Below are 57,107 nucleotides of genomic sequence, written 5' to 3' on the forward strand. Positions count from 1 at the left end.
CCTCCGGGCGCTTCCCTTCGGTCTTGCGTTTCCGACTCTATCAGATCTTTCCGACCCGATTTCCTCGGTGCTTTCCAGGTTCCCGCTTTCGCGTTTCCCTTTCCGGCGACTCCGACTTTATCAGAAGTTCCGAGCCGGTCTGACCGGCCACTCGATTCCGATTCATCGGGAGATTGCTTCGTCGAATTCAGTGATTCGGAGAAGCTCGTAGATGTTCACCGTCACCCTCTGGGGTGAACCCGTCTGCAGGCAACTGTTCAAATCTACCTCCCCGCTCACCCCGTGTCAACGGCGCTTGCGGGAACGAAGAGGACACTAGCAGCTCAGGATGGCCCGATGCACATCAGGCGGCCGTAGGCACGGTGGCGCTGCGCTCGGCGGCCTCGACGTCGCCCGTGTCGCCGGCGCGTACGGCACGGCCGCCCAGGACGTAGACGTAGGCGAGGAAGGCCAGTTCGGCGACGATTCCGATGGTGATGCGGGCCCAGGTGGGCAGGCCGGAAGGCGTGACGAAGCCTTCGATGGCACCGGAGACGAAGAGGACGAGGGCCAGGCCGACGGCCATGCCGATTGCTGCCCTGCCCTCTTCCGCCAGAGCGATGCGGCGGGTGCGGGGCCCCGGGTCGATGAGGGTCCAGCCCAGACGCAGACCCGTGCCGGCCGCCACGAACACCGCCGTCAGTTCGAGCAGGCCATGGGGCAGGACCAACCCGAGGAAGGTGTCGAGGCGGCCGGCCGACGACATCAGGCCGAAGCCGACGCCGAGGTTGAGCATGTTCTGGAACAGGATCCAGAGGACGGGCAGGCCCAGGAAGACGCCCAGGATGAGGCAGAGCGCCGCGGCCCAGGCGTTGTTCGTCCACACCTGTGCGGCGAAGGAGGCGGCCGGGTTGCTCGAGTAGTACGTCTCGTACTGGCCACCGGGACGAGTCATCTCGCGTAGTTCGCTCGGCGCCGCGATGGTGGACTGCACCTCCGGGTGGGCGCCGATCCACCAGCCCAGGAGCGCCGCGACCGCGGTCGACAGGAGCGCCGTGGGGACCCACCAGTGGCGGGCTCGGTAGACGGCCGCCGGGAACTGCTGGGTGAGGAAGCGGGTGACGTCGCGCCAGGAGGCGCGTCGTGTGCCGGTCACGGCACTGCGCGCGCGGGCCACCAGTTGGCTGAGCCGTCCGGTCAGCTGGGGGTCGGGTGCGCTGGACTGGATCAGGGAGAGATGGGTCGCCGTGCGCTGGTAGAGGGCGACGAGCTCGTCGGTCTCGGCGCCGGTCAGTCGGCGGCGGCGCCGGAGGAGGGCGTCGAGGCGGTCCCACTCCGCGCGGTGGGCGGAGACGAAGACGTCGAGGTCCATCGGTGTGCCTGCTCCTCGGCTATCGTCGGCGGCTCGTCGTGGATCAGCTTGTCGTACTGCGGCGCGGTGCGTCCTCAGCTTGGCAGACTGGCGGGGACGGGGGCAGTCAGGGGAAGGGCGGCGGGCGTGAGTGAGCTGGTGACGGGCGAGGCGGTGGCGCTGGAGCTGCGCCCCGCGAGGCTGCCCAGCAGGGCACTGGCCGTTCTGCTCGATCTGGCGGTCGCCTTGGCCGTCTACGTGGCGGTGACCGTCGCGCTGATGGCGTCCACCTCCTCCTTGGACCTGGCGGCGCAGACCGCTCTGTCGATCGCGACCTTCGTCCTCGTACTGGTGGGCGGGCCGATCGCCGTGGAGACGCTCAGCCATGGGCGGTCGCTCGGGAAGATGGCGTGCGGGCTGCGGGTGGTGCGGGACGACGGCGGGCCGATCCGGTTCCGGCACTCGCTGGTGCGGGGCTTGATCGGGGTGATCGAGATCCTCATGACGTTCGGGGTTGTCGCCTGTATCGCCTCGCTGGTGTCGGCGCGGGGGCGTCGGCTCGGTGACGTGTTCGCGGGCACGCTGGTCGTGCGGGAGCGCGTGCCGGTCTCTTCGGCGGGGTTCATGCCGCCGCCTCCGCCCTGGCTGGCGGGGCGGTTCTCGGGACTTGACCTGTCCGCGGTGCCCGATGATCTGTGGCTTGCCGTCCGTCAGTACCTGACGCGGATGGGGCAGCTGGACCCCCGTGTCGGCTGGGCCATGGCGGAACGGCTCGCCACCGATGTGGCGGCTCGTACGGGTGCCCCGGTGCCGCAGGAGGTTCCGCCGCCCGCGTATCTGGCGGCGGTGCTGCACGAGCGGCAGGCCCGGGAGGCGTGGCGGGCGTTCGGCGGCGCGGCGGCGGGTGAGGGAGCTGCGGCGCCGGTGCCGGCGTCTCCCCCGCAGGCTGCCCCGATGACACCGCCGGTACAGCCGCCGTCGGCGCCTCCCGTGGCACCGCCCGCCGGGCCGTCGCAGGAGGGTCGGCCCGGGGCGCCGCGGGACGTGCCGTCGGACGTCCGGCCCGGGAACGGGTTCGTGCCGCCGGCGTAGCCGCGGAAGGCTGCGCGCTCGAGCGGTCCCGCCCGCACCTTGGCCGCCCTACGCGTCTTCGGGGAACACGGACGGCGGTGTCTCGAGGTCCTCCAGCTCGATGCCGGGAGCCGCCAGGACGACGTCGCCGGCGAGGTGCACGGAGTGCTGCTCGCCCGTGTCCAGGGCTGTGACCTGGTATTCGTCCACGGTGAGGGGGCCGTTGTCAGTGGCGTGTGCTTCTCTTTTCAGCAAGGTCCAGGACTGGTCCACGGTGCGGGGGGCGAGGACCGGGTCGGTGAGGGCGACGAGGCGTACGCGGGTGGCTGATGCGGAGGGGGTGAGACGCAGGAGACGGGCGACGGCGACGAGGAAGGCCGGGGACGTTCCGGTGAAGGCGTGGGCGCGCACATTGCCTTCGGTGGCGTGGACTCCGGTGGGGTCGGTACGGACCCATGTGATGCCGTCGACGGCCGCGCCGCGCACCTGCCAGTCGGCGGTGTGGAGTTCGAGGCGGATGGGGCGGCCGAGCTCGTCGAGGGCGAGGTCGACGGAGCCGTGGTGGTCACCGGCGGGCGTGGTCAGCCGGGAGACGTAGCGCCAGCCGGAGGGGCCGGGGGCGCACTGGAAGTGTTCTTCCGCGAGGGGGGTGTGGTCGTGCGGATCGTGGAGCGAATACCGGCCGCGGGGCATGGGGGTCCTGGGTGGTGACGGGCTGCTGGTCCGGGTGCTGATCCGGCGCTGAGGCTCCGGCGGGGCCGACGGGACAGGCCCCCGACACGGGGGTGCGGGGGCCTGTCTCGAAGGAGCCGGCGGGCTCAGTAGCGGTAGTGGTCCGCCTTGTACGGGCCCTCGACCTTGACGCCGATGTAGTCGGCCTGCTCCTGGCGGAGCGTGGTCAGCTTGACGCCGAGAGAGTCGAGGTGGAGCCGGGCGACCCTCTCGTCCAGGTGCTTGGGCAGCACGTAGACGTCGGTCGGGTACGCGTCGGGCTTGGTGAACAGCTCGATCTGGGCCAGGGTCTGGTCCGCGAACGAGTTGGACATCACGAAGGACGGGTGGCCGGTGGCGTTGCCCAGGTTCAGCAGGCGGCCCTCGGACAGGACGATGAGCACCTTGCCGTCGGGGTAGGTCCACGTGTGGACCTGCGGCTTGACCTCGTCCTTGACGATGCCGGGGGTCTTGGCAAGGCCGGCCATGTCGATCTCGTTGTCGAAGTGGCCGATGTTGCCGACGATGGCCTGGTGCTTCATCTTGGCCATGTCCGAGGCCATGATGATGTCCTTGTTGCCGGTCGTGGTGACGAAGATGTCGGCCTTGTCGACGACCTCGTCCAGCGTCGTGACCTGGTAGCCGTCCATCGCCGCCTGCAGGGCGCAGATCGGGTCGATCTCGGTGATGATCACCCGGGCGCCCTGGCCGCGCAGGGACTCCGCGCAGCCCTTGCCCACGTCGCCGTAGCCGCAGACGACGGCGGTCTTGCCGCCGATCAGGACGTCGGTGGCGCGGTTGATGCCGTCGATGAGGGAGTGGCGGCAGCCGTACTTGTTGTCGAACTTCGACTTGGTCACCGCGTCGTTGACGTTGATGGCCGGGAACAGGAGGGTGCCGTCGCGGTGCATCTCGTACAGACGGTGGACGCCGGTGGTGGTCTCCTCGGTCACGCCGCGGATCTCGGACGCCAGCTGGGTCCACTTCTGCGGGCTCTCGCTCACCGTGCGGGTGAGGAGTTCGAGGATGACGCGGTGCTCGTCGGACTCGGCGGTGTCGACCGAGGGGACCTTGCCGTCCTTCTCGTACTCGACGCCCTTGTGGACGAGGAGGGTGGCGTCGCCGCCGTCGTCCAGGATCATGTTCGGGCCGCCGGTGGGAGTGTTCGGCCAGGTCAGCGCCTGCTCCGTGCACCACCAGTACTCGTCCAGGGTCTCGCCCTTCCAGGCGAAGACCGGGACGCCCTGCGGGTTGTCGGGCGTGCCGTTCGGGCCGACGGCGATGGCGGCGGCCGCGTGGTCCTGGGTGGAGAAGATGTTGCAGGAGGCCCAGCGGACCTCGGCGCCCAGGGCGACCAGGGTCTCGATGAGCACGGCGGTCTGCACGGTCATGTGCAGGGAGCCGGTGACGCGGGCGCCGGCGAGGGGCTGGGTCTCGGCGTACTCCTTGCGGATCGCCATCAGGCCCGGCATCTCGTGCTCGGCGAGGGTGATCTCCTTGCGGCCGAACGCGGCCAGGGAGAGGTCGGCGACCTTGAAGTCCTGTCGGTTGTCGACAGTCGTCATTGCGGGCTGCTCCTCGGGTTGGGTCGAGGTGGGTACGGCTGACCTGCGCGGCGGCGGACACAGGGGTGCCCCGAAGAGGACACAGGCATGCCCGCGTGCGCGCAGCGCAGTCCGTCGGAGGCCCTCTCTCCCTCGGCCGGTCCGTCCTGGACCGCCCGACCGCCATCAGCAGCGACGTCTGGCTCCGTCCCAAGCTACACCGCGGGCGGCCGTCGTCCCCAGTCCGCCTCCGAACACTTCCGGACGTTCACGAAACGTGACGGCGGTTGGGGGGGACGACCGTCAGTGGGCGGCGGGCGGCGTGGTCGGGCCGCCGGGCGTCGCCTCGGGGTCCGGGCCCTTGGCGGCCTCGGACTCGCTGTAGATGTCCGGCTCCAGGTAGATGACGCGGGCGATCGGGACGGCCTCGCGGATCCGGGATTCGGCGGAGTCGATCGCGGAGGCGATCTCGGTGGCCGTGCCGTCGTGGCGGACGGCGATCTTGGCGGCGACGAGCAGTTCCTCGGGGCCGAGGTGCAGGGTGCGCATGTGGATGATGCCGGTGACCGTGTCGCCGGCGACGATCGCGGCCTCGATCTGCTGGACCGCCTCGGTGCCGGCGGCCTCGCCGAGCAGCAGGGACTTGGTCTCAACGGCCAGGACCAGTGCGATCAGGATGAGCAGGATGCCGATGCACAGGGTGCCGACGCCGTCCCAGACACCGTCGCCGGTGAGCAGGGCGAGGCCGACGCCGCCGAGGGCGAGGATCAGGCCGATGAGGGCGCCGAGGTCCTCCAGGAGGACGACCGGCAGCTCGGGGGCCTTGGCGTGGCGGACGAACTCCTTCCAGGACTTCTGCCCGCGCAGGGGGTTGGACTCCTTGATGGCGGTCCGGAAGGAGAAGCTCTCGGCGATGATCGCGAAGACCAGGACGCCCACCGGCCAGTACCAGTGCTCCAGTTCGTGCGGGTGCTTGATCTTCTCGTAGCCCTCGTAGAGGGCGAACATGCCGCCGACCGAGAAGAGCACGATGGAGACGAGGAAGGCGTAGATGTAGCGCTCGCGGCCGAAGCCGAAGGGGTGTTGCGGGGTGGCCTCGCGCTGGGCGCGTTTGCCGCCCAGGAGCAGCAGCCCCTGGTTGCCCGAGTCGGCGAGGGAGTGCACGGACTCGGCGAGCATCGACGACGATCCGCTGAAGAGGAACGCCACGAATTTCGCTACCGCGATCGAGAGGTTGGCGAGCAGTGCCGCCACGATCGCCCTGGTTCCGCCTGACGCGCTCATGTGTCGCGTTGTCCCTTCGCCTGCATCTGCTTGGCCTGCATCTGCTCGTCTGCGTCCGTACGCTGGTGGGGGCTCGGCCGGTGATCCGGCTTTGCCCCTCCTTTGCGGTGCGCCATTGTTGCAGCCCTCGCGGGCCCCGACGTGCCGGATGCCCCTTCGTGCGTTCGTCAGGCCCGCGTCAGACGCGCACGGTGGCGCGGAAGAGCGTGCCGGTTCCGGACACTTCGGCCTTTTCGTGTGCCGGGACGAAGACGGACCGGCCGGGGGCCAGTTCGTGCTCGCCCGCCCGTACCGTGCCGGCCGTGCAGAGCAGGATCTGCGGGGTGGGCAGGGTGAGGTCGTGGACGGCGGCGCCCTCGGGCAGGACGTAGCGGGACAGGCGGAACTCGTCGTTCGGGGTGTCGTAGACCTCTTCGCCGTCGGGGGACGCCTCCGGGCGCAGGATGCCGGGGTCACCTGCCTCGAAGCGGACGATGCGCAGGAGTTCGGGGACGTCGACGTGCTTGGGGGTCAGCCCGCAGCGCAGGACGTTGTCGGAGTTGGCCATGATCTCGACGCCGAGGCCGTTCAGGTAGGCGTGCGGGATGCCGGCGCCGAGGTACAGGGCCTCGCCGGGCTGCAGCCGGACGTGGTTGAGGAGCATCGCGGCGAGGACGCCGGGGTCGCCCGGGTAGTGGTGGGCGATGTCGGCGTACGGCCGGTAGGCGCCGCCGAGGCGGTCGCAGGCGGCCGCGGTCTCGGCGACCGTGTGGGACATCTTTTCGGGGTCGGCCGTGAGGATCGCGGTGAGGACCTCGCGCAGGGCGGCGTCCTCGGGGTGCGCGCGCAGCAGGTCGACGTACGGCTTGAGGGAGGCGATGCCGAGGCCGTCGAGGAGGTCGGCCGTCTCGGCCGGGGGACGGAAGCCGCAGAGCCCGTCGAACTCGGTGAGGGCGCAGATCAGTTCGGGCTTGTGGTTGGCGTCCTTGTAGTTGCGGTGCGGCGCGTCCAGGGGGACGCCGCGGCGCTCCTCGTCCTCGTAGCCCGCCCTGGCCTGGGCGAGGTCGGGGTGGACCTGGAGGGAGAGCGGGGCGCCGGCCGCGAGGAGCTTGAGAAGGAAGGGCAGGCGGGGGCCGAACCTGGCCACGGAGGCGGCGCCCAGCTCCTTCTCGGGGTCGGCGTCGACGACCTCGGCGAGAGTGCCCCGGCCGGTGCCGGAGGGGGCGCCTGGGTGGGCGCCCATCCACATCTCCGCCTGCGGTTCGCCGGTCGGCTCGGTCCCGAGCAGGGTCGGGATCGCGGTGGTGGAACCCCAGGCGTAGGGGCGGACGGTGTTGTCGAGGCGGTCCATGGGCTCTCTCTGCCGGTGCGTGCGCGGTGCGTGTTTCCTGGTTCGTACGAGATCAGGCGCCCGAGGCGAGCGCCAGGTAAACGGCGGCGAAATCCGTGATGGCGATCAGTTCGGCGAGCGTCTCCAGTTCGCCGCCCGCTTCCGGCTCGAGTTCGCTGATCGGCGTGTCGTGGCCGAGGGCCAGGTCACGGGCGCCCGGGGCGGCGGTGAGGCCGCCACTGGGGCGGTCGCGCAGGAGCACCACGCGCGCGTGCAGGGCGGGTGCCTCCTCTACGCGATCGCGGAAGAAGTCGTCGGGGTCGGCGCCGGCGGCGAGTTGACCCGCGAGCAGGGCGCCGTGCGCGGCGAGCGCCTCGGGCAGTTCGGCGACGACGGCCGGGGTGCCGGACAGTTCGGCCAGCGCGGCGGCGAAGCGGCGCCCTGCGGGTCCGGCGGAGATGCCCTCGGTCCAGACGACCGGGAGGGAGTCGGCCAGCTCGGACGCCAGGGTCTTGGCCGGGTTGCTGTAGGTCACGATGGCGGGCCCGCAGCGTTCGGCGATGGTGTCGAGGCGGTCGGCGACCTTCTCGATGGCCTCGGGCGGCGCGTCGAGCAGGGCGGTGCGGTCCAGCAGCGCGAGGAGCGGGGTGAGTAGCGCCCACAGGACGCCGGGGGCGGCACCGGCGAGGGGCTCGTCGTGGTCGTAGGGCGCGGTCGCCATCGGGATGAACAGGCCGTGGGAGGCGCTCACCGCGTCGCTGAGCGGGGAACGGGCGGGGGCGACGGCGACGACCGTGCAGCCCCGGCGGTAGGCCTGTTCGGCGAGCAGGGACAGGCCGGGCTCGCTGCCGTCGGGCGTGGCGATCAGCAGGAGGTCCACGGAGCCGGCCCAGCCGGGCAGTTCCCAGCGCAGGGCGCCCGCGGCCGCGGCCACGCCGGTGGGGGCGAGGCGGGTGACGGGGCTGCCGGCGCCGGCGAGGGTGCCGAGGAGGTCGGCGGCGTGGGTGGCGGCGGCGCCGGGGCCTGCGATCAGTACGGCGCGGGGGCGGCCGTCCGGCTTGAGGGTGCCGACGCCGGCCTCGGCGGCGAGCCGGGCGGCGGTGCGTACGCGGGCACCGGCCTCGGCGGCGCCGCGGAGGAGGCCGCGGCGGTCGGCCTCGGTGAGGCGCTCCGGTGCGTCGAGGAGCGATTCGTCGAGCATGGCGGCAGGTCTCCGATCGCCGGGGCGTTCGTTCGATTGCGCGGGGGTCGTCGCCGGGTTGCCGGGGTGCCGGTTCGCCTGGCCGTCGGCTACTCGGGGCGGCGGGCCTCGTCGACGAGGAGGACGGGGATGCCGTCGCGCACCGGGTACGCCAGACCGCAGTCCTGGCCGGTGCAGATCAGTTCCGCGTCCTGCTCCTTGAGGGGGGCGTGGCAGGCGGGGCAGGCGAGGATCTCCAGGAGGCCGGCTTCGAGCGGCATGGGGGTTCCCTTCGGGGGCGGTGGGGCTTGTGCGGATGTGCTGGTCAGGGTACCGCCGGTCGTGGGGCGGGTGTCGGGGGTCGAAGGGTGCGTCCCGGCCCCGGCCCCGGCTACGCCCGGATGATCGCCAGCGTCTCGTCGCGCACCTTCGTCATCGTCGCCTCGTCGCGCGCCTCCGCGTTCAGCCGGAGCAGGGGCTCCGTGTTGGAGGGGCGGACGTTGAACCACCAGTCGGCCGCGGTGACCGTGAGGCCGTCGAGGTCGTCGAGCGTGATGTCGTCGCGGCCCTCGTACGCGGCCCGGATCGCGGCGAGGCGGCCCTGCTGGTCGGCGACGGTGGAGTTGATCTCGCCCGAGCCGGCGTAGCGGTCGTACTGGGCGACCAGGCCGGACAGCGGGCCGTCCTGCTCGCCGAGGGCGGCCAGGACGTGGAGGGCGGCCAGCATGCCGGTGTCGGCGTTCCAGAAGTCGCGGAAGTAGTAGTGCGCGGAGTGTTCGCCGCCGAAGATGGCGCCGGTCCTGGCCATCTCCGCCTTGATGAAGGAGTGGCCCACGCGCGTGCGTGCGGGTGTGCCGCCGTGCTCCCGCACGACCTCCGGGACGGACCAGGACGTGATCAGGTTGTGGATGACGGTGCCCGTGCCGCCGTTGCGGCCCAGCTCGCGGGCGGCCACCAGGGCGGTGACGGCGGACGGGGAGACCGGGTCGCCGTTCTGGTCGACGACGAAGCAGCGGTCGGCGTCGCCGTCGAAGGCGAGGCCGAGGTCGGCGCCCTCCTCGCGGACGCGCTGCTGGAGGTCGACGAGGTTGGCCGGGTCGAGCGGGTTGGCCTCGTGGTTGGGGAAGGTGCCGTCCAGTTCGAAGTACATCGGCACGAGGTCGAGGGGCAGGCCGGCGAAGACCGAGGGGACGGTGTGGCCGCCCATGCCGTTGCCGGCGTCGACGACGACCCTGAGGGGCCTGATGGCGGTGAGGTCGACGAGGGACCGCAGGTGGGCCGCGTAGTCGGCGAGGACGTCGCGCCGGGTGACCGTGCCCCGCCGGGAGGAGGGCTCAGGGGCGCCGGTGTCGCTCCAGCGCTCCACCAGGGCGCGGATCTCGGCGAGGCCGGTGTCCTGGCCGACCGGGGCGGCGCCCGCGCGGCACAGCTTGATGCCGTTGTACCGGGCCGGGTTGTGCGAGGCCGTGAACATGGCGCCCGGAAGGTTCAGCGCTCCGGAGGCGTAGTACAGCTGGTCGGTGGAGCACAGGCCGATCTCGGTCACGTCGGCGCCGCGGGCCGCCGCCCCGCGCGCGAAGGCGCCGGACAGGCCCGGGGACGAGGGCCGCATGTCTTGGCCGACCACGACGGCGCCCGCGCCGGTCAGCTCGACGAAGGCCGCGCCGAACAGCTCGGCCAGCGACTCGTCCCACTGGTCCGGGACCACACCGCGCACGTCGTACGCCTTCACGATCTGCGACAGATCAGCAGCCACGGCCAACCTTCCTGAAAGTCCTGTCGGAGCCCACAAACTACCCGCAAGCACCCACGGACCCGAGGTCAGGGCACGGTCGGGGCGGGACCGGTCAGGGCGGGACCGCGACCGGTCAGGGCAGCATCCAGCCCAGGACCACCGTGGACTGCCCGACGACGATCAGGCACATGATCAGCAGCAGGCCCAGGCTCCAGGGCAGCACCTTGCGCAGCAGGTCGCCCTCGCGGCCCGCGAGTCCGACGGCCGCGCAGGCGATGGTGAGGTTCTGCGGGGAGATCATCTTGCCGAGGACACCGCCGGAGCTGTTGGCGGCGGCCAGCAGTTCGGGCGACAGGCCGGACTCCCGCGCCGCGGTCACCTGGAGGGCGCCGAAGAGCGCGTTGGCGGAGGTGTCGGAGCCGGAGACGGCGACGCCGAACCAGCCGAGCACGGGTGACAGGAAGGCGAGTCCGGCACCGGCCGCGGCGACGAAGTGGCCGATGGTGGCGGCCTGCCCGGAGAGGTTCATGACGTAGGCGAGGGCGAGCACGGAGGTGACGGTGAGGATCGCGAACCGCAGTTCGTGCACGGTAGCGAGCCACTCCTTGACCGCCACGCGCGCGTGCACGCCGAGGACGACGGCCGTGGCCAGCCCGGCGAACAGCACGAGCGTGCCGCCGGTGGAGACGATCGGCCAGGAGAAGACGTTGCCGCCGACCGGATTGCCCTCGGGGTCGGCCACGTCCAGGAACGGCCAGTCGTAGCTCTGGGTGGCCTTCGCCAGCCAGTCCTTGACCGCCGGGATCTGCGCCACGGAGAAGACGGCGACGATCAGCGCGTAGGGCGCGTACGCCCGCACGACCTCCCGGGGGGAGTCCTCCTGGTCCAGCTCCTCGCTCCGTACGCCGGTCAGCACGGACGCCCGTACGGGCTCGGCGGCGGGCCGGCGGGAGTGCGGTACGGCGACCAGGGCGCCGGCGCCGACCAGCGCGGCGACGATGTCGGCGAGCTGGACGGAGATGTAGTTGGACGCGACGAATTGGGCGACGGCGAAGGCGACCCCGCAGGCCAGCGCGGGGATCCAGGTCTCGCGCAGTCCGCGCCGCCCGTCGACCAGGGCGACCAGCAGCAGCGGTACGACGAGGGCCAGCAGGGGCGTCTGACGGCCGACCACGGAGGCGACGTCGTCCAGCGGCAGGCCGGTGACCTGGGCCAGCGTCACCACGGGCGTGCCCATCGCGCCGAAGGCGACCGGCGCGGTGTTGGCGACCAGGGACACCACGGCCGCGCGCACGGGGTCGAAGCCGAGGGCGACGAGCATGACCGAGCAGATCGCGACGGGCGCCCCGAACCCGGCGAGGGCCTCAAGGAGGGCGCCGAAGCAGAAGGCGACGACCAGGGCCTGGATACGGGGGTCGTCGGAGAGCCGGCCGAAGGAGCGGCGCAGGATGTCGAAGTGCCGGGTGCGGACGGTCATCCGGTAGACCCACAGGGCGTTCACGACGATCCACAGGATGGGGAAGAGGCCGAAAACCGCTCCCTGGACGGCGCTGGAGGCCGTCTGGTCCAGCGGCATGCCGTAGGCGAGCCAGGCGACGAGCACGGCCGCCAGGAGTCCGGTGAGGCCCGCCAGGTGCGCCTTCATGCGGACGCCGCCCAGCAGGACGAGGACGATCACCAGTGGCAGGGCCGCCACCAGGGCGGACAGGCCGAGCGAACCGGCGACGGGTTCCAGTTCCTGCACGTACACGGGCGCCTCCCCGAATTCCGCCATGCGAAAGCGTTTTCTCGCGGCTCCCGGAATGGTCGTGTCCGCGACAAGGGGACGTCAATGGGTGTGCAGCAACGGATGTGGCGGATGCCGAGGGCGGTGAAGAGGGTCAAGTGGCCAGAAAAGAGGGTGAGCGACCCGTGCGGCTCGGTTGGAGAGTGAGCGACCCACGCGGCCGGTTGGAGGGTGCGTGACCCGCGCGGCTCAGTTGTCCGGCGAGCGCAACACGCGCAGATGGCCGCGGCGTGCGACCTCCATCGGGTCCGCCCTGCGCGCCCCGCCACCGGCCTCGGCCGCCCGCTCCTGGGGGCGGGCCGCCTCGCGCACCGCGTTGGCGAGGGCCTCCAGATCGTCGCCGCTGGGGCGGGCCGGGGCCGAGCCGTCGAGCAGGCGGACGACCTCCCAGCCGCGCGGGGCGGTGAGGCGCTCGGAGTGCTCGGCGCACAGGTCGTAGCAGTGGGGTTCGGCGTAGGTGGCGAGCGGGCCGAGGACCGCGGTCGAGTCGGCGTAGACGTACGTCAGCGTCGCGACGGCGGGACGGCCGCAGGCGGTGCGCGAACAGCGACGTACAGGGCTCACGATGTTGGACGGTACCGCACTCTTGAGCGGGCCGCGACGACTCTCCACCGGGTCACACCACCGTGTCGTGGCGTGAAACGCACCACGGCCCTCTCGGAACACACCCCTTTGACCTGCGCGGACACCGGTGTCCTGGACGCCGCGCGGCTCCGGAGGCGGTCACGACCCGATACAAACAGCGACATTTGCCTTGAGTTCCGCGGTCGCGGAGAGATACGGAATCGAGCCCAACCTTGGCTGGAATGGTCATCCGGCGACAAGCGGAGCGGTCTGCCCCGACACCGCCCGGTGTGGGTGTGCGGTCGGGCACGCGACCTCCGCCGGGGACTACCCTTCACCAGTGATGGACAACCCCGTGACGCCCCGTGATGCCGGACGCCCAGGGCCCCGCCGTCGTGATCGCCACGGTCGGGGCATGCGCGGTCCGGTCGCACCCCCGCAGGTGCCGCTCGCCGCGAGCCGCGGTGAGGTGTTCGCGGACCTGGTGCAGGACTCCGTGGAGCGCCTGGAGCGGCGGTGGCCGCAGCTCGCCGACATCGACTTCCTCGTCCTCGACGTGCCGCGCACGGCCGCGGCCGGGGAGGCGTGGAACGACGAGGCGGTTCCGCTCGGCGGCACGGTCCCCTCGCGGGACGGGCGTCGCGGGCGGGTGGTCGTGTACCGGCGGCCCGTCGAGATCCGGACCAAGGGGCGGGACGAGCGCGCGGCACTGGTCCACGAGGTCGTCGTCGAGCAGGTCGCGGAGTTGCTCGGGCTGACGCCGGAGACGGTCGATCCGCGGTACGGGGAGGACTGAGCGGCGGGCGCCGTGCGCGACGGCCCGGTGAGGCCGCCTCGACCCGTACGCCCGCCGTCGCCGCTACTTCTGGAGTACCGACAGGTCCTCGTCCGCGTTGGGTACCGAGACCGTCCCCCGGTCGTCGGGGAGGGTCTGGACGGTGAAGGACGCCACGTCGTCGTCCGAACCGGTCAGAGTGCGGGACGCGTAGACCGGGCCGCCCGAGACGGTCTCGACCGTCAGCGCGTAGGAGCCCTTGAGGCCGGCGGGGACCGGTACGTCGACGTTCTGCGTCGTACCGCCCTTGACCGTGTACGTCTTGGTCTCCGTCGTGCCGCCCTCGCTGCCCGCCGACGCCGTGACCTTCACCTTCGCGGCCTCGCCGGGTGCCGACAGGGACAGGGTCGTGCTCTTGGCCCGGTTGTCCGCGGAGGTCGCGCGCGCACCGACCGGGCCGGAGGCCGGGATGAACGCCGACTCCTGCTCGTCGCCCTTGCCCCGCAGGACCCGGACCGCGGCCACGACCGGCACCGACCCGCCCGTCGGCGTCAGCACCAGCGAGCCCGCCTCGCCGCGGGTGACCTCGCCGAGGTCGACGCCCGTCGTCATGCCGGCCTTGACGTGCACCGTCTCGTGACCGGCGGGCGTGATCAGCCCGGACGGGGAGGCGAGCCGCACCTTCAGGTCCGCGTCGGTGCCACCCGGCGTGAACAGCACCAGGCGTACGGCGGTGGCGTCCTTCGGGATGCCCGGAATCACGAGGTCGCTCGCCGGGTCCGCGGCCGCGCTCAGCCAGTCGCCGCCGGTCTTGTCGTCCAGGGCCTGCACCTCGGCGCCGACCCGCCCGCTGCGCACGCCGACGTGCACGGTCAGGTCGGTCTGCTTCACGTCGCTGAGCGTGGACAGCAGGAGGGACTCACTGGCGTGCGGCGGCACCGTGACGCCCTCCCCCACCGTGGACTTCACGGCTCCGTCCTTGCCGTACAGCTCGATGTCGACGACGGCCGCCGAGTCGTCGGGGTTCGTCAGGTGCACGTAGTCGGTGCGGTCGGCCGCGGTACTGGCGCCCGGGAACCAGAACTCCGTGTCCGGGGCGGTGCAGTTGACGCCCTGAAGGCCGCGGCCCGTTCCGGCGGCGACCTCCGTGGTCTGCTGGACGGTCCAGCCGGGCGCGCTGTTCCCCTCGGCGGTGCCGATGAGCGCGGGCGCGTCGGCTCCGGAGGTCTTGCCGGTGGCCGGCGTGCCGGGCTCCTCGGGCTCGACGGCCGGCTTCTCCTTCTTCGCGTCCTTGTCGTCCTTGTCGTCCTTCTCGTCCTTGTCGCCCTTGTCGTCGGACTTCCCGGCGTCCTTGCCGTCCTCGGTGGCGTCGCCCGACTCCGCCGTCGCGAGTGCGGCGCCGCCCTTCTCGTCGGCGCCCTTGGTGACGGGCGTGAAGGACGTGTACGCGGTCTCGGCGAGGTCGGAGGTGCTGGGCGCCGGGCACAGCAGGCTGGTCCGCTCCACGGGCAGCCGCGCGGCGGGCGCCGCGGTGTCCGTGCCGGAGTCGCCCGGGGCGGACACCGCCGCGAAGCCGGTGACGGCGGCGAGCGCGGTCGCGCAGGCGATCAGGGACAGGGTCGTGCGCTTCACTGCTGGCTCCCGTCGGGACGCTCACTGCCCGTGCCGTGGGGCTGCTGGGGCTGGGAAGGGTCGTACGGCGTCTCGTATCCGTTCTGGCCGTACGCCTGGTCGTAGGCGGGGTCGTACCCGCCCTCCTGAGCCTGCGCCGGATCGCCGTAGGCGTACGGGTCGTATCCGCCCGCGTCGTACTGGCCCGCCTCGTACTGAGCGCCCTGGCCGGCGTGACCGCCCTGGTAGGCGTCCGTCTGCTGCTGGTCTCCCTGGTACGGGTCTCCCTGGTACGGGTCTCCCTGGTAGGGCTGCTGTCCGTACCCGCCCGGGTCGTACTGCTGCTGGGCGTCCTGGTAAGGGGCGTCCCCGTAGGTGCCGTAGGAGCCGTACTCGACCGCGGCGTACCCAGCGGAGTCCCACTCGCCGTACGCCTGCTGCTGTGGCACCGGCGCCGGTGCCTCCACCGGCGGCCCGGGCTCCTCGGCGGCGTCGGCCCCGGCCTCGGGGTCCGGCTCCATGCCCGCCCCGACCCCGACCCCGGCCCCGGCCTCGGCCTCGGCCTCGGCCTGGGCGCGCAGTCGCCGGGCCCGGCGTCCTTCGCCCTCGACGGCCTGGGCGGGGACGACCGGCTCGTCGGGCAGGTCGTCGTCGACGTCGCGGCGCCTGCCGGGCAGGGCGAGGACGACCAGGACGACGGCGAGGAGTCCCTGGGCCCACAGCCAGACGGTGTGCGTGAACGGGGCGTCGTAGGTGACGTCCAGCCTGCCGCCGGAGGCGGGGAGTTCGAAGCCCTGGGCCCAGCCGTCGACCGTGGTGCGGGCGAGTGGCTTGCCGTCCAGGGTGGCCGTCCAGCCCTCGGCGGCGGTGTCGGCGACGCGCAGCACGCGGCCGTCGGAGCCCGCCTTGATCTCGGTGTGGATCTCGACGGGTCCGGCCGCCACGGGCTGGGGCTTGTCGGCACCGGCCTTCTCGCCGGACACGACGGTCGCGCGCGCGACCTCCTGGTCCACCCGCCACAGTCCGCTGCCGTCCTGCTGGCTGAGCCTGCTCAGGCCGGGCGTGGCGTCCAGGACGCGAGTGACCTCGCGCGGCGCGCCCTTGTGCACGAGCACGTAGCGCACGGCGAAGCCGCCGAGCTGGTCGGCCTGGTCGGCGCCGGAGCCCGCCACGAGGTTGGCGACGATCTTGTCGAGGGTGCCGTTTCCGCCGTCTCCGTCGGCCAGTTCGCCGTCACCGAGGCGGGCCCCGGAGCCGCGGACCAGCATGTAGCCCACGTGGGCGGCGGAGTCGCTGTCGAGGACGAGGGTGCGGGCCTGGTCGCGGGTGTGGCTCTCCTCGGCGACGAAGGCGGGCACCTGTACGGGGTCGCGTCGCTCCAGGGGGCCGTCGGCGCCCCCGATCACCCAGCCGGCGGCGGCGATCAGCGGGCCGACGGCCGACGCGAGCGCGATCAGGGCGGCGACGGGCTGGCGCCAGCCGAAGCTCTGCTCGGCCACGCGGAAGCGCGCGCCGTCGGCGCCGAGGGTCGCGGCGGCCAGCAGGGCGATGCCGTAGACGAGAGTGGCGGGCCCGGCCCAGGCGGAGCCGTTGGAGAGGACCGAGAAGACGAGGGCGACCAGGGCGACGACCCAGGCCGTACGGATGCCCGACTGCCGCTCGGAGCGCAGCAGGGCGGCCAGCGCGGCCAGGACGATGCCGATGAGGACCAGCCCGCCGACCGTGCCGGGACCGCCGGGGCTCGTGCCGAGCAGGTCGAGGGCGGAGGCGGCCGAGGAGCCGTACTCCAGTCCGGCCTCCTCGAAGAAGCCGAACGGCAGCAACGACAGCGACCAGGGGGCGAGGAGCAGCAGCGGGGTGCCGAGCTGGGCGAGGAAGCGCAGCCCGTACGCCGTGATCTCGCCGCGGCGCAGGGCGAGGACCCCGATGCCGAGGACCAGCGCGACGGGCCACACGACGGGCGTGAAGGCGGTGGTGATCGTCAGCAGCAGCGCGTACGCCCACGTGGCGCGCCAGCTGCCACGGGCGCCGGACGAGTGGGTCAGGCCGGCCGCGGTGACGCCCGCGCGCGCGATGAGCGGCAGCAGGACGGCGAGGACGGCGGTGCCGATGCGGCCGCCGGCGAGCGCGCCGGTGGCGGCGGGCAGGAAGGCGTAGGCGACGGCCGCCCAGGCGCGCAGCAGCCGGGAGGGGACCAGCGGGCGGGAGGCGAAGTACGCGGTGGCGCCCGCCAGGGGCACCGAGCAGACCAGCAGCAGGGTGACGGCGAGTCCGGTCGAGCCGAGCAGGAGGGAGGCGAGCGCGGCGACGAGCGCGAGGTAGGGCGGCGCCGATGCGGTGCCGCCGGTGCCGACCGTGTGCCAGGCGTCCGCGTACCGCGACCACAGCTCCCCGGCGCCGGCCGGGGCGGGCAGCAGCGCGCCGCCCGCCAGGGCGCCGCCGCCGAGGAGCGCGCGGCAGGCGGCCAGGGAGACGAGCAGCAGCACCAGGAAGAGCACCGGCCCGGGCTTGCGGGCGACGCGCTTGAGGCGGGCGAACTGCTCGATCTCCATGAAGTCGGCGTCGTCGCCGCCGGGTCCGGACTCGATGGCCCCGCCGTGCCGTCCGGCGCCCGCGGCGGCCTCGGCGTCGGAACTGCCGAAGAGATCGCCCGCGACCTGTTCGACGGTGACGCGGATGGTCGCGCCGGGGGGCGGGAAGAGGGGGCGCAGTTCGTCCTTCTCGACCTGCGGGCGGCCGCGTTCACGTCGGCCGGCGATGACGCGCTCGGGTCGCAGCAGGACGCCCAGCAGGCCCCGGATCTCGTCGAGGGCCTGGCCGGGGACCTTGCCGACGAGGTAGGCGAGGGTCCGCAGCAGGGTGCCGAGGACCACGCGCAGCAGCACCCAGGGCAGGGCGGCCGTACGGACGTTGACGAGGAGGGTGTGGACGGCGCCGGCCTTGTCGACCTTGTGCGGGGAGGCGGTGGTGCGGCCCGCGCAGTCGACGGCGCGGCGTTCCCGAGAGGCCGCCTCGGCGTGGCGGACGACCGCCTCCGGGGCGACGAGGACGCGCAGTCCGGCGGCGTGCGCCCGCCAGCACAGGTCGACGTCGTCGCGCATGAGGGGCAGCCGGCGGTCGAATCCGCCGAGCCGCTCGAAGACGTCGCGCCGGATCAGCATGCCGGCGGTGGACACCGACAGGACGGGCCGGACGTGGTCGTGCTGGCCCTGGTCCTGTTCGCGGCGGTCCAGGCCGGTCCAGCGGCGGCCGGAGTTGGCGATGGAGACGCCGACCTCGAGCAGTTGTCGGCGGTCGTACCAGCCGCGGAGTTTGGGGCCCACGACGGCGACGTCGTCGCGGCCGAGTTCGTACTCGGTGTCCACGACGCGCAGCAGCTGGGCGAGGGCGTCGGGCTCCGGGGCGCAGTCGTCGTGCAGCAGCCACAGCCACTGGACCGGCTCTCCGTGGGGAAGCTCCGGCAGGTCGTAGGCGTCGTCGCGCCAGGAGCGGGTGACGGGGTCCCAGCCGCTGGGCCGCCTCAGGTACGGCAGTTCCTCGGGCGTGAGGTCCGGGGCGGTGCGGGCGGCCTCCTCCACGGCCTGGCCGAAGCCGGTGCGCCGGGCGAGGTGGAGCACGTGGTCGTGGCCGAAGGCGTCGCCGATCAGCCGCGCGGAGTCGTCCGCGCTGCCGGTGTCGGCGGCCACGGCGTACTGGACCGGGCGCTCCTGGCCGAGCAGCCCGGCGAGCGCGTCGGGCAGCCAGCGGGCTCCGTCGTGGGCGACGAGGACCGCGGTCACGACGTGGCGCGGGAACTCAGGTGTGGCAGCGAGGTCTTGCTGGGCTGCCGTGTGACTCTGCACGGACATCGAGGTACGGGCCCCGGTTCGGTGGACTGCGGTGGACGCCCGTGCCTGTGGTGGGGTGGCGGGGCGTCTCGGACGAGCGCCCACACTATCGGCTGGACACAGAGGCGGCCCGCCGCCTGTGGACAACCCACCCGCGACGGGCCGTTCCCGCTGCTCGGACCGTATCTGCCGCTGCGTCAGGCAGCGGGCTTCAGACCGCGGCCTTCTTCAGCCGGCGGCGTTCCCTCTCGGACAGGCCGCCCCAGATGCCGAAGCGCTCGTCGTTGGCAAGGGCGTACTCGAGGCATTCGGAGCGGACCTCACAGGCGAGGCAGACCTTCTTGGCCTCGCGGGTGGAGCCGCCCTTCTCGGGGAAGAAGGACTCGGGGTCGGTCTGGGCGCACAGTGCGCGCTCCTGCCAGCCGAGTTCCTCGTCCGCGTCGTCGACCAGCAGTTGCTGCACCAGCTCGGTCATGTGCGCCCCTCGTCTGTCTTTCGCGTCCCCGTGATCTAGCCGTTACCGATTCCGGCTGAACGACACGAGTGAAATTACAAGTGTGCAGCTCCGGGCGAGTCAAGCCGAGATCTGCTATTGGGTCCCTTATTCACTCTGCGGAACCAAGGCCATGCAGAAAGTGTTCAAATCGCCATAAACCTTGACATACCAACGAGGCCCACCAGGGCGCCCGCCCCGTTTCACACCGCAACAGGGAAGACGCCCCGGCGTTCGATCCCGTTCCGATACACACGCCGAAGCGAACCTGATCACATTCGGATCACGGGATCGCAACGGGGGTTGTGCGCCCGGCTTGTGCGCCATGTGTCCCGGAAGTCGACTGAGCAAACCTTTCGCCAGCTCGATGAACCGGATGAGGTGAAACATGTCCCACATAACGGGCATCGAGTTGACAGTGCTGGTGTGAACCGCTGTGCTTGTGGGCATGCTCGCGAACTTGGCGCTCGCCTCGACCCGCACCGCCGGGTCCCACGGTGCTGCCCGCGCTCGCTGTAGCTGTTGCCGCTGTTCCAGCTGTTGAGCCAACCGCGCTCCGGCTGTTCCCGAGTCCACGCGACTCGACTTCTGCGTTCCCGCCCCACCAGGGCGTTCTTCGTCATTCGCTCCGCTCCACCGCACTCTTCCGCCGAGGAACCACCGCACCCATGAACAGCGACAGCGACCTCCAGATCGCCGGCGACATCCTCGAAGTCCCCCACCTCCTCCAGGCACCGCGCGAGCACCTGGCCACCGTCGCCGAGTTCGCCGGCCTGGCCCGCTCCATCGCGGCCGACCGTTCCGAGTGGGAGCACCTCGTCCGGTACGACGCGACGACACGCTGGTACCACCGGCTGCGCACCGGCCCCGGGTACGAGGTCTGGCTGCTGTCCTGGGTGCCCGGGCAGGGCAGCGGACGCCACGACCACGGCCCCTCCTCCGGAGTGTGGACGGTCCTGGAGGGGGCCCTCACCGAGCACACGGAGCGCGGCACGCGCGCGTTGGTGACGGGTACACAGCGCGTGTTCGCACCGGGGTACGCGCACGAGGTCGTCAACGACACGCTGGAGCCGGCGGTCAGCCTGCACGTCTACTACCCCGGCCTCACCGAGATGCCGATGCACTCCCCGCAGTGCTCGGCCGCCGCGGCCCGCGACGCGGACGCCGGCTCCGACGCCGTACCGGCACGGTGACGACTGCCTGACGCACTGTCGTACCCGCCTGCAAGACTGGGGCCATGCGCATTGTGGTTCTGGCAGGCGGCATCGGCGGTGCCCGGTTCCTGCGTGGTCTCAAGCAGGCCGCGCCGGACGCGGACGTCACGGTCATCGGCAACACCGGGGACGACATCCACCTCTTCGGGCTGAAGGTCTGCCCAGACCTCGACACGGTGATGTACACCCTCGGCGGCGGCATCAACGAGGAGCAGGGCTGGGGGCGGGCCGACGAGACCTTCCATCTCAAGGAGGAGCTGGCGGCGTACGGCGTCGGCCCCGAGTGGTTCGGCCTCGGCGACCGGGACTTCGCCACGCACATCGTGCGGACGCAGATGATCACCGCGGGTTTTCCGCTCAGCGCGGTGACGCAGGCGCTGTGCGACCGCTGGAAGCCCGGGGTGCGGCTGATCCCGATGACCGACGACCGCGTGGAGACACACGTCGCCGTCGAGTTGGAGGGGGAGCGCAAAGCGGTCCACTTCCAGGAGTACTGGGTACGCCTGCGCGCCTCCGTCCCCGCCGAGGCGGTCGTGCCGGTCGGCGCCGAGCAGTCCAAGCCGGCGCCCGGCGTGCTGGAGGCCATCGCGGAGGCGGACGTGATCCTCTTCCCGCCCTCCAACCCGGTCGTGTCCGTCGGCACGATCCTCGCCGTGCCCGGCATCCGCGAGGCGATCGCCGACGCCGGGGTGCCCGTGGTGGGCCTGTCCCCGATCGTCGGCGACGCGCCCGTGCGCGGCATGGCCGACAAGGTGCTCGCCGCGGTCGGCGTGGAGTCCACGGCAGCCGCGGTCGCCGAGCACTACGGCTCGGGCCTGCTCGACGGCTGGCTGGTCGACACCGTCGACGCCGACGCCGTCACCCGCGTGAAGGCGGCCGGCATCCTCTGCCGCGCCGTACCGCTGCTGATGAGCGACCTCGACGCCACGGCGCAGATGGCCCGGGAGGCGCTGACGCTGGCGGAGGAGGTGCGGGAGGCGTGAGCGACGAGACGCGCGACGACGCTCCCGCCCACCGCGCGGGCTACCGGGTGTGGGCCCTGCCGGGCCTGCCCGAGGTGCAGGTCGGCGACGACCTCGCCAAGCTGATCGCGGCGGCCGAGCCCGCGCTGGCCGACGGGGACGTGCTGCTCGTCACGTCCAAGATCGTGTCCAAGGCCGAGGGCCGTGTCGTCCGGGCCACCGACCGTGAGGCCGCGATCGACGCGGAGACCGTACGGGTGGTGGCCCGGCGCGGCCCGCTGCGCATCGTGGAGAACCGTCAGGGTCTGGTCATGGCGGCGGCCGGGGTCGACGCCTCCAACACCCCGTCCGGGACCGTACTGCTGCTCCCCGAGGACCCCGACGCGTCCGCGCGCGCCGTCCGTGAGGGACTCCGCGACACGCTGGGCGTGGACGTCGGCGTGGTCGTCACCGACACCTTCGGACGGCCCTGGCGGGCGGGGCTGACGGACGTGGCGATCGGCGCCGCCGGCGTGCGGGTCCTCGACGACCTGCGCGGCGGCACGGACGCGCACGGCAATCCGCTCGGCGCCACCGTCGTCGCCACGGCCGACGAGCTGGCCGCCGCGGGCGACCTGGTCAAGGGCAAGGCCGCGGGCCTGCCCGTCGCCGTCGTGCGCGGGCTGCCCCAGGTGGTCGCCGAGGACGACGGCGAGGGCGCGCGGGCCATGCTGCGCGGCGCGCGCGACGACATGTTCCGCCTCGGCACCTCGGAGGCGGTACGCCAGGCGGTCACCCAGCGGCGTACGGTACGGGCCTTCACCGACGAGCCGGTCGATCCGGGTGCCGTGCGCCGGGCGGTGGCCGCGGCCGTGACCGCGCCGGCGCCGCACCACACGACGCCGTGGCGCTTCGTGCTCCTGGAGTCCGAGGACGCCCGCACCCGGCTGCTGGACGCGATGCGGGACGCCTGGATCACGGACCTGCGGCGGGACGGCAAGAGCGAGGAGTCCGTCGCCAAGCGCGTGCGGCGCGGCGACGTCCTGCGCAACGCGCCCTACCTCGTCGTTCCCTGCCTGGTGATGGACGGCTCGCACACGTACGGGGACGCGCGGCGCGACGGGGCCGAGCGGGAGATGTTCGTGGTCGCCACCGGTGCGGGCGTGCAGAACCTGCTCGTCGCGCTCGCCGGGGAGCGGCTGGGTTCCGCGTGGGTGTCCTCGACGATGTTCTGCCGGGACGTCGTGCGGGAGGTGCTGGGGCTGCCGGGCGACTGGGATCCGATGGGGGCGGTGGCGGTCGGGCATCCGGCGGAAGAGCCGAAGGCACGTCCGGAGCGGGACGCGGGGGCGTTCATCGAGGTGCGGTGAGGCCTCTACTCTCGTAGGGCTCTCTCTTTTCCTGGGAGGGCTCCCTCTTTGTCGTTGGGCACTCTCTTTCCTCCCCCTCCCAAGGACCTCGCTCGTGGCAGGACGTTTCGCTCCCCGGCCCGCGCGCACCACGGTGCGCGGCGGGGAGACCGGCGTGCCGCGGCAGGCCGCCGCGCCGGGCAAGGCACGGGTGTGGGTGCCGGACGGGCCGCTGGACCTGGGCCTGGTGCTCGGGCCGCTGCGGCGCGGGCCGGGCGATCCGACGTTCCGGACGATGCCGGACGGGTCGGTGTGGCGGGCCAGCCGGACGCCCGGCGGGCCGGGCACGCTGCGGGTCACCGCGCGCGGCGGTGAGGTGCGGGGCGAGGCCTGGGGGCCGGGGGCGGAGTGGCTGCTGGAGCGGCTGCCGCGGCTGCTGGGCGCCGACGACGATCCCTCCGCGTTCGTGCCGAGGCACCGGCTGCTGGCGGTGACGCGGCATCGGCGGCCGGGGCTGCGGCTGACGCGGACCGGGCTGGTGCTGGAGTCGTTGATCCCCTCGGTCCTGGAGCAGAAGGTCACGACGCTGGAGGCGTACCAGGCGTGGCGGCTGCTCGTGCGGAAGTTCGGGGAGCCGGCGCCGGGGCCCGCGCCCGGGCGGATGTCCGTGATGCCGGCGGCCAGGACGTGGGCGCTGATCCCGTCCTGGGAGTGGCATCTGGCCGGGGTGGACTACAAGCGGGCGGCGACGATCCTGCGGGCCGTGCGGGTCGCTGCGCGGCTCGAGGAGGCGGCGGGGATGGAGCCGGCGGCTGCGCAGGAGCGGCTGGAGGTCGTGCCGGGGGTGGGGCCGTGGACGTCCGCGGAGACCGTGCAGCGCAGTCACGGGGCGCCGGACGCGGTGACGGTGGGGGATCTGCATCTGCCGGGGATCGTGGGGTTCGCGCTGGGCGGGGACCGGTATGCGGACGACGCCGAGATGCTGCGGTTGCTGGAGCCGTATGCGGGGCAGCGGCATCGGGCGGCTCGGTTGGTGTTGTTGAGTGGGCGGGTGCCGGGGCGGCGGGCGCCGCGGATGGCTCCGCGGGGGATTGAGCGGTTGTAGGTGGGCCGGCGTTCCCCGGTCGGCCGGGGTGCGTGCGTGGGGGTGGGGTCGCGCGCCCGGCGCTACGGGGTGCCGCTGCGCCCACGTGCCGCCTGGGGGTACCTCCCAGGCCGTTCAGGCACTGGGGGAGGCACGACTGCCCGCAGCTTAGCTACGCGTCCGGTGAGAAGCGCAGGGATGCTGGGGGGATGTGGGCGTCGCACCAGATGCGGGCGCCGGAGCGGAGTTCGTTGTCGGCGCCGATGACGGCGCCGTCGCCGATGACCGTGTCGGCGAGGATCGAGCGGGTGCCTACGCGGGCGCGGGTGCCGATGAGCGAGTCGGTGATCACGGCGCCCGGCTCGATGACGGCGCCCGGCAGGATCGTGCTGCCGAAGACGCGCGCACCCTCCGCCACGAAGGCACCCTCGCCGACCACCGTGCCGCCGGCCAGCTTGGCGTCCGGCGCGACCCGCGCCGTGGGCAGGACGAGGCGGTCGCCGCAGCGGCCCGGTATCGCCGGGGAGGGGGCGCGGCCCAGGACCAGGTCGGCCGAGCCGCGTACGAAGGCCGCCGGGGTGCCGAGGTCCAGCCAGTAGGTGGAGTCGACCATGCCCTGGAGGTGCGCACCGGTGGCGAGGAGTTCGGGGAAGGTCTCGCGTTCGACCGAGACGGGGCGCCCCGCCGGGATCGAGTCGATGACCGAGCGGCGGAAGACGTAGGCGCCCGCGTTGATCTGGTCGGTGACGATCTCCTCGGGGGTCTGGGGCTTCTCGAGGAAGGCGAGCACCCTGCCCGTGTCGTCCGTGGGGACCAGCCCGTACGCCCTCGGGTCGGTCACCTGCGTCAGGTGCAGCGAGACGTCGGCGCCCGTCGTCTCGTGGGTGCGGACCAGCGCGCCGATGTCGAGGCCGGTCAGGATGTCGCCGTTGAAGATCAGGACCGGCTCGTCGGGGCCCGAGTGCAGCCGGGAGGCGACGTTGCGGATCGCGCCGCCGGTGCCGAGCGGCTCCTCCTCCGTGACGTACTCGAGGTGCAGGCCCAGTGCCGAGCCGTCGCCGAAGTACGGTTCGAAGACCTCGGCCAGGTAGCTCGTCGCGAGCACGATGTGCTCGACGCCGGCCGCCTTCGCCCGCGCCAGCTGATGCGTGAGGAACGGTACTCCGGCCGCCCGGACCATGGGCTTGGGCGTGTACACCGTGAGGGGGCGCAGCCGCGTGCCCTTGCCGCCGACCAGGAGGATCGCTTCTGTCACCGTCGTCTCTGCTTCCTGCCGGGACCGGCCGAACTGTCTTTCGGCCGGCCAGTGTATGCAGACCGTTCCGTGGCGCCTTCGATGACCGTGCGGTGTTCCGCCCTCAGCGGCCCTGGTACTTCGCCGCCTTCGAACGGGTCGAGCCGAGCTTGCCGTAGAGCTTCCTGCCGGGGCAGCTCGTGGCGAAGCCGTCGCGATGACCGGAGATGACGTTCAGTCGTACCTTCTTACCTTTTCGGTAGAGGTTGCCACCCCCGGACTTCAGGGATGTCTTCCCGCGCGGATTCATGCCGTAGAGCCCGACCTTCCACGCGGTGAGCCGGGCGATGGCCTTCACGGCGGCCGCCGACGGCTTCTTCGAGCCGTAGGTGCCGAGTACGGCGATGCCCATGCTGTTGGAGTTGAACCCCAGGGTGTGGGCGCCCAGTACCGCCTTGGACACGCCACCGGCCCGGCCCTCGTAGATCTTTCCGCACTTGTCGACGAGGAAGTTGTAGCCCAGGTCACGCCAGCCCATGCTGTTGACGTGGTAGCGGTAGATACTGCGAATGACTGACGGCGCCTGTGAGCAGCGGTAGTTGTTGCCGGTGGCCGAGTGGTGCACGAAGGCCGCCTTGACCTTCTTCGTGTACACGAACTTCTTCTCGCGCAGCTTCTCGTCGGCGCCCCAGCCGCGGCGCGTGGTGATGCTCGGGCGGGCGCCGACGTACGGCTTGGCCTTCTGCCCCGCGGGGAGTTCGGCCGCGGTCTGCGCGCGGCTCAGGGCCGGGAGCTCGGTGACGCCGCTCGTCGCGGTGGTGCGGGACCCCTCCCCCGGTCCCGGGACCGGGGGCGGCGCGCCCTCGCCGGGGTCGATGAGTTCGAGGCGCAGGCCGGTGGGGAGCCGGGAGGCGGCCGGGACGGTACGGGTGGTCTCGGGGCCGTTCTCCGCCCGTACCCGTACCTCCACGCCGTCGGACTCGCCCACCCACAGCGGTGCGGTGGCGCCGCGGACCCGGCCCGAGGTGCTCTCGGGGGTGCCGGGGTCGGCGGCGTGGTCGGCGTTGTGGGTCTCCAGCTCCTGCCACCCGGACCAGGTGCCGGTGGCGGTGGCGCGGGTACGGACCTCGACGCGGCCGTGGAGTCGGGTGGCGGGGTTGTCCCAGATGACGCCGACGAGGGAGAAGTGCCGTACGTCCCGGCGGGGCAGGCCCTGTTCGGCGGCGCCGGGTGCCCGGTCGCGGGCGAGGGGGGCGAGGGGCAGCGACTGCGTGCCGCCCAAGGCGTGGGCCTCGGCCCGTGCCTCAGCGGTTGTCGTAGCCGTTGCACCGGTCGTGGGTGGGGGCGAGGAGGTGGCGGCCGCCGCGGGCGGGGCGAGCGGGAGGGCCAGGGCCGCCGCGCACGTGACACCGATCGAGGAAGCAAGGAATCCACGCATGCCCCTGATACTGAACATCGTCAGACAAATATGTCCATTTGGAATCTGACGGGCCGTAGGGTGTTTTGGTCCGATCCGGTGGTGGTGCGGTACGCCGTCCGCTCGGTGCGCGCCGCCCGGCCCGCGTACCCTTGCGCGGATGAACGCGACCGACCGCACCCCTGCCGACCTGCTCAGTTCCGCGCTCGACGCGGACCCGGTACGCCCCCTGGTGACCTTCTACGACGACGCCACCGGCGAACGCGTCGAACTGTCCGTGGCCACCTTCGCCAATTGGGTGGCCAAGACGGCGAACCTGCTCCAGGACGAACTGTCCGTCGAACCCGGCGACCGGGTCGCGCTGCTGCTGCCCGCGCACTGGCAGACGGCGGTGTGGCTGCTGGCGTGCGCGTCGGTGGGCGTCGTCGCCGACGTGGCGGGCGATCCGGGGTCGGCGGACGTGGTCGTGAGCGGTCCGGAGCCCGAGTCACTGGAGGCGGCGCGGGCGTGCTCGGGTCCGCGGCTCGCGCTGGCGCTGCGGCCGCTCGGGGGGCGGTTCGCGCCGGCGCCGCCGGAGGGCTTCGCCGATTACGCGGTGGAGGTGCCGGGGCAGGGAGACCGGTTCGTGCCGTACGCGCCGGTGGACCCGGAGGAGCCGGCGCTGATCGTGGCCGGGCGGGAGTTCAGCGGCGCGGAGGTCGTGGAGCGGGCTCGGGCGGAGGCGTCGGGGCTGGGGCTCACGGGGCCGGGGGCGCGGATTCTGTCGGGGTTGCCGTACGACACGTGGGAGGGGCTGAGCGCGGGGTTGTACGGGCCACTCGCTAGCGGGGGGTCGGTGGTGCTGTGCCGGAACCTGGAGCTGGCCGGGGCGGGTGTGGTGGACCAGCGGATCGAGGCGGAGCGGGTTTCGACTACAGCGCGGTGAGGTGTCCCGGGGGGGGTTGGTTCGCGGGGTTGAGGTGAGGGGCGGGGTGGGCTCGTGCCCCGGCGGTGCTTCGCCACCCGGCGTCGGTGTCGACGCGGGGTCGGGGCGGTGACCCGGCATTGATTCGCCACCCGGCGTCGGTGTCGACGCGGGATGGGGGCGGCGGCCCTGCACTGATTCGCCACCCGGCGTCGGTGTCGACGCGGGATGGGGGCGGTGGCCCGGCGCTGGCGGGGTGCCGCCTGCGCCCACCCGTGCCGCCTGGGGGTACCTCCCAGGCCGTTCAGGCACTGGGGGAGGCACGACTGCCCGCAGGCTGCGGTGGGGGCAGACCTTGAGCCGGCGTGACCCGTTTGGCTCAGGTGCGGTCTCCGTCCCGTGTTTGTTCGGGGCATGGTCGTAGGAGCGTGGACGGAGGGATACGTGGGCGATGACGCGGGCACTGCGGCCTCCGGTGGGGGCGACGGGCGTCCGGAGCACGGGGCGTCCGCGACCGGGGGCGGTCTGCGGCGCCGGCGTCGGAGGCGGCGGCTGTGGCTGGCCTCGGGCGTGGTCGTCGTACTGGCCGCGGGTGCCGTGGGCGTCGGGTGGGCGGTGTACGCCAAGCTGAACGGCAACATCACGGCGGACGAGGCGGCGGCGGCCGAACTCGCCCGGTACGAGAAGGAGCGGCCCACCTCCCTGGTGCGCGGCGCGCAGAACGTACTGCTGATCGGGTCGGACTCGCGGTCCGGGGACGGCAACGCGCGTTACGGGCGGGACTCCGGGACCGAGCGGTCGGACACCACGATCCTGCTGCACCTGGCCGCGGGCCGGGACAGCGCCACCGCGGTCTCCCTCCCCCGCGACCTCATGGTGAAGGTGCCCGGCTGCCACCGCCCGGACGGGTCCCGCACCGAGCCGGTGTTCGAGCAGTTCAACTACGCCTTCGAGGCCGGCGGCTCGGCGTGCTCGATCCGTACCGTGGAGAAGCTGACCGGCATCCGGATCGACCACCACGTGGTCGTCGACTTCCAGGGCTTCAAGGAGATGGTCGACGCGCTCGACGGCGTCGAGGTCTGCCTGCGAAAGCCCGTCGACGACAAGGACGCCGAACTGAAACTGCCCGCGGGCCGGGTGACCCTCGACGGGGAGCAGGCGCTCGGTTACGTCCGCGCACGGAAGTCGCTCGGTGACGGCAGCGACACCGACCGCATGGACCGGCAGCAGCGTTTTCTCGGGGCGCTCGTGAACAAGGTGCAGAGCAATGACGTGCTGCTGAATCCGGTGAAGCTGTATCCCGTTCTGGACGCCGCCACGTCGTCTCTCACCACGGACCCGGATCTGGCGAGTCTGCGTGGTTTGTACGACCTTGTGCGCGGGCTGCGGGGGATTCCCACCGAGCGCGTGCAATTCCTGACCGTCCCCCGTGAGTCGTACACGGGCGACGCCAATCGCGACCAGCTCGTGCAGCCCGACGCCGAGAAGCTCTTCACCCGCCTGCGGACGGACGAACCCGTGGCGATCGCCGCGTCCTCGCGGGACTCGGAGGGCGCTTCGGCAATTCCCGGGGAACCCGGCGACGCCGATTCCCCGGCGCCGACGTTCAGCGGGAACACCGCCGCGGAGGACATCTGCGGGTAAAGCGCATTCCAAGACGGGGCAAGGCGTGCGCAAGGGAGACCCGAAAGAACGGACAGTTGTCCAAGAAATGGGCCGGATTGCCCAGTTGTAAGGTTCGTGGAATGTGTCACTGCCATCCCCCCGCGCCGAACGGGACGGTTAGTGTGAGCGATCCGGTGCGAGTTGAGCGAGACCGGGCGCCCTGAGGGGAGGGCGCCGCGTGGCCCCGACGGAGGATTCGGACAACCGTGGACGCGCAAGGCCGTGGGCGGGCGGAAGACATCGACCCCGCAGACCAGTGGGTACTCAATCCGGACACCGGCGAATACGAACTGCGACTGTCCCCTTCCGCACCGCAATCACCGGTCCCCGGCCAGCGCCGCGCCACGCCCGCCCCGGCTCCGGAGCGGGAGGTTCCCGCGCCGCGCCGGCGCCGTGCGACGCCCGAGGAACCGCCGCCGGGACGGCGCGATCGCCGGCGGCCCGCGAAGAAGAAGTCGAAGGGCAAGAAGATCCTGCTGTGGACCGGCGGCACGATGGCGTTCGTCGTCCTCGCCGTCGGCGCGGCCGGATACCTCTATCTGGAACACCTCAACGACAACATCCAGTCCGTCTCCGACGACGGGGCGAGCACCGGTGGGTTCCAGAAGGACAAGGCGATCAACATCCTGCTGATCGGCACCGACAAGCGCACCGGCGCCGGCAACGACGGCTACGGCGACACCGGCAGCGCCGGCCACGCCGACACCACGATCCTGCTGCACGTCGCCAAGGACCGCTCCAACGCCACCGCGCTCAGCATCCCCCGCGACCTGATCGTCGACGTCCCCGACTGCCCGACCGCGCAGGAGGACGGGAGTACGAAGGTCATCCCGGGCTCCTCCGGCGTCCGGTTCAACACGAGCCTCGGCCAGAGCGGCCGTACGCCCAGCTGCACCATGCGGACCGTCACCGAGCTGACCGGGGTCACGCCCGACAACTTCATGGTGGCCGACTTCAACGCGGTCAAGACCCTGACCTCGGCGGTCGGAGGGGTCGAGGTCTGCCTGGCGAAGGACATCGACGACCCCGACTCGCACCTGAAGCTCCCCGCGGGCAAGCACACCGTCGAGGGCGAACAGGCCCTCGCCTTCGTACGCACCCGGCACTCCGTGGGCTTCGGCGGGGATCTGAGCCGCATCGAGATCCAGCAGCAGTTCCTCAGCTCGCTGATGCGCAAGCTGAAGTCCAACGACACGCTCACCAGCCCGACGAAGATGGTGAAGCTGGCCGAGGCGGGCACCGAGGCGCTCACCGTCGACTCCAAGCTGGACAGCATCGGCAAGCTGAAGGACCTCGGGCTCGAGCTGGGCAAGCTCAACACCAAGAACCTGACCTTCACCACGGTGCCGGTGATCGACAACCCGGCCGAGAAGACGCCGGTGACCGTCGTCCTCAAGGAGGGGCCCGCCCAGCAGGTCTTCGACATGGTCAAGAACGACGTCTCCTTCACCGAGGTCAAGCAGAAGGAGAAGGAGAAGCAGAAGAAGGAGGACGCCGCCGTCGCCGCCCGCCTCGAGGGCGAGAAGTCCGAGCCCGGCGAGATCCGCGTCCGCGTCATGAACGGCGGCGCCTCGGCCGGCAGCGCCCAGCGGGAACTGGCCTACCTCCAGACGGAGGCCGGCGTCGCCAAGTCGGAGAACGCGGGCAACGCCCCCGCCGACATCGCCAAGACCACCCTGGAGTACTCCCCCGACCAGGCCGACCAGGCCCGCGCCCTCGCCGAGATCCTCGGTCTGTCCGGCGCCGCCATGAAGCCCGGCGAGAGCGTCACCAACTCCCAGGGCCTGCCCACGATGACCCTCACCCTCGGCAAGGACTTCAAGGGCGCCGGAGTCAAACTCGACGCCACCTCCGGGAAGGCGCCCGACGGGGTTCAGAAGTCCACGGCGGACAAGGTCGAGTGCGCGAAGTGACCTGACGGGCCCCGCGCGCGTCTGACAGTACGACAGTCCATCGGTGAACGGTCCACCGGCGAACAATCCACCGGCGCGGCCGTACAGCCAACGAGAGGCTTCGGACGTCCAACTGTGCGAACACGTCGCGTGCAGGGGCACGTTCGCGGGCCCGAGGGTGGGAGAGGGACATGACGCAGAGCAGTGTGCGCGGGGAGGGAACGCGACCGGACGCGGTCCGGCATGCCCGGGGCAGGCGCGGCGGCGGCCGGGACGAGGGCGGCACGGGAACGGCGGGGCGGCAAGGACCGCCCGGCGGGAACGGCAGACGCTCCAAACGGCGCCGTGCCGGGCGCCGGCACCGAGCGCTGCGCTGGTCGGCGACCACCCTGGCGGTCCTGATACTCGGCACGGCCGGCGCCGGATACCTCTATTACCGGCACCTGAACGGCAACATCGAGAAGGGCGAGCGCAGCAGCGGCGACTCCAAGGCGCACCGGACCGAGCCGAACGCGGCCGGACAGACGCCCATGAACATCCTGCTGCTGGGCTCGGACAGCCGGGCCTCCGACGCCAACGTGGCGCTGGGCGGCGGCAAGAACCACCGCGACAACCCGCCGCTGGCGGACGTACAGATGCTGATCCACCTGGCCGCGGACCGCAAGAGCGCCGCGGTGGTGAGCATCCCCCGTGACACCCGGGTCGACATCCCCGCGTGCAAGAACCCCGACACCGGCGAGAAGTTCCCGGCGGCCAACACCATCATCAACGAGTCCCTGGGCCGGGGCGGCGCCGGCTGCACCCTGGCGACCTGGGAGAACCTGACCGGGGTCTACATCGACCACTGGATGACCATCGACTTCGCGGGTGTGGTCTCGATGGCGGACGCCGTCGGCGGGGTCGAGGTGTGTGTGAACCAGAACGTGTGGGACCGCCCGCTGCCCGGCGTGCCCGGCGGCTCGGGCCTGAAGATGACGGAAGGCCGGCACAAGGTGCAGGGCGAGGACGCGCTCAAGTGGCTGCGCACCCGTCACGCCTGGGGCAGCGACCCGCTGCGGGCCCGGGCCCAGCACATGTACATGAACTCGATGATCCGCACGCTGAAGGGCCAGAACGTCTTCACGGACGCCGGACGGCTGATGGACCTGGCCGAGGCCGCCACGAAGTCGCTGACGGTCTCCGAGGAGATCGGCACGGTCAAGAAGCTGTACGACCTGGGAACACAGCTCAAGACGGTGCCCACGGACCGCATCACCATGACGACGATCCCCACGATCGAGGACCCCCAGGACCAGAACCATCTGCTGCCGGCCGACGACGCCGACAAGATGTGGGCGATGCTCCGCGACGACGTGTCCTTCGACGACAAGGGCGGCAAGGACAAGAAGGGCTCCGGCAAGGACGCCGGCGGAGGCGACGGCGCCGCGGAGGGCGGCACCGACAAGCCCTCCGACGAGCCCGCCGCCGACTCCGAGATCGGCGTCCTCGTCCAGAACGCGACCCGATCCGCCACTCTCGGTCCGGTCACGGGCCGCGCCGGCGCGGTCACCGGGACGCTGGTGGACAAGGGCTTCGCCAAGGCGACGAAGGACACCTCGGCCGCGCTCTCCGAGGAAAGGACCGTGATCCGCTATCCCGGGGCCGAGTTGGCGGGTGACGCACAGCGCGTCGCCGAGGCGCTGGGAATTCCGGCGAACGCGGTGCGCAAGTCCACGGACGTGTCGGGGATCACGCTCGTCGTGGGAGCTGACTGGCGCTCGGGCACGTCCTATCCGAAGCAGAAGACACCCGAGGCCGGAGACCTGCCGGAGACCAGCGACGCCCTCAACGGCTCGGACGCCAGCAAGTGCATGGACGTCTACAAGCCCTACCGATGGTAGGAGTTCAAGAAAATAGGAGGGATTGCCCTGTTGTAGGAGTGTCGATTGAGACACCAGTGTCGTTCGACGCCGAACCGGGCGGATAGTGTGAGCGCTCCGGTGCCCCTGCCGCGAGGTCCGCCCTGGCGTCGTGCACTTGTTGACCCTTTATCGTGCGCCTTCAGGGGAAGGTGCCGCGTGGCCCCCGACGGAGAATTGGGAGACCGTGGACGCGCAAGGACGTGGGCGGGCAGACGACGTCGATCCCGCAGACCAGTGGGTACTCAATCCACGCACCGGTGAATACGAACTGCGACTGTCCCCCTCCGCACCGCAGTCGCCGGTCCCCGGCCCCCGCAGGGCCACCCCGGACTCCCCCCGCGAGGTGCCGCCCCAGCGGCGGCGCCGTCCGGCGCCCGAGGAGCCGGTGCCGGGCCGGCGTGGACGCCGCCCGGAGAAGAAGAAGTCGAAGGGCAAGAGGGTCCTGCTGTGGACCGGCGGCACGATGGCGTTCGTCGTCCTCGTGGCGGGTGTCGGCGGCTACGTCTACCTCAAGCACCTCGAGGGCAACGTCTCGACGACGGACGTCGGCACCGCCGGAAGCAGCAGCTTCAAGAAGGACGAGGCCTTCAACATCCTCATCATCGGCACCGACAAGCGCACCGGTGCGGGCAACGAGGGCTACGGCGACAAGGGCAGCGTCGGACACGCGGACACGAACATCCTGCTGCACGTGTCCAAGGACCGCTCCAACGCCACCGCGCTCAGCATCCCCCGCGACCTGATCGTCGACATCCCCGAGTGCGAGACTACTCAGGAGGACGGGACGAAGAAGGTCATCCAGGGCTCCTCGGGCGTGCGCTTCAACCAGAGCCTGGGCGACCTGGGCCGGGACGCGGGCTGCACCATGCGCACGGTGAAGGAGACGACGGGCATCAAGCCCGACCACTTCATGATGGCCGACTTCAACGCGGTCAAGACGCTGACCACCGCGGTCGACGGGGTCGACGTCTGCGTGGAGCACGCGGTGGACGACCCGAAGTCCCACCTCAAGCTGCCCGCGGGCGAGTCCAGGGTCGAGGGCGAGCAGGCGCTCGCCTTCGTCCGTACCCGGCACGCCTTCGGCAACGAGGGCGACCTGGACCGCATCAAGGTGCAGCAGCAGTTCCTGGGCTCGCTCATGCGCAAGATGTCCTCCAGCGACACCCTCACCAGCCCCACCAAGCTGGTGAAGCTCGCCGAGGCCGCGACCAATGCCCTCACCGTGGACAAGGCCATCGGCAAGGTGGGCACGCTCAAGGACATGGCCCTGGAGCTGAAGAAGGTGCCGACGAAGAACATCACGTTCACCACGGTGCCGGTGATCGACAACCCCGCCGAGAAGGTCAAGGCGACGGTGGTCGTGAACGAGGCCAAGGGCCCCCAGGTCTTCGACATGATCAAGAACGACATCTCCTTCACCGAGGTCAAGCAGAAAAAGAAGAAGGAGTCGGCCGCCGTCGCCGCCCGCCTCAAGGGCGAGAAGTCCGAGCCCTCCGAGGTCCGCGTCCGCGTCATGAACGGCGGCGCCCCCGCGGGCAGCGCCCAGCAGGAGCTGGCCTACCTCCAGACGGATGCCGGGGTCGCCAAGTCGGAGAACGCGGGCAACGCCCCGGCCGAGATCGCCAAGACCACCCTGGAGTACTCCCCCGACCAGGCCGACCAGGCCCGCGCCCTCGCCGAGATCCTCGGCCTGTCCGGCGCCGCCATGAAGCCCGGCGAGAGCGTCACCAACTCCCAGGGCCTGCCCACGATGACCCTCACCCTCGGCGGGGACTTCAGGGGCGCCGGAGTCAAGCTCGACTCCGCCTCCGTCAAGAAGCCGGACCTGGACACCGAGTCCACGGCCGACCAGAAGCTGTGCGCCAGTTGACCTGAGGGGCCTGTCGTACGTCTCACAGGACGGCGACGGGCCCGCGGGCGGCGCGGGGGTGGGGAGGGACGCGGAAGTGACGCGGAACAGCGTGCAGGGGGACGACACGCGGGAGGGCGCACCGGACGCCCCCGAGCGTGCGGAGGACACCGTCGGGGACGGCGAGGACAACGGTGTCAACGACGGCGGGGACGGTAACGACGGCAAGGACGGCACCGGCGGCGGGGACGAGACCGGCAGACGCCGGCCGCGCCGACGGCGTCGTGCGCTGCGCTGGACCGCGGTGCTGCTCGCCGCGGTCCTGGCCGGCACGGCGGGCGCCGGTTACCTCTACTACGAGCACCTCAACGACAACATAGAGAAGGACGCCCTGAACCTGGGCGACAACAAGATCGCCGCACCGACACCGAACGCGGCCGGGCAGACCCCGCTGAACATCCTCGTCATCGGCTCGGACGCCCGGGACAGCGAGGAGAACCAGCAACTGGGCGGCGCCCGCGAGACGTTCGGCTCCACGCCGCTGGCGGACGTGCAGATGCTGGTGCACCTGTCCGCCGACCGCAGCAACATGTCGGTGGTCAGCATGCCGCGCGACACCCTGCTCGAGATACCCAAGTGCACCGACCCGGACGACGGCGAGGTCTATCCGGCGAGCGAGGGCCGGGTGATGACCAACCAGAGCCTCGGACGGGGCGGCCCCGGCTGCACGGTCGCCACCTGGCAGGAGCTGACCGGCATCCGCATCGACCACTTCGTGATGGTCGACTTCGCGGGCGTGGTGTCGATGGCCGACGCCGTCGGCGGCGTCCCGGTCTGCGTGGACGCCAACATCCACTCGCGCGACAGCCAGGGCCACGGCTCCGGCCTGAAGCTGGAGAAGGGCACGCACCCGGTCAAGGGCGAGCAGGCCCTGCAGTGGCTGCGCACCCGGTACGGCTTCGAGGACGGCAGCGACCTGGCGCGGTCGAAGGCCCAGCACATGTACCTGAACTCGATGGTCCGGATGCTGCGCGAGAACGCGACCCTGAGCAGCCCGAACAAGCTGCGCAGGCTCGCCGAGGAGGCCACCGCGGCACTCACCGTCGACCCGGGCCTGGACACCGTCAAGAAGCTGTACGACCTCAGCGACGAACTGCGCAAGGTGAAGCCCGAGCGCATCACCATGACCACGATGCCCAACCGGTACGTGGGCGAGCGCGTGGAGCCGACCGAGGACGCGGAGCAGCTGTTCCGGCTGGTGCGCGAGGACATCGCGCTGGACGGCAAGGACGCGCGGAAGACGGAGCCCGCGCCCGAGACCAAGGCCCCGGCCGACCCGGCGGCCCCCGACGACGAGATGGCCGTCCAGGTCCGCAACGGCACCCGCACCGACGACCTCGGCACGGCCCCCGGACGCGCGAACACGGTCGCCGGGCTCCTGGTGGAGCAGGGCTTCGCCAAGGCCGTCGCGGACCCGTCGGTGCTGCCGAGCGAGGACCGTACGGTCGTCCGCTACCCGAGCGCCGACCTGGAGGGCGACGCGTGGAGGGTCGCCAAGTCCCTGGGCCTCCCGGCGAGTTCGGTGCGGCGGTCGACCGACGTCTCGGGCGTCACGCTCGTCGTGGGCGCCGACTGGCGCGAGGACACGGCGTACCGGGCGCCCGAGGCCGACAACAGCACCCCGGAGTCGGCCAAGGCCCTCAACGGCGCCGACGACAGCGCCTGCATGCACGTGAGCCCGGCGTTCACCTGGTCCTGAGCCCGGCCCCGAGGACCGGACCCGAGGACCGGCCCCCGAGCCGCGTCAGCGGGCCCCGGCGGCGTCGGCGGTTCCCTGGTCCGGCTGGACCGCCGGGCGCCGCGAGGCGATGACCCTCCTGGCCAGCGACTTGGGGCTGGTCAGGAAGCCCCAGCCCCAGGACATGTGCATGGTCGCCAGCGCCACCGGGATCCGCGCCCGCGCCTTCAGCCCGAGCCCCTTGCCCGCGGGGAGCGAGCCGGCGACGATCGCGGCCAGGTAGCCGCCGGGCACGACGAAGCCCCACGGGGTCAGCGCGGCGCCCACCACGACGCCGGCCGCGATCACGCACACGGCGGTCGGCGGGGCGAGGTAGCGCAGGTTGATGGAGCCGGAGTGGTAGCGGGCGACGACGTGCCGCCAACGGCCGTAGTCCTTGTACTGCTTGGCCAGCGCCCGCACGCTGGGCCGGGGGCGGTAGGACACCCTCAGCTCGGGCGAGAACCAGATGAGACCGCCGGCCTCACGGATGCGGAAGTTCAGCTCCCAGTCCTGGGCGCGGATGAACTCCTCGTTGTAGCCGCCCTGCCGCTCCAGCGCCTCGCGGCGGAAGACGCCGAGGTAGACGGTCTCGGCGGGCGCGGCCTGGCCACCGGTGTGGAAGGCGGCGTTGCCCACGCCGACCTTCGATGTCATCGCGGCCGCGACGGCGTCCTCCCAGGCGTTCTCGCCCTCGGCGTGCATGATGCCGCCCACGTTCTGCGCGCCGGTCTCCTCGAGGAGCCGTACGGCCGTGGCGATGTAGTTCGGCGACAGCATGCCGTGGCCGTCGACGCGGACGACGACGGGATGGCGGGAGGCCTTGATCGCGGCGTTCAGCGCGGCGGGCGTGCGGCCGGTGGGGTTCGGCACGGTGTGGACCCGGGGGTCCTCGCGGACGAGTTCGGCGGCGATCTCTTCCGTACGGTCCGCTGAGGGACCGACGGCGATCACGACCTCCATCTCGCCGGCGTACTCCTGGGCGAGGATGGCGCGGACGGCGCCGCGCAGGTGCCGCTCCTCGTTGAGGACGGGCATGATCACGGAAACGGCGGGCGGCCGCACGTCGGACTTGGCGTTCATCGGTGCTCACGTTACCGCGAACGGGGGACACGGGTGCGCGCCGCGGGGGTCACGGGCCCGGGCAGCAGATCGTATGGGCCTACGGTGCTCACGAATCCCACGTCCGGCCTCACGGTCCACGCCCAAGGACCCGTCCCCCGCGGAGGTGTCACCTTGCCCACGCCGCCCCGCTCGTCCCGGGTTCCGGCCTCGACCACCCGGGGCGGGCCTCCGCCGCAGCGCGGCGGCCCCCGGCCGTCCGGGCGTCCGCCGAGGCCCCCCGTAAGGCGGAAGAAGCCGCGCTGGGCCATGCGGACGGTGACCGCGCTGTCGGTGGTGGTGCTCGCCTCCGCCGGGATCGGGCACGCGGTGCTTTCGAGCCTGGACTCGGACATCTCGCGGGTCGACGCCTTCAAGGACATGAAGAACCGGCCGCAGGCGGGCGACGGCATGAACGTCCTGATGGTCGGCACCGACGGCCGGGACAGCATCAGCGAGCAGGAGCGGCGCAAGTACAGACTGGGCGGCGCCCCCTGCCACTGCACCGACACCATCATGATCGTGCACATCTCGGAGGACCGGGAGCGCGCGAGCGTGGTCAGCCTGCCGCGCGACTCGTACGCCGAGACGCCCGGGCACACCGACCGCACCACCGGCGAACACCACAAGGGGCACCCGCTCAAGCTGAACGCGGCCTACGCCGAGGGCGGCCCGCAGCTGACCATCCGCACCGTGGAGAACATGACCCGCGTGAAGATCGACCACTATCTGGAGGTCGACTTCACCAGCTTCATGAAGACCGTGGACGTCCTCGGCGGTGTGAAAATCTGCACCGTCCAGCCGCTCAAGGACAGCTACACCGGACTCGACCTGCCGGCCGGCACCCACACCCTGATGGGCGGGCAGGCGCTGCAGTACGTGCGGGCCCGCCACCTCGACGGGGCCTCGGACCTGAGCCGGATGAAGCGCCAGCAGCGTTTCCTGGCCGCCCTGATCGACCGGGCGACCTCCTCCGGGATCCTGCTGAACCCGCTGAAGTTCCGTGACGTCACCCGGGCCGTGCTCGGCTCGGTCCGGGCCGACCAGGGCTTCGGCACCGACGAGCTGCTGACGCTCGGGCGGGCGATGCGGAACTTCTCGCCGTCCTCCTCCGAGTTCACCACCGTGCCGATCGGGCAGATGGGCTACGCCGTCAAGGGCGTCGGCTCGACCCTCAAGTGGGACCCCGCGAAGTCGAAGCGGATCTTCGACGCCCTGCGCGAGGACAGGCCGCTGGCCGCGCACAAGCCGAAGCCGAAGGGCCCGGCTCCGGTACGGGTCCCGGTGGACCCGAAGCAGATCCGCGTCCAGGTGGAGAACGGCACCCGCACGGCCGGGCTCGGCAAGCGGGTGGACGACGCGCTGGCCGCGACCGGGTTCCGCACCACCAAGGCACCGCGGAACGCCACCGACCGCGCCGTCGGGCGGACCGTCGTCGCCTACGACCCCCGCTGGGACCAGTCGGCGAAGTCCCTGGCCACCGCCCTGCCCGGCAGCGAGCTGAAGCCGGTCAAGGGACAGGGGGCGACGCTGAAGGTGATCGCGGGCGCCGACTTCAAGAGCGTCGTGAAGGTGAAGCCGGCGGACCCGCCGCAGGAGTCGGGCACCGTGGTGCGGGGCGACGAGGTGACCTGCGGCGGGGAGTGAGAACGCAGCGGGCGCCGGCTCAGTTGCCGGAGACGGTGACCTGCTCGTCGTTCTTCAGCTCCTGGACGAGCTTCTTCACCTTCGTGTCGTCCCACTTGAGGTTGCCGCCGACGCTGCCCGAGATCGGCATGTTCATCGACGTGCCGTCGCCGCCGCTGACGCTCTTCATCGCCCAGAACATGCTCGCCAGGTCGAACAGGCCCATGTCCTTGTCGACGATGAGGGAGTCAAGGCCGGCGCCCATGGTCGGGTACAGCTTGAACGGGTTGAGGACCGTCGAGGGGGTGGCCACCTGGCTCGCCAGCGCCGACAGGAACTTCTGCTGGTTCTTCGTCCGGTCGAGGTCGGAGCCGGGCAGCGCGTACCGGGTGCGGACGAAGGCGAGGGCCTCCTCGCCGTTCAGGGTCTGCTTGCCCTTCTTGAAGTCGGCGCCCGACTTCTTGTCCTTGATGTCCTGCGGGACGTCGATGTCGACGCCGCCGACCGCGTCCACGATGTTCGCGAAGCCGGCGAAGCCGATCTCCACGTAGTGGTCCAGGCGCAGCCCGGTGTTGTGCTCGATGGTGCGCACCAGCAGCTCGGGGCCGTCCTCGGCGTACGCGGCGTTCAGCTTCGTGTGCCGGCCGGTGCCCTTGTACGTCTTGCCGGACTCGGAGCCGACGAAGCTCGGGATCTCCACGTCCGAGTCGCGGGGCAGGGAGATCAGTGTCGACCCGTTGTCCCCGGTGTGCAGGATCATCATCGAGTCGGTGCGCTTGCCCTCGGCGTCACCGGTGTGCAGGTCCTTCATCTGGTCCTTGGACATGCCCTCGCGGCTGTCGGAGCCGACGATCAGGTAGTTCGTGCCCTCGCCGGCCTCGGGCCGCTCGATGACCTTGGACAGGTCGACCTCGCGGTTGAGCTTGGAGTCGGCCCAGAAGTAGGTGCCGACGGTGGTGACGACGAGCACGGTCACCACCGTGATCGCGGTCCACTTGATCCGGCGGCGCCAGTTCGGCGCGGGCCGGCCGGGGCCGCCGGCTCCGGGGCCCTGGCCGCCCTGACCGCCGTAGACCTGTCCGGTGTTGTAGCCGCTGTCGTACCCGTCGTCTCCGTGGCCGCGGCCGTCGCTGTACGACGGCTGCTGCGGCACTCCGGCGCCGTACGGCGGGGCGGACTGGCCCGGGCCGGGCGGCGGCGTGCCGCGGCGGACCTGGCGCATCACGCGCGCGCTCTCGGGCTGTGCGCTCGCGCTGCCGCGTCCGTACCGGCCGCCGCGGTTGTCACCGGACCATCCCTCGGGCCAATCATTCATGCGCACCAGTGTGCAGGTCCGCACTGCGGGCGATACAAGGGTCGTCGGAAAATCAGAGCAGCGCTGTTGCGAAGCTGACACAAAATTACGCGGATGTCGCCCCCGCATAAGGTGGAGGGCATGACAGACCAGGCAGAACAGGCCTCGGCCGCGTACTCGGCGACACCGGAGATCCCGGGCAAGCCGACTTCGGCGTCCCGCACCACCCTCAGTCACATCATGACGCACAGCGACACCAACCTTCTGGGCACGGTGCACGGCGGTGTGATCATGAAGCTCGTCGACGACGCGGCGGGCGCCGTGGCCGGGCGGCACTCCGGCGGACCCGCCGTCACCGCGTCGATGGACGAGATGGCGTTCCTCGAGCCGGTCCGCGTCGGTGACCTCGTCCATGTGAAGGCCCAGGTCAACTGGACCGGGCGCAGCTCCATGGAGGTCGGTGTCCGGGTCCTGGCCGAGCGCTGGAACGAGTCCACCCCGGCCACCCAGGTCGGCTCGGCCTACCTGGTCTTCGCCGCGGTGGACGCGGACGGCAAGCCGCGCACGGTGCCGCCGGTCCTCCCGGAGACCGAGAAGGACAGGCGCCGCTACCAGGAGGCCCAGATCCGCCGCACCCACCGTCTGGCCCGCCGCCGCGCGATCATGGAGCTGCGGGAGCGACGGGTGGCGGAGGGCTTCGACGACTGACGGGTGGCTGACGGGCGACCGACGGGCCGTTTCAGAGCATCAGCAGCAGCCGTGTGTTCGGTACGAGCTTCCGGTTCACGCTGGTGCTCTGCACGAAGATCGTGAAGTCGTCGTTGTGGTCCGGCTTGATGCGGACCTCCACGTCCGGCAGGCCGAGCAGGGCCCGGGCCTCGGGCCCGGTGTACACCCGGTCGGTCTTCTTCTCCAGCACCGATATCTGCTTCTTCGGCTGGACCTTCTCCGACTTGCTCAGCTGGTAGAACGCACCGCCGGTGCGGTAGGTGTGCCCGCTTTCGACGACCCACTCCCGAATCGCCGCGTCCCGGGTCACCGGGACCAGCTCGTACTTCGCCGCGTCCACCGGGGTGAGGCCGGCCGCCTTGATGGTGTCCCTGTTGACCGCGTCCGCGCCCGTGGAGAACACCGCCCGGGAGCCCCGGATGCCCTTGGTCCGGCCCACCATGAACTTCTCGGTGGCCTCCTGGATGACCTGTCCGGCCTCCTCGAGGCCCTGCGTGCTCGTGGCGTCCCAGATGGCGATGTTGTCCTTCGGGAAGCCGTACTGCATGGCCTCGCGCTTGCCCATCTGGTCCGGGACCAGGACGGCCAGCGTCCAGTTGTCCTCCTGCGTCTCGATCATCCGGGACACGGCCTCGACCAGTGCGCGCGGATCCCTGGCGGGGGCGTCCGGGCTGCGATGGCTCACGTTCTCCTGCCCGTCGGTGAGGACGAACGTCAGGAAGCTGTGGTCTCCGTACAGCTGAGCCGTCTGCGCCAGCTCCCGCTGCGACTTGAGCGTGGCCGCCAGCAGCGCCGTCATGCCGCCGACCCGGTACATCTGCTTCAGTGAGGGCATCCGCAGCACGTCCTTGTCGTAGATGACGCACTCCACCTTGTCGGCGAAGACGTACACCGTGACGCGGGTCTCCTGGTCCAGTTCCTGCGAGCGGCGGGCCAGGTAGGCGATCTGCTGGTCGGCGACTTCGACGACCTTGCCGCTCAGACGGCGCATCGACGAACTGGCATCCAGCACGAGAGCGACGTGGTTGATGTAGTTCTGGCTTCCGGACAAGGCAGCTCCCCCTCTTTCCGACTCGACGCTCCTACCGTCTCACCCACCACTGACAATGGGTCCGCAAAGAGGGAGGGGCGCCCCGCACACGGGCGCCCCTCGGTCAACAGGCCAACCGTTACGGCAGGTTGCGCGCCATGACGATGCGCTGGACCTGGTTGGTGCCCTCGTAGATCTGCGTGATCTTGGCGTCGCGCATCATGCGCTCCACCGGGTAGTCACGGGTGTAGCCGTAGCCGCCGAGGAGCTGCACCGCGTCCGTGGTGACCTCCATGGCCACGTCGGAGGCGAAGCACTTGGCGGCGGCGCCCTGGAAGGTGAGGTCCCCTTCTCCACCTCCGGCGGCGACGCGCTGGGACTTGGCGGCTGCCGCGTAGGTCAGCTGCCGGGCGGCCTCGATCTTCATGGCCATGTCGGCGAGCATGAACTGGATGCCCTGGAAGTCGGCGATCGGCTTGCCGAACTGCTTGCGCTCCTTGACGTAGCCCTTGGCGTAGTCGAGGGCGCCCTGGGCGATGCCGAGGGCCTGGGCGGCGATGGTGATGCGGGTGTGGTCCAGCGTCTGCATCGCGGTGGCGAAGCCGGTGCCCTCCTCGCCGATCATGCGGTCGGCGGGGATGCGGACGTTGTCGAGGTAGACCTCGCGCGTCGGGGAGCCCTTGATGCCGAGCTTCTTCTCCGGGGCACCGAAGGAGACGCCCTCGTCGGACTTCTCGACGACGAAGGCGGAGATGCCCTTGGAGCGCTTACTCGGGTCGGTGACGGCCATCACCGTGTAGTACTCGGAGACGCCGGCGTTGGTGATCCAGCGCTTGACGCCGTTGAGCACCCAGAAGTCGCCGTCGCGGACGGCCTTGGTCTTCATGCCGGCCGCGTCGGAGCCCGCGTCGGGCTCGGAGAGGCAGTAGGAGAACATGCCGTCGCCCTTGGCGAGCGGGGTCATGTACTTCTTCTTCAGCTCCTCGGAGCCGGAGAGGATCACCGGCAGGGAGCCGAGCTTGTTCACGGCCGGGATGAGGGAGGAGGACGCGCAGACCCGGGCCACCTCCTCGATCACGATGACCGTGGCGAGCGCGTCGGCGCCGCCGCCGCCGTACTCCTCGGGCACGTGCACCGCGTGCAGGTCGTTCGCGGTCAGGGCGTCGAGCGCCTCCTGCGGGAAGCGGGCCTCCTCGTCCACCGCGGCGGCGTACGGCGCGATCTTCGCCTCGGCCAGCGAGCGGACTGCGTCCCGGAGCATGTCGTGCTCCTCGGACGGGCGGTACAGGTCGAAATCAGCCGATCCGGCCAAGGTCTCTCACGCTCCAAAACACTGCGTACTGACGCTAACTACCGTTAAGTAACTCCGAATTTTAGGCTCCATCCACGTTCGTGGATAGGTGAGCTTGACGACAGCGGGAAACCTGCCCGCCGAAGCGTTCCGCCAAGCCCCGGATATGCTCGGGCGCGCACGCCTGCCGTACACCTCTGGAGCACCCATGGCCCTCAAGATCACCGTGATCGGTACCGGCTATCTCGGCGCGACCCACGCGGCGGCGATGGCGGAGCTGGGCTTCGAGGTACTGGGCCTCGACGTGGTGCCCGAGAAGATCGAGATGCTCCAGCGGGGCCGGGTCCCGATGTACGAGCCCGGTCTCGAGGAGCTGCTCCACAAGCACGTCGCGGGGATCGAGGGCTCCAGCGGACGGCTGCGCTTCACCACCGACTTCGCGGAGGTCGCGGCCTTCGGCGACGTGCACTTCCTGTGCGTGAACACCCCGCAGAAGCACGGCGAGTACGCCTGCGACATGTCGTACGTCGACTCCGCGCTGGCCTCGCTGGCGCCGCATCTGACCGGCCCGGCGCTGGTCGTCGGCAAGTCGACCGTGCCCGTGGGCTCCGCCGACCGGCTGGCCGCCTACCTCGCCGAGCACGCGCCGGCCGGCGACGAAGCCGAGCTGGCCTGGAACCCGGAGTTCCTGCGCGAGGGCTTCGCGGTGAAGGACACGCTGCACCCCGACCGGCTCGTGGTCGGCGTGCGCAGTGAGCGGGCGGAGAAGCTGCTGCGCGAGGTGTACGCGACGCCGGTCGCGGAGGGCTCGCCGTTCATCGTCACGGACTTCCCGACGGCCGAGCTGGTGAAGACCGCGGCGAACTCCTTCCTCGCCACCAAGATCTCCTTCATCAACGCGATGGCGGAGGTCTGCGAGGCGGCCGGCGGCGACGTCGCCAAGCTGGCGGAGGCGATCGGGTACGACGACCGGATCGGCCGGAAGTTCCTGCGGGCGGGGATCGGCTTCGGCGGCGGCTGTCTGCCGAAGGACATCCGGGCGTTCATGGCGCGCGCCGGTGAGCTGGGCGCGGACCAGGCGCTGACCTTCCTGCGCGAGATCGACTCGATCAACATGCGCCAGCGTGGCCAGATGGTGGAGCTGACCCGGCAGGCGCTGGGCGGCGGCCCCTTCCTCGGCAAGCGGATCGCGGTGCTCGGCGCCACCTTCAAGCCCGACTCGGACGACGTACGGGACTCCCCCGCGCTGAACGTCGCCGGGCAGGTGCACCTCCAGGGCGCCCAGGTGACGGTGTACGACCCCAAGGGCATGGAGAACGCGCGGCGGCTCTTCCCGACGCTGGGCTACGCCGACTCCGCGCTGGAGGCGGTGCGGGGCGCCGACGTCGTCCTGCACCTGACGGAGTGGCGGGAGTTCCGCGAGCTGGACCCGGAGGCGCTGGGCGAGGCCGCGGCGGCCCGGGTGATCCTGGACGGACGCAACGCCCTGGACCCGGCGCTCTGGCGGAAGGCCGGCTGGACGTACCGCGCGATGGGCCGCCCCACCGCCTGACGGCGCGGAAGGCGACGCCGGTTCGGCCGAGGCTCAGTCGGCCGAACCGGCGTCGTGGGCATTCTGCCCCACCGGGCGGCGCGGCGGACGGTGAACCCCTTGTGGTTTACGCCTCCTTGGCCCGGTACCGCCGCATCTTCGCGCGGGCCCCGCACACCTGCATCGAGCACCAGCGGCCGCGTCCGGCCGGGCTGCGGTCGTAGTAGGCCCAGTGGCAGTCGGCGGCCTCGCACGCCTTGAAGCGGGTCCAGGTGCCGGCCACCAGCGCCTCGGCGACGGCGGTGGCGACGCGGGCGGCGAGGGAGCCGTCGCGGGCGGGGGCGAGCGCGGCGGAGCCGTCGGCCGGGTCGACGGTGACGACGAGCGGGACGGCGGCCAGCAGCTCGCCCAGCGGGGTCACCGCGCGGTGGGGTGGGTGGCCGGCGTGGGCGAGCAGCGTGGCGCGCAGGGACTCGCGCAGCTCGCGCGCGGCCGGCACCTCGTCCTCCGTCAGGCCGAACGGCGCCCGGCCCGCCGGGGTGTCCAGGGAGTCGGCGCCCGTCTCGATGTCCAGCAGTGTGTTCACCAGGGCCTCGACCAGCTCCAGGCCGCCCGGTGCGGGCGATCTCTCACTCATGCTTGCGACGTTACCGCCAATAGGGCAGCATGCAGTAACCGTTACCGGTTACCGCCCTTTGTTGGTAACCACAGACCGCGTGCTTCAAGGAGGAAGTCATGGCTGTCGCCGAACTGGGTGTCGTCGTCCTGGACTGTCCCGATCCCCGCGCACTGGCCGGTTTCTACGCCGGCGTGCTCGGCGGCACCGTCGAGGGGGAGGGCGACTGGGTCGACCTGAAGGTGCCGGGCGGGCCGGGCCTGGCGTTCCAGGCCGCCCCCGGGTTCGTGGCGCCGAAGTGGCCCACGCCCGACGACTCGCAGCAGTTCCACCTCGACCTCACCGTGAAGGACCTGGACGCGGCCGAGAAGGCCGTCCTCGAGCTGGGCGCGAGGCCGCTGGACGCGGAGGACCGCACCCGTACCTTCCGGGTTTACGCCGACCCCGCCGGGCACCCGTTCTGCCTCTGCGCCTGCTGAGACCGGCCCATCGGCACTCGGAGGATCCCCATGGCACCCGCGGCCCGTTTCCGTTCCGTCGTCGTCGACTGTCCCGAGCCCCGCGAGCTGGCCCGCTTCTACGCGGCCGTCGGGGGCGGCACCCCCGACGAGGAGAACCCGGACTGGGTGGTGCTCGACGTGTCCGGCGGGCCCCGGCTGTCCTTCCAGCGGGCGCCGGGACTCACCCCGCCCGAGTGGCCGCGCTCGGACCGCAACGCCCAGCAGTTCCACCTCGACTTCGACGGCGGATCGACCTGGGCCGAGATGGACGCGGCGCACGAGAGGGTGCTCGCGCTGGGTGCCCGGCCGCTGGATCTGGAGGACCGGGAGAAGAAGGACTTCATGGTGTACGCGGATCCGGCGGGGCATCCGTTCTGCCTGTGCCGGATCGAGCACACCTGACCTCGGCCACGCCGACCCCGGCTCCGCCGGTGCTCAGCCGTCCAGGTCGGCGATCGTCGCCGTGGACGGCTCGCGGCGCAGCTGTGCGGCCCGCGCGGTGAAGGCCGCGGCGCGCAGGACGCGCTGGACGTTGCCCCAGGTCAGCAGGGCCACGTCCGCCTCGTCCCAGCCGCGGCGCAGCAGCTCGGCGACGAGCCGGGGATAGCAGGAGGGGTCCCCCAGCTCCAGCGGGTGGGCGGTACCGGTGTCGTAGGTGCCGGACAGGGCGACGCTCTCCGGTCCTGCCACCGTGCGGACGTGGTCGAGGTGGTCGGCGACGTCCCGGACGGTCGGGCCGGTCTGCTCGGCGGTCAGCGGCACCATGCACAGGCCGCCCGCCGCACCCAGCTCCACGAGCAGGTCGTCCGGGAGGTTGGCGGGGTGCGGGCGCAGGGCGCGGGCGGCGGAGCGGGTGCACAGCGCCGGCGCCTTGGACACCGCGAAGGTACGGCGGATGGTCTCGGCACTGGCGCCGGAGAGGTCGGCGACGACACCGAGCCGGTTCATCTCCCGGACGACCTCCTCGCCGAACCGGGTCAGCCCCTCCTCGCTCGCCCAGGTCACGCCGGACAGCGTCAGCACGCGCAGGCCGAGGGCGTGCAGGGAACGCAGGATGCCGAGACCGTCGCCGAGGGCGGCGGCGCCCGCGGGGCCGGGCAGCACGGCGATGCGGCCGCAGTTGCGGGCGTCGATGGCCTGCCCCGCGTCGTACGCCAGGCGCAGCCCCTCCGGGTGGGCGCGTACGACCGTCTTGACCAGGTCCAGCTGCTCCAGGGTGGCGCCGACCGCACGGTCCCCGTCGAAGGACTCGGGCAGGTGCAGCGACCACAGCAGCGCGCCCACGTGCCCCTCGCGCAGCCGCGGCACATCGGTGTCGACCGCGCTCTCGCCCAGCTCCAGGTCGTACCAGGGCAGGTGCTTGAGCGCCCAGGGCAGGCCGTTGCAGCCGTCGGCGACGGGATGGGCGGCCAGCACGGCGTGCGCCCGGGTCAGCGGCTCGTCGTCGGGGTCGGACACGGGCGCGTAGGGCTCCGGCGGAAAGACCTCCGCGGTGAGCGGCACGGGCAGGTCGTCGAGCCCACTGGCCTCGGTGCCGGTGTGCAGGTCGTCCTGGAGGTCTGCCATGACGGGCTCCGTACGGTCGTCGTGAGTTACGGCCACCGTCGCACGGAGCGGAAAGGGCTTCCTGGTGGGTGGGGCGTTCGGGGGTACGCGCGCCCCACCCGGGCGGGAAGCGGGGCGGCTCAGCCGCCCGACTGCCCGACTGCCGAGCCGTCCAGCTGCTCGATGGTGGCGTTGGACGGCCCCCGTGTCGCCCGCAGCCCACGGGCCACGTCCTCGGCGGCGTCCAGGACACGGACCGCGTTCTTCCAGGTCAGCTTGGCCAGGTCGGCCTGCGACCAGCCGCGGTCGAGCAGCTCGGCGATCAGGTTCGGATAGCCGGAGACGTCGCCGAGCCCGTCCGGGGTGAAGGGCGTGCCGTCGTAGTCGCCGCCGATGCCGAGGTGGTCGACGCCGGCGACCTCGCGCATGTGGTCGAGGTGGTCGGCGACCGTGGACACGGTGGCGACGGGGCGCGGGACGCGCTCCTCGAAGGCGGCGTGGACCTTCATCGCCTCGGGGCTGCTGTCCAGGTGGTGGAAGCCGTGCGCGCGCATGTTCGCGTCGGCCTCGGCCGTCCAGTCCACGGCCGCCTGGAGCACGAACTTCGGCACGAACGTCACCATCGCCATGCCGCCGTTGGCGGGCAGCCGCTCCAGGACGTCGTCCGGGATGTTGCGCGGGTGGTCGCAGACGGCGCGGGAGGAGGAGTGCGAGAAGATCACCGGCGCCGTGGAGGTGTCCAGCGCGGCGCGCATCGTCGTCGCCGCCACGTGCGAGAGGTCGACCAGCATGCCCTCGCGGTTCATCTCCCGCACGACCTCGCGGCCGAAGGCCGACAGACCCCCGACGGCGGGCTCGTCGGTCGCCGAGTCCGCCCACGCGTTGTTGTCGTTGTGGGTGAGCGTCATGTAGCGCACGCCGAGCGCGTACAGCGCGCGGAGCGTGGCGAGCGAGTTGTCGATGGAGTGACCGCCCTCGGCGCCCATCAGGGAGGCGATCCGGCCCTCGGCGCGCGCGGCCTCCATGTCGGCGGCGCTCAGCGCGGCCCGCAGCTCGCCGGGGTGGCGGTCGATGAGCTGCCGTACGCAGTCGATCTGCTCCAGCGTCGCGGTGACCGCGCCCGGCAGGTCCGAGCGGACGTACACCGACCAGTACTGCGCGCCGACGCCGCCGGCCCGCAGCCGGGCGAGGTCGGTGTGCAGGTGGGCGGACTGGTCGGCGGCGATGTCACGGGCGTCGAGGTCGTAGCGGACCTGCTCGCGCAGTGCCCAGGGCAGGTCGTTGTGCCCGTCGACGACGGGGAACTCGCGCAGCAGCTCCCGGGCCCGGTCCAGCGAGGTCATCCGCGTGCCTTCCGTCTTCTCCGTCACTTGGTCACTTTCCGAATCCGAAACCGGCCGCCGAGCCCTCGACCTTGTTGCGCAGTCGCTTGCCCTTCTCGGTGGCCTGGTCGTTGAGGTCCTGCTGGAACTCGCGCATGCGGCCCAGCAGTTCCTCGTCGTGGGCGGCGAGGATGCGGGCGGCCAGCAGACCGGCGTTGCGGGCGCCGCCGACGGAGACGGTGGCGACGGGTACGCCGGCCGGCATCTGCACGATGGACAGGAGGCTGTCCATGCCGTCGAGGTACTTCAGCGGCACCGGTACGCCGATGACCGGCAGCGGGGTGACCGAGGCGAGCATGCCGGGCAGGTGGGCGGCGCCCCCGGCCCCGGCGATGATCGTCTTCAGTCCGCGTCCGGCGGCCTGCTCGCCGTACGCGATCATCTCGTGCGGCATGCGGTGCGCGGAGACGACGTCGACCTCGTAGGCGACCTCGAACTCGTCGAGCGCCTTGGCGGCGGCCTCCATGACGGGCCAGTCGGAGTCCGACCCCATGACGATGCCCACGACCGGGCTGACCGGGCTGGCCTGGCTCATTCGGTGATCGTCCCTCTCAGGTAGCCGGCAGCGTGACGGGCGCGCTCCAGCACGTCGTCCAGGTCGTCGCCGTAGGTGTTGACGTGACCCACCTTGCGGCCGGGCTTCACGTCCTTGCCGTACATGTGGATCTTCAACTGCGGGTCGCGGGCCATGCAGTGCAGGTACGCGGAGTACATGTCGGGGTAGTCGCCGCCCAGGACGTTGACCATCACCGTCCACTTCGCGCGCGGGCGCGGGTCGCCGAGGGGGAGGTCGAGGACCGCGCGGACGTGGTTGGCGAACTGCGAGGTGATCGCGCCGTCCATCGTCCAGTGGCCGGAGTTGTGCGGGCGCATCGCCAGTTCGTTGACGAGGATGCGGCCGTCGCGGGTCTGGAACAGCTCGACGGCGAGGTGGCCGACGACGTCCAGTTCCTTGGCGATGCTGAGCGCCATCTCCTCGGCCCTGAGCGCCAGCGCCTCGTCGAGGTCGGGGGCGGGCGCGATCACCGTGTCGCAGACGCCGTTGACCTGCTGGGACTCGACGACGGGGTAGGCCACCGCCTGGCCGTGCGGGGAGCGGACCACGTTGGCGGCCAGCTCGCGGAGGAAGTCGACCTTCTCCTCCGCCAGCACGGGCACACCGGCGCGGAAGGGCTCGGCGGCCTCCGCCACGGAGTCCACGACCCACACGCCCTTGCCGTCGTACCCGCCGCGGACCGTCTTGAGGACGACGGGGAAGCCTTCGCCCTCCGCGGCGCCTTCCGCGGCGAAGACACCCACGTCGGCCGGATCGCTCACGATCCGGTGCCGCGGGCAGGGCACGCCGATCGCGTCGAGCCTCGCGCGCATCACGCCCTTGTCCTGGGCGTGCACGAGCGCGTCGGGGCCGGGACGCACGGGTATGCCGTCCGCCTCCAGGGCCTTGAGGTGCTCGGTCGGCACATGTTCGTGATCGAAGGTGATCACGTCACAGCCGCGCGCGAACTCGCGCAGCGTGTCCAGATCGCGGTAGTCGCCGATGACGACTTCGTTCACGACCTGCGCCGCGGAGTCCTGAGGGGTGTCACTGAGGAGCTTGAACCTGATGCCCAGCGGGATGCCCGACTCGTGTGTCATACGAGCGAGCTGGCCACCGCCGACCATGCCGACTACGGGGAACGTCACACCCCTAGCGTATCGGCCGCGCGGCGCCCACCTGTTTACCGGCCGTTTCCCAGCGGTCCCGGCACCCGTTCCGGTCCTCCGAAGGCCTTCCGCAGGAAGATCGCGCGTCCGGGTGGTTAGCATGAACGGATTGACGCCAACCGATGGACGGGGGCCTGCACGACCATGGGACATGGTTCCTCGGGTGCTCATACGGCTCCACCCGCGCCGCAGGCTCCGCGCGGCGGGATGCGGGAGCGGTTCGACCGCCTGGTGCGTGAGGTCGTGAAGTTCGGCGCGGTGGGCGGCGCGGGGGTGCTGGTCAACCTCCTCGTCTTCAACTTCGTGCGGCAGGTGACCGACCTCCAGGTGGTGCGCGCCAGCATCATCGCGACCGTCGTCGCGATCATCTTCAACTACCTGGGCTTTCGCTACTTCACCTACCGCGACCGCGACAAGAGCGGCCGGACCCGCGAGATGTCGCTGTTCCTGCTGTTCAGCGCGGTCGGCCTGGTGATCGAGAACGGCGTGCTCTACACGGCGACGTACGGCTTCGGCTGGGACAGCCCGCTGCAGAGCAACATCTTCAAGTTCCTCGGCATCGGGATCGGGACACTGTTCCGCTTCTGGTCGTACCGCAGCTGGGTCTTCCGCGCGCTGCCCGCCCGTGAGCCGGTGACGCGGGCGGAGACCTTCCTGGAGCACGAGCACCCGACCGTGGTGCGCAGCGCGGACGGCGCCCCCGCCGCCCACCGCTGACCCGCTCCGCTCAGCGCACCGTCTCCCCACCGTCCCCGGCGGACTTCTTCGAGGGCGGCGTGCGGGACAGGAACAGGCCGAAGACCGGGGGGCGGCCCTGGAGCAGCTCCAGGCGGCCGCCGTCCGCCTCGGCCAGGTCACGGGCGACGGCGAGGCCGATGCCGGTGGAGTTGCGTCCGCTGATCGCCCGCTCGAAGATCCGCGCCCCCAGATCGCCCGGGACGCCGGGACCCTCGTCGGTTACCTCGACCACGGCCTGGTTGCCGGTCACCCGGGTCCGCAGGGCGACCGTACCGCCGCCGTGCATCAGGGAGTTCTCGATCAGGGCGGCCAGCACCTGCGCCACGGCGCCCGGGGTGCCCACGGCCGTCAGATGGCGCTTGCCGGAGCTGACGATGGCGCGTCCCTCACTGCGGTAGGCGGGGCGCCACTCGGCGATCTGCTGCTGGATGATGTCGTCCAGCTCGAAGGTGACGGCGGAGCCGCTGCGCGGGTCACGGGAGTTGGTCAGCAGCCGGTCCACGACGTCCGTCAGCCGCTCCACCTGCGACAGGGCGATCGTCGCCTCCTCCTTCACCGTCTCCGGTTCGTCGGTGAGGGTGATCTCCTCCAGCCGCATGGACAGCGCCGTCAACGGCGTACGCAGCTGGTGGGAGGCGTCGGCGGCGAGGCGGCGCTCGGCGGTGAGCATCCGGGCGATGCGCTCGGCGGAGGAGTCCAGCACGTCCGCGACCCGGTCCAGTTCGGGAACGCCGTAGCGCTTGTGGCGGGGGCGCGGATCGCCCGAGCCGAGGCGTTCGGCGGTCTCGGCGAGGTCGGTGAGCGGGGAGGCGAGGCGGTTGGCCTGCCGGATCGCCAGCACCACGGCCGCGATCACCGCGAGCAGCGCCACCAGGCCGATGATCAGCAGGGTCCGCCCGACCTCCCGGGTCACGGAGGAACTGGGCTCCTCGACGAGGACCGTCTCGCCCTCCTCGCCGGTGGCCTTGCCCTGGAGCACCTCACCGGACGGCTTGCTGCCGACCTCGATGACCGGCTCGCCGGGGATGCGGATCACGGCGTACCGGGCGTCGCGGATCTGCTCCCGCAGGAACCCGGCGTCGACGGAGCCGGTGCCGATCAGCCGGCTGTCCACGATGCTGGCCAGCCGCACCGCCTCCAGGTCGACCCGTTCCTGGGCGGTGCTGCTGATCGTCCGGGCCTCGACGATGACGAGGGAGACGCCGAAGACGGCGATCACGACGAGCACCACGGCGAGCGTGGACTGGATCAGTCGGCGGCGCATGTCCTCTTACCCGGTTGCCCGTGCGCGGCCCCTGGGGGCCCGCTCAGTTCTTCTCGAAACGGAATCCCACGCCGCGCACGGTGGCGATGTAGCGGGGGTTGGCCGCGTCGTCGCCGAGCTTCTTGCGCAACCAGGAGATGTGCATGTCGAGGGTCTTCGTCGACGACCACCAGGTGGTGTCCCAGACCTCGCGCATCAGCTGGTCGCGGGTGACGACCCGGCCGGCGTCGCGCACCAGGACCCGCAGCAGGTCGAACTCCTTGGCGGTGAGCTGGAGCTCCTCCTCGCCCATCCAGGCCCGGTGCGACTCGACGTCGATGCGCACGCCGTGGGTGGCGGGCGGCTGCGCGGGCTCGACGGCACCGCGCCGCAGCAGGGCCCGGACCCGGGCGAGCAGCTCGGCGAGGCGGAAGGGCTTGGTGACGTAGTCGTCGGCGCCCGCGTCCAGGCCGACGACGGTGTCCACCTCGTCGGCGCGCGCGGTGAGGATCAGGATCGGCACGGCGTGGCCCTCGGACCGCAGCCGGCGGGCGACCTCGAGACCGTCCATGCCCGGCAGACCGAGGTCGAGCACGACCATGTCGATGCCGCCCTGCAGCCCGGCGTCGAGTGCGGTGGGGCCGTCCTCACGCACCTCGACCTCGTACCCTTCCCGGCGCAGTGCGCGGGCCAGCGGCTCCGAGATGGACGCGTCGTCCTCGGCGAGCAGTACACGGGTCATGAGCTGATGGTAGACCGCTCGGACCAACGCCCGGGGCATGATCGCGCCGAGGGCCTCTTACCTACGGACAAGCCGGGCATCCGCCGCGCGACCTGCCCCGTCGACCCCCGGTGCGAACCTGCGGCTGTGGGGTGCCATCCTGGGGAGGACCTTCGAAAGATCGTTCGCGGTTCCACTATTACCTGTGATCCGCGTCTCAAGTCCTTCCATACCGGGCGGTGTCCTGCCGTATGGTGAATCAGCGCCTGTAGCACCCAGGGGACCTTTGGCGACAGTTCGACGCTGAAGGTCTCTTTTGTGTGCGGGCCGGCCCCCACGGCCGGCCTTGAAAGGAATGACCTGTGGCCGGGCCTCACCGCGTGCACCGACGCGCGCCGAGGCGTGGATCCCGGTGGCCGCCGCCCACCGCTTCGCAATCCGGAGCGGAGTCCCCCAGGCGTGGGACGGGTGGGGAAGGCCGCCGGTGCCGGCCGCCCCCCACCGGGCGCGCATCGCCTCATGAGCGCGTCCCGACCAGCAAGGATCGACCATGGCGTCCAGCCTGACGAAGGACTCGGTCACCCCGGGCACCCCCGGCTCCGAGAAGACCTTCTTCGGCCACCCCCGCGGACTGGCCACACTCTTCATGACCGAGATGTGGGAGAGGTTCTCCTACTACGGCATGAGGGCTCTCCTCCCGCTGTACCTCGTCGCCCCGGGTGGCCTCGGCCTCAGCGCCGGCACCGCGACCGCGATCTACTCCGTGTACCTCTCGCTGGTGTACCTGCTCACGATGCCGGGCGGCTGGTTCGGCGACCGGGTCTGGGGTCCCCGCAAGACCGTCGCCATCGCCGGCGGTGTGATCATGCTGGGCCACCTCACGCTGGCGCTGCCGTCCTCCGGCACGTTCTACGCCGGGCTCGGTCTGGTCGCCATCGGCTCGGGTCTGCTGAAGGCCAACATCTCCACGATGGTCGGCCAGCTCTACAACGGCCCCGACGACCCGCGCCGCGACGGTGGCTTCACCGTGTTCTACATGGGCATCAACCTCGGTGCCTTCTTCGCGCCGCTGACCATCGGCACCATCGGTGAGAGCGTCAACTGGCACCTGGGCTTCGCGCTCGCCGCGGTCGGCATGGGCCTGGGCGTCATCCAGTTCCTGCTCGGCAGCCGCCACCTGGCTCCCCACTCGAGCGTGGTCCCCAAGCCGCTGTCGGTCCAGGAGAAGACCTCGACGCTGCGCAAGGCCGCGTTCTGGGCCGCGATCGCCCTCGTCTTCTACGCGATCGTCGGCTTCTCGGGCAACTACACCCTGAACTGGATCCTGGTCCCGCTGACCCTGCTCGGCGTGATCATCCCGGTGCTGGTGCTGACCAACATCAAGCGCGACAAGTCCCTGGACCGCGCGGAGCAGTCCAAGATGTCGGCGTACATCTGGTTCTTCGTCGCCGCGGCCGTCTTCTGGATGATCTACGACCAGGGCGGCTCGACCCTGTCGCTCTTCGCCGACTCCTCGGCCAACAACAGCGTCTTCGGCTGGGACTTCCCGGTCTCCTGGTACCAGTCGGTCAACCCGGTCATCATCATGGCCCTGGCCCCGGTCTTCGCCACGCTGTGGCTGGCCCTCGCCCGCCGCGGCAAGGAGCCCAGCACGATCGTCAAGTTCTCCTTCGGTCTGGCCCTGGTCGGCGCGTCCTTCTTCCTCTTCCTGGCCCCGCTGGGCATCGCGGAGGGCGGCCACAAGGCGGCGGCCCTGTGGCTGGTGGCGATCTACTTCGTCCAGACCTGCGGTGAACTGCTGCTCTCCCCGGTCGGCCTGTCGGTCACCACGAAGATGGCGCCGGTGAAGTACGCCTCGCAGATGATGGGCGTCTGGTTCCTGGCCGTCACCGCCGGTGACGCCACGACCGGTCTGCTCTCCATCGCCGGCGTCGACCTCAACAGGACGGGCATCGTCGCCGCGGAAGCCACGCTCGCCGTGGTCGCGGGCATCGCGATCTGGATGTACCGCAAGCGTGTCAAGGAACTCATGGGCGACGTGCGCTGAGCCCTGCGGGCACGCCCGCTTCTTCTCGGAGGGTCACCTCATCCGTCGGATGGGGTGACCCTCCGGGCGTTCGGGGGTGTCCCCCAGGGCCGCGTACGGGGCGAAGTCCGCCCAGGTGGCGGGGCGGAGGGCGAGCCGCGGACCGTCGGGGTCCTTGGAGTCGCGGACCAGGATGGCGGCCGGGGTGGTGGCTATCTCGACGCAGTTCGAACCGTCGCCGCTGTACGTGGACTTCTGCCAGTCAAGGGTCTGCATGAGTCGTTCCTTCACAAGTCCTGGATGCGTTGGTGGATGAAGTCGCGTGTCTTGGCGCGGTCCAGTGCGCAGGACTCCATGCGGTCCAGTACGGCCCGGTATTTGCACAGCTGAGCCTCGGCATCGAGGAACTCGCAGGCACCGTGATGCGAATCCAGTTGGGTCGTGTCGAGCTGAGGGACAGGCCCCTCCACGTAGTCGAAGGACTGGCCGGTGGTGGGGAAGTGGTTCGTGCCGAAAGGGATCACCCGGACGGTGACATGGGGCAGTTCACTCATGTCGAGCAAGTGCTGGAGCTGCTCACGCGCGACGACCGGGCCGCCGAAGTCCATGCGAAGTGCCGCTTCGTGAAGGACCGCTGTGTATGGGGGTGGTTCCGCCCGGTGCAAGATGCCTTGCCGCTTCATGCGGTGTGTGAGGCGGTGCTCGATCTCGTACTGACGCATCGGTGGAACCACTGCGCGAAACAGGGCGCGGGCATGGTCGGTGGTCTGGAGCAGCGCCGGGATGTGGATCAGGAGTGCCACGCGTAGTCCGAAGGCGTGATGCTCCAGCTCGGCCAGGTCGACCAAGGCGACCGGGACATGGTCACGGTACTCCTCCCACCAACCACGCGTCCGCTTGCCCGTCATCGCGGCGAGGGCGTCGATCAGTTCCTCGTCACTGCAGTCGTAGACATGCGCCATCGAGCGGAGCCGGTCGGAGCTGATCGGTGTGCGTCCGGTCTCGATCATGCTGACGCGTGCCTGGTTGACGCCCAGGAGCCCGGCGGCGCTCGTGGCGGTGAACCCAGCCCGCTCTCGGAGTTTGCGCAGTTCTGCACCCAGCCCACAGCCACCGCAGCCGCGGCCGTTGGGCAAACCGATCCACTCTCTCCTGGAGGCCCTTCATGGGCACCGTATCCCCGTCCGACACCTGGGCGTACGCCCTCCGCCTGCCGCACGACCCCAGAGCCGCACGGGTCGCACGAGTGACCGTACGGGCCGCCCTCGGTGGGCACTGGCGGCACGAAGTGCTGGACACCGTCGAACTGTTGACGTCGGAGCTGGTCACCAATGCCTACCGGCACACCCGCGGCCCGTGCTCGCTGCGGCTCACCGCGCTGAGTGACGGGCGGCTGCGGGTCGGGGTGTGGGACAGTAGCCCGCACGTCCCCTCCCCATTCGCAGAACTGCCGGGAAGCCTCCGCACGGTTTCCGCCCCGCCGGGGGACGTGGAGGGCGGGCGCGGGCTGCAGCTCGTGCAAGCGTGCGCTGACTCGTGGGGCGGGTGGTCGCTAGGCGACGACGTGCTCCCGCGCGGTGCCG

At 71.5% G+C, this 57,107-nt stretch carries 48 protein-coding genes (1 of these 48 only partly in view); 20 read left to right on the plus strand and 28 right to left on the minus strand.

The annotated features are described in order from the left end of the window. Nucleotides 1-343 precede the first annotated feature (343 nt). Nucleotides 344-1,351 carry a stage II sporulation protein M gene (locus tag ACGH7X_RS15665; RefSeq protein ID WP_399885789.1) on the minus strand — a complete coding sequence of 336 codons (1,008 nt, stop codon included), beginning with the start codon at nucleotides 1,349-1,351 and terminating at the stop codon, nucleotides 344-346. Between the two features lie 126 nt (nucleotides 1,352-1,477). Here ACGH7X_RS15665 and ACGH7X_RS15670 point away from each other — a divergent pair, with 126 nt between their 5' ends. Beyond that, complete coding sequence (locus ACGH7X_RS15670) at nucleotides 1,478-2,422, plus strand: RDD family protein (protein WP_399885791.1); 945 nt, start codon at nucleotides 1,478-1,480, stop codon at nucleotides 2,420-2,422. Between the two features lie 48 nt (nucleotides 2,423-2,470). On the opposite strand, the gene ACGH7X_RS15675 is transcribed toward ACGH7X_RS15670, so the two are convergent. From ACGH7X_RS15675 to ACGH7X_RS15715, 9 genes are all read right to left on the minus strand, one after another. Further along, nucleotides 2,471-3,094, minus strand: a complete 624-nt coding sequence (locus ACGH7X_RS15675) for a hypothetical protein (protein ID WP_399885793.1) — start codon at nucleotides 3,092-3,094, stop codon at nucleotides 2,471-2,473. Between the two features lie 125 nt (nucleotides 3,095-3,219). Next, nucleotides 3,220-4,677, minus strand: coding sequence for an adenosylhomocysteinase (gene ahcY, locus ACGH7X_RS15680; RefSeq protein WP_399885795.1), 1,458 nt, complete (start codon nucleotides 4,675-4,677; stop codon nucleotides 3,220-3,222). 282 nt (nucleotides 4,678-4,959) lie between these two features. Further along, nucleotides 4,960-5,940 carry a cation diffusion facilitator family transporter gene (locus ACGH7X_RS15685; RefSeq protein WP_399885797.1) on the minus strand — a complete coding sequence of 327 codons (981 nt, stop codon included), beginning with the start codon at nucleotides 5,938-5,940 and terminating at the stop codon, nucleotides 4,960-4,962. 178 nt (nucleotides 5,941-6,118) lie between these two features. Then, nucleotides 6,119-7,270 carry a mannose-6-phosphate isomerase, class I gene (manA, locus tag ACGH7X_RS15690; RefSeq protein WP_399885799.1) on the minus strand — a complete coding sequence of 384 codons (1,152 nt, stop codon included), beginning with the start codon at nucleotides 7,268-7,270 and terminating at the stop codon, nucleotides 6,119-6,121. A gap of 52 nt (nucleotides 7,271-7,322) precedes the next feature. Then, a complete protein-coding gene (locus ACGH7X_RS15695) occupies nucleotides 7,323-8,450 on the minus strand; it encodes an SIS domain-containing protein (RefSeq protein ID WP_399885801.1) in 1,128 nt (375 codons plus the stop codon). A gap of 89 nt (nucleotides 8,451-8,539) precedes the next feature. Then, nucleotides 8,540-8,710: a Trm112 family protein gene (locus tag ACGH7X_RS15700; protein ID WP_007450268.1), complete on the minus strand. Its 171-nt coding sequence runs from the start codon at nucleotides 8,708-8,710 to the stop codon at nucleotides 8,540-8,542. Nucleotides 8,711-8,820: 110 nt separating this feature from the next. Next, entirely contained in the window at nucleotides 8,821-10,185 is a 1,365-nt protein-coding gene (locus ACGH7X_RS15705; RefSeq protein WP_399885803.1) for a phosphomannomutase/phosphoglucomutase, read from the minus strand. Nucleotides 10,186-10,297: 112 nt separating this feature from the next. Further along, nucleotides 10,298-11,914, minus strand: coding sequence for an L-lactate permease (locus tag ACGH7X_RS15710; RefSeq protein WP_399897036.1), 1,617 nt, complete (start codon nucleotides 11,912-11,914; stop codon nucleotides 10,298-10,300). Nucleotides 11,915-12,139: 225 nt separating this feature from the next. Then, a complete protein-coding gene (locus tag ACGH7X_RS15715; RefSeq protein ID WP_115742448.1) occupies nucleotides 12,140-12,562 on the minus strand; it encodes a DUF3499 domain-containing protein in 423 nt (140 codons plus the stop codon). A gap of 295 nt (nucleotides 12,563-12,857) precedes the next feature. Here ACGH7X_RS15715 and ACGH7X_RS15720 point away from each other — a divergent pair, with 295 nt between their 5' ends. Next, complete coding sequence (locus tag ACGH7X_RS15720) at nucleotides 12,858-13,310, plus strand: metallopeptidase family protein (protein ID WP_399897039.1); 453 nt, start codon at nucleotides 12,858-12,860, stop codon at nucleotides 13,308-13,310. A gap of 63 nt (nucleotides 13,311-13,373) precedes the next feature. Here the strand turns inward: ACGH7X_RS15720 and ACGH7X_RS15725 are convergent, their stop codons facing one another. The 3 genes from ACGH7X_RS15725 to ACGH7X_RS15735 all read right to left on the minus strand — a co-directional run bounded on the left by ACGH7X_RS15725 (nucleotide 13,374) and on the right by ACGH7X_RS15735 (nucleotide 19,202). Then, nucleotides 13,374-14,921 carry a DUF5719 family protein gene (locus ACGH7X_RS15725; protein ID WP_399885805.1) on the minus strand — a complete coding sequence of 516 codons (1,548 nt, stop codon included), beginning with the start codon at nucleotides 14,919-14,921 and terminating at the stop codon, nucleotides 13,374-13,376. Next, nucleotides 14,918-18,748 carry a glycosyltransferase gene (locus ACGH7X_RS15730; protein ID WP_399885807.1) on the minus strand — a complete coding sequence of 1,277 codons (3,831 nt, stop codon included), beginning with the start codon at nucleotides 18,746-18,748 and terminating at the stop codon, nucleotides 14,918-14,920. The genes ACGH7X_RS15725 and ACGH7X_RS15730 overlap by 4 nt, the downstream gene beginning before the upstream one ends. 190 nt (nucleotides 18,749-18,938) lie before the next feature. Next, nucleotides 18,939-19,202, minus strand: coding sequence for a WhiB family transcriptional regulator (locus tag ACGH7X_RS15735; RefSeq protein WP_003975777.1), 264 nt, complete (start codon nucleotides 19,200-19,202; stop codon nucleotides 18,939-18,941). A 686-nt stretch (nucleotides 19,203-19,888) separates the two neighbouring features. Between ACGH7X_RS15735 and ACGH7X_RS15740 the strand changes: the two genes are divergently transcribed. From ACGH7X_RS15740 to ACGH7X_RS15755, 4 genes are all read left to right on the plus strand, one after another. Then, nucleotides 19,889-20,413 carry a cysteine dioxygenase gene (locus ACGH7X_RS15740; RefSeq protein ID WP_399885809.1) on the plus strand — a complete coding sequence of 175 codons (525 nt, stop codon included), beginning with the start codon at nucleotides 19,889-19,891 and terminating at the stop codon, nucleotides 20,411-20,413. A 44-nt stretch (nucleotides 20,414-20,457) separates the two neighbouring features. Continuing rightward, nucleotides 20,458-21,417: a 2-phospho-L-lactate transferase gene (gene cofD, locus ACGH7X_RS15745; protein WP_399885811.1), complete on the plus strand. Its 960-nt coding sequence runs from the start codon at nucleotides 20,458-20,460 to the stop codon at nucleotides 21,415-21,417. Continuing rightward, a complete protein-coding gene (locus ACGH7X_RS15750) occupies nucleotides 21,414-22,745 on the plus strand; it encodes a coenzyme F420-0:L-glutamate ligase (protein ID WP_399885813.1) in 1,332 nt (443 codons plus the stop codon). The genes cofD and ACGH7X_RS15750 overlap by 4 nt, the downstream gene beginning before the upstream one ends. Nucleotides 22,746-22,839: 94 nt before the next feature. Continuing rightward, nucleotides 22,840-23,829, plus strand: coding sequence for a DNA-3-methyladenine glycosylase family protein (locus ACGH7X_RS15755; protein WP_399885815.1), 990 nt, complete (start codon nucleotides 22,840-22,842; stop codon nucleotides 23,827-23,829). A 151-nt stretch (nucleotides 23,830-23,980) separates the two neighbouring features. Here the strand turns inward: ACGH7X_RS15755 and ACGH7X_RS15760 are convergent, their stop codons facing one another. Together ACGH7X_RS15760 and ACGH7X_RS15765 are read right to left on the minus strand one after the other, a co-directional pair. Beyond that, nucleotides 23,981-25,063, minus strand: coding sequence for a sugar phosphate nucleotidyltransferase (locus ACGH7X_RS15760; protein WP_399885817.1), 1,083 nt, complete (start codon nucleotides 25,061-25,063; stop codon nucleotides 23,981-23,983). A gap of 103 nt (nucleotides 25,064-25,166) precedes the next feature. Continuing rightward, nucleotides 25,167-26,480 carry a peptidoglycan recognition protein gene (locus ACGH7X_RS15765; RefSeq protein WP_399885819.1) on the minus strand — a complete coding sequence of 438 codons (1,314 nt, stop codon included), beginning with the start codon at nucleotides 26,478-26,480 and terminating at the stop codon, nucleotides 25,167-25,169. 139 nt (nucleotides 26,481-26,619) lie between these two features. Between ACGH7X_RS15765 and ACGH7X_RS15770 the strand changes: the two genes are divergently transcribed. The 6 genes from ACGH7X_RS15770 to ACGH7X_RS15795 all read left to right on the plus strand — a co-directional run bounded on the left by ACGH7X_RS15770 (nucleotide 26,620) and on the right by ACGH7X_RS15795 (nucleotide 36,429). Further along, nucleotides 26,620-27,384 carry a TIGR03089 family protein gene (locus ACGH7X_RS15770; RefSeq protein WP_399885821.1) on the plus strand — a complete coding sequence of 255 codons (765 nt, stop codon included), beginning with the start codon at nucleotides 26,620-26,622 and terminating at the stop codon, nucleotides 27,382-27,384. 423 nt (nucleotides 27,385-27,807) lie between these two features. Continuing rightward, complete coding sequence (locus tag ACGH7X_RS15775; protein WP_399885823.1) at nucleotides 27,808-29,007, plus strand: LCP family protein; 1,200 nt, start codon at nucleotides 27,808-27,810, stop codon at nucleotides 29,005-29,007. 227 nt (nucleotides 29,008-29,234) lie between these two features. Further along, nucleotides 29,235-30,941 carry an LCP family protein gene (locus tag ACGH7X_RS15780; protein ID WP_399885825.1) on the plus strand — a complete coding sequence of 569 codons (1,707 nt, stop codon included), beginning with the start codon at nucleotides 29,235-29,237 and terminating at the stop codon, nucleotides 30,939-30,941. A gap of 170 nt (nucleotides 30,942-31,111) precedes the next feature. Then, nucleotides 31,112-32,800: an LCP family protein gene (locus tag ACGH7X_RS15785; RefSeq protein ID WP_399885827.1), complete on the plus strand. Its 1,689-nt coding sequence runs from the start codon at nucleotides 31,112-31,114 to the stop codon at nucleotides 32,798-32,800. Between the two features lie 205 nt (nucleotides 32,801-33,005). Continuing rightward, entirely contained in the window at nucleotides 33,006-34,691 is a 1,686-nt protein-coding gene (locus ACGH7X_RS15790) for an LCP family protein (RefSeq protein ID WP_399885829.1), read from the plus strand. A 76-nt stretch (nucleotides 34,692-34,767) separates the two neighbouring features. Further along, nucleotides 34,768-36,429: an LCP family protein gene (locus tag ACGH7X_RS15795; protein ID WP_399885831.1), complete on the plus strand. Its 1,662-nt coding sequence runs from the start codon at nucleotides 34,768-34,770 to the stop codon at nucleotides 36,427-36,429. Between the two features lie 45 nt (nucleotides 36,430-36,474). Here the strand turns inward: ACGH7X_RS15795 and ACGH7X_RS15800 are convergent, their stop codons facing one another. Further along, nucleotides 36,475-37,530 (minus strand): glycosyltransferase family 2 protein, encoded by a 1,056-nt coding sequence (locus ACGH7X_RS15800; RefSeq protein WP_399885833.1) that lies wholly within the window; start codon nucleotides 37,528-37,530, stop codon nucleotides 36,475-36,477. A 288-nt stretch (nucleotides 37,531-37,818) separates the two neighbouring features. On the opposite strand from ACGH7X_RS15800, the gene ACGH7X_RS15805 reads away from it, so the two are divergent. Next, nucleotides 37,819-39,195, plus strand: a complete 1,377-nt coding sequence (locus tag ACGH7X_RS15805) for an LCP family protein (protein ID WP_399885835.1) — start codon at nucleotides 37,819-37,821, stop codon at nucleotides 39,193-39,195. 19 nt (nucleotides 39,196-39,214) lie between these two features. On the opposite strand, the gene ACGH7X_RS15810 is transcribed toward ACGH7X_RS15805, so the two are convergent. Further along, nucleotides 39,215-40,489 (minus strand): LCP family protein, encoded by a 1,275-nt coding sequence (locus tag ACGH7X_RS15810; RefSeq protein ID WP_399885837.1) that lies wholly within the window; start codon nucleotides 40,487-40,489, stop codon nucleotides 39,215-39,217. A 120-nt stretch (nucleotides 40,490-40,609) separates the two neighbouring features. Between ACGH7X_RS15810 and ACGH7X_RS15815 the strand changes: the two genes are divergently transcribed. After that, the gene (locus ACGH7X_RS15815; protein ID WP_399885839.1) at nucleotides 40,610-41,176 is read left to right on the plus strand and encodes an acyl-CoA thioesterase; all 567 of its coding nucleotides are present in this window, start codon (nucleotides 40,610-40,612) and stop codon (nucleotides 41,174-41,176) included. A 31-nt stretch (nucleotides 41,177-41,207) separates the two neighbouring features. Here ACGH7X_RS15815 and ACGH7X_RS15820 read toward each other — a convergent pair whose 3' ends face one another. Together ACGH7X_RS15820 and ACGH7X_RS15825 are read right to left on the minus strand one after the other, a co-directional pair. Then, entirely contained in the window at nucleotides 41,208-42,248 is a 1,041-nt protein-coding gene (locus ACGH7X_RS15820) for a vWA domain-containing protein (RefSeq protein ID WP_399885840.1), read from the minus strand. Between the two features lie 118 nt (nucleotides 42,249-42,366). Beyond that, nucleotides 42,367-43,539, minus strand: coding sequence for an acyl-CoA dehydrogenase (locus tag ACGH7X_RS15825; RefSeq protein ID WP_399885842.1), 1,173 nt, complete (start codon nucleotides 43,537-43,539; stop codon nucleotides 42,367-42,369). A gap of 187 nt (nucleotides 43,540-43,726) precedes the next feature. Here ACGH7X_RS15825 and ACGH7X_RS15830 point away from each other — a divergent pair, with 187 nt between their 5' ends. Further along, nucleotides 43,727-45,070 carry a UDP-glucose dehydrogenase family protein gene (locus ACGH7X_RS15830; RefSeq protein WP_399885844.1) on the plus strand — a complete coding sequence of 448 codons (1,344 nt, stop codon included), beginning with the start codon at nucleotides 43,727-43,729 and terminating at the stop codon, nucleotides 45,068-45,070. A gap of 106 nt (nucleotides 45,071-45,176) precedes the next feature. On the opposite strand, the gene ACGH7X_RS15835 is transcribed toward ACGH7X_RS15830, so the two are convergent. Further along, on the minus strand, nucleotides 45,177-45,686 hold the full coding sequence (locus ACGH7X_RS15835; protein WP_399885846.1) for a CGNR zinc finger domain-containing protein: 510 nt from the start codon (nucleotides 45,684-45,686) through the stop codon (nucleotides 45,177-45,179). A 98-nt stretch (nucleotides 45,687-45,784) separates the two neighbouring features. On the opposite strand from ACGH7X_RS15835, the gene ACGH7X_RS15840 reads away from it, so the two are divergent. Beyond that, nucleotides 45,785-46,144 (plus strand): VOC family protein, encoded by a 360-nt coding sequence (locus ACGH7X_RS15840; protein ID WP_399885848.1) that lies wholly within the window; start codon nucleotides 45,785-45,787, stop codon nucleotides 46,142-46,144. A 30-nt stretch (nucleotides 46,145-46,174) separates the two neighbouring features. After that, nucleotides 46,175-46,567, plus strand: a complete 393-nt coding sequence (locus ACGH7X_RS15845; protein WP_399885850.1) for a VOC family protein — start codon at nucleotides 46,175-46,177, stop codon at nucleotides 46,565-46,567. A gap of 33 nt (nucleotides 46,568-46,600) precedes the next feature. Here ACGH7X_RS15845 and ACGH7X_RS15850 read toward each other — a convergent pair whose 3' ends face one another. From ACGH7X_RS15850 to ACGH7X_RS15865, 4 genes are all read right to left on the minus strand, one after another. Beyond that, nucleotides 46,601-47,731, minus strand: coding sequence for a dipeptidase (locus tag ACGH7X_RS15850; protein ID WP_399885852.1), 1,131 nt, complete (start codon nucleotides 47,729-47,731; stop codon nucleotides 46,601-46,603). Nucleotides 47,732-47,850: 119 nt separating this feature from the next. After that, nucleotides 47,851-49,053: a dipeptidase gene (locus tag ACGH7X_RS15855; RefSeq protein ID WP_399897042.1), complete on the minus strand. Its 1,203-nt coding sequence runs from the start codon at nucleotides 49,051-49,053 to the stop codon at nucleotides 47,851-47,853. A gap of 31 nt (nucleotides 49,054-49,084) precedes the next feature. Next, on the minus strand, nucleotides 49,085-49,627 hold the full coding sequence (purE, locus tag ACGH7X_RS15860) for a 5-(carboxyamino)imidazole ribonucleotide mutase (protein WP_399885854.1): 543 nt from the start codon (nucleotides 49,625-49,627) through the stop codon (nucleotides 49,085-49,087). Further along, nucleotides 49,624-50,775: a 5-(carboxyamino)imidazole ribonucleotide synthase gene (locus tag ACGH7X_RS15865; RefSeq protein ID WP_399885856.1), complete on the minus strand. Its 1,152-nt coding sequence runs from the start codon at nucleotides 50,773-50,775 to the stop codon at nucleotides 49,624-49,626. Before ACGH7X_RS15865 ends, purE begins: the two co-directional genes overlap by 4 nt. Before the next feature lie 165 nt (nucleotides 50,776-50,940). Here ACGH7X_RS15865 and ACGH7X_RS15870 point away from each other — a divergent pair, with 165 nt between their 5' ends. After that, entirely contained in the window at nucleotides 50,941-51,513 is a 573-nt protein-coding gene (locus tag ACGH7X_RS15870) for a GtrA family protein (protein ID WP_399885859.1), read from the plus strand. Between the two features lie 10 nt (nucleotides 51,514-51,523). Here ACGH7X_RS15870 and draK read toward each other — a convergent pair whose 3' ends face one another. Beyond that, nucleotides 51,524-52,798 (minus strand): two-component system sensor histidine kinase DraK, encoded by a 1,275-nt coding sequence (gene draK, locus ACGH7X_RS15875; protein WP_399885861.1) that lies wholly within the window; start codon nucleotides 52,796-52,798, stop codon nucleotides 51,524-51,526. A 43-nt stretch (nucleotides 52,799-52,841) separates the two neighbouring features. Then, nucleotides 52,842-53,519, minus strand: coding sequence for a response regulator transcription factor (locus ACGH7X_RS15880; RefSeq protein WP_399885863.1), 678 nt, complete (start codon nucleotides 53,517-53,519; stop codon nucleotides 52,842-52,844). 529 nt (nucleotides 53,520-54,048) lie between these two features. On the opposite strand from ACGH7X_RS15880, the gene ACGH7X_RS15885 reads away from it, so the two are divergent. After that, nucleotides 54,049-55,545: an MFS transporter gene (locus ACGH7X_RS15885; protein WP_399885865.1), complete on the plus strand. Its 1,497-nt coding sequence runs from the start codon at nucleotides 54,049-54,051 to the stop codon at nucleotides 55,543-55,545. Nucleotides 55,546-55,578: 33 nt separating this feature from the next. On the opposite strand, the gene ACGH7X_RS15890 is transcribed toward ACGH7X_RS15885, so the two are convergent. After that, nucleotides 55,579-55,800 carry a DUF397 domain-containing protein gene (locus ACGH7X_RS15890; RefSeq protein ID WP_399885867.1) on the minus strand — a complete coding sequence of 74 codons (222 nt, stop codon included), beginning with the start codon at nucleotides 55,798-55,800 and terminating at the stop codon, nucleotides 55,579-55,581. Between the two features lie 11 nt (nucleotides 55,801-55,811). After that, entirely contained in the window at nucleotides 55,812-56,660 is an 849-nt protein-coding gene (locus tag ACGH7X_RS15895; protein WP_399885869.1) for a helix-turn-helix transcriptional regulator, read from the minus strand. Nucleotides 56,661-56,689: 29 nt separating this feature from the next. Between ACGH7X_RS15895 and ACGH7X_RS15900 the strand changes: the two genes are divergently transcribed. Next, nucleotides 56,690-57,107, plus strand: the 5' portion of a protein-coding gene (locus ACGH7X_RS15900; protein WP_399885871.1) for an ATP-binding protein. It continues 32 nt past the right edge of the window; 418 of the gene's 450 nt are visible here — the first part of the coding sequence; it begins with the start codon at nucleotides 56,690-56,692; its stop codon lies beyond the right edge, outside the window.

This window comes from Streptomyces sp. BBFR51 (assembly GCF_044591655.1).
Classification (GTDB): Bacteria; Actinomycetota; Actinomycetes; order Streptomycetales; family Streptomycetaceae; genus Streptomyces.

Coding starts and splice junctions, on each gene's coding strand:
- ACGH7X_RS15665 (WP_399885789.1), bottom strand. CDS start 1,351: ATGGACCTCGACGTCTTCGTCTCCGCCCACCGCGCGGAGTGGGACCGC.
- ACGH7X_RS15675 (WP_399885793.1), bottom strand. CDS start 3,094: ATGCCCCGCGGCCGGTATTCGCTCCACGATCCGCACGACCACACCCCC.
- ahcY (WP_399885795.1), bottom strand. CDS start 4,677: ATGACGACTGTCGACAACCGACAGGACTTCAAGGTCGCCGACCTCTCC.
- ACGH7X_RS15685 (WP_399885797.1), bottom strand. CDS start 5,940: ATGAGCGCGTCAGGCGGAACCAGGGCGATCGTGGCGGCACTGCTCGCC.
- manA (WP_399885799.1), bottom strand. CDS start 7,270: ATGGACCGCCTCGACAACACCGTCCGCCCCTACGCCTGGGGTTCCACC.
- ACGH7X_RS15695 (WP_399885801.1), bottom strand. CDS start 8,450: ATGCTCGACGAATCGCTCCTCGACGCACCGGAGCGCCTCACCGAGGCC.
- ACGH7X_RS15700 (WP_007450268.1), bottom strand. CDS start 8,710: ATGCCGCTCGAAGCCGGCCTCCTGGAGATCCTCGCCTGCCCCGCCTGC.
- ACGH7X_RS15720 (WP_399897039.1), top strand. CDS start 12,858: ATGGACAACCCCGTGACGCCCCGTGATGCCGGACGCCCAGGGCCCCGC.
- ACGH7X_RS15730 (WP_399885807.1), bottom strand. CDS start 18,748: ATGTCCGTGCAGAGTCACACGGCAGCCCAGCAAGACCTCGCTGCCACA.
- ACGH7X_RS15735 (WP_003975777.1), bottom strand. CDS start 19,202: ATGACCGAGCTGGTGCAGCAACTGCTGGTCGACGACGCGGACGAGGAA.
- ACGH7X_RS15740 (WP_399885809.1), top strand. CDS start 19,889: ATGAACAGCGACAGCGACCTCCAGATCGCCGGCGACATCCTCGAAGTC.
- cofD (WP_399885811.1), top strand. CDS start 20,458: ATGCGCATTGTGGTTCTGGCAGGCGGCATCGGCGGTGCCCGGTTCCTG.
- ACGH7X_RS15765 (WP_399885819.1), bottom strand. CDS start 26,480: ATGCGTGGATTCCTTGCTTCCTCGATCGGTGTCACGTGCGCGGCGGCC.
- ACGH7X_RS15770 (WP_399885821.1), top strand. CDS start 26,620: ATGAACGCGACCGACCGCACCCCTGCCGACCTGCTCAGTTCCGCGCTC.
- ACGH7X_RS15785 (WP_399885827.1), top strand. CDS start 31,112: ATGACGCAGAGCAGTGTGCGCGGGGAGGGAACGCGACCGGACGCGGTC.
- ACGH7X_RS15800 (WP_399885833.1), bottom strand. CDS start 37,530: ATGAACGCCAAGTCCGACGTGCGGCCGCCCGCCGTTTCCGTGATCATG.
- ACGH7X_RS15805 (WP_399885835.1), top strand. CDS start 37,819: ATGCGGACGGTGACCGCGCTGTCGGTGGTGGTGCTCGCCTCCGCCGGG.
- ACGH7X_RS15810 (WP_399885837.1), bottom strand. CDS start 40,489: ATGAATGATTGGCCCGAGGGATGGTCCGGTGACAACCGCGGCGGCCGG.
- ACGH7X_RS15815 (WP_399885839.1), top strand. CDS start 40,610: ATGACAGACCAGGCAGAACAGGCCTCGGCCGCGTACTCGGCGACACCG.
- ACGH7X_RS15830 (WP_399885844.1), top strand. CDS start 43,727: ATGGCCCTCAAGATCACCGTGATCGGTACCGGCTATCTCGGCGCGACC.
- ACGH7X_RS15835 (WP_399885846.1), bottom strand. CDS start 45,686: ATGAGTGAGAGATCGCCCGCACCGGGCGGCCTGGAGCTGGTCGAGGCC.
- ACGH7X_RS15840 (WP_399885848.1), top strand. CDS start 45,785: ATGGCTGTCGCCGAACTGGGTGTCGTCGTCCTGGACTGTCCCGATCCC.
- ACGH7X_RS15845 (WP_399885850.1), top strand. CDS start 46,175: ATGGCACCCGCGGCCCGTTTCCGTTCCGTCGTCGTCGACTGTCCCGAG.
- ACGH7X_RS15850 (WP_399885852.1), bottom strand. CDS start 47,731: ATGGCAGACCTCCAGGACGACCTGCACACCGGCACCGAGGCCAGTGGG.
- ACGH7X_RS15855 (WP_399897042.1), bottom strand. CDS start 49,053: ATGACCTCGCTGGACCGGGCCCGGGAGCTGCTGCGCGAGTTCCCCGTC.
- purE (WP_399885854.1), bottom strand. CDS start 49,627: ATGAGCCAGGCCAGCCCGGTCAGCCCGGTCGTGGGCATCGTCATGGGG.
- ACGH7X_RS15870 (WP_399885859.1), top strand. CDS start 50,941: ATGGGACATGGTTCCTCGGGTGCTCATACGGCTCCACCCGCGCCGCAG.
- draK (WP_399885861.1), bottom strand. CDS start 52,798: ATGCGCCGCCGACTGATCCAGTCCACGCTCGCCGTGGTGCTCGTCGTG.
- ACGH7X_RS15880 (WP_399885863.1), bottom strand. CDS start 53,519: ATGACCCGTGTACTGCTCGCCGAGGACGACGCGTCCATCTCGGAGCCG.
- ACGH7X_RS15885 (WP_399885865.1), top strand. CDS start 54,049: ATGGCGTCCAGCCTGACGAAGGACTCGGTCACCCCGGGCACCCCCGGC.
- ACGH7X_RS15890 (WP_399885867.1), bottom strand. CDS start 55,800: ATGCAGACCCTTGACTGGCAGAAGTCCACGTACAGCGGCGACGGTTCG.